Origin of the sequence: Aquimarina penaris, assembly GCF_040786285.1 — a bacterium.
Classification (GTDB): domain Bacteria; phylum Bacteroidota; class Bacteroidia; order Flavobacteriales; family Flavobacteriaceae; genus Aquimarina.
In genome coordinates this window covers 495,603-553,273 of sequence record NZ_JBFMKQ010000002.1, presented here as the reverse complement: position 1 = coordinate 553,273, position 57,671 = coordinate 495,603, and the positions used below count along the sequence as shown (strand labels likewise).

Here is a 57,671-nt window from a genome sequence, read left to right as displayed (position 1 = left end):
TCATTAGAAAAAACAACCTCATCATAAGAAGCATAGACACACCCTTGCTTTTCGCCATATTCTGCCGGGCATCTGTCATTGTTGTTCGACACATATCCGGTGGGTTGCGTACAATCCATTTGCATATCTGCAGGATGACCAAACCCATCTTGATCGGTATCTCCATACCAGGGTGTAGGTTGGATAACAGTGTAGTCGATTCTCCTGGCATCACCCCAACATCCGCCTATACTTAATCCTCTTAAATAGTGCGTTCCCGTACTGTTTTGTGTAATCGATGCTAAAGAATTTGCAGTGCTAACTCCAGAAGCATCACTTTGCCAGTACCAGCTAATCCCAGCTGGGGGATTTGTTCTGGTAAGTACCGTATTCCCACAATTCTCTTGTATGTTTGGTAACGGAGGAGTAGACGGTATAATATTAACAGTATAGTTAATCGTCAAGGTTTCGCTCCAACAACCTGAACTCGTACTTTTAGCACGTAAGTAATGTGTATTCCCGTTAGTAAGCGTAAGTGTCTGGCTGGAGTTTTCTGTACTTGTACCTGTAGCAGTGGTTTGCCAATACCATGTAGATATATCTAATACGTGTAACCCTTGAGCTAACACCGTATTTCCACAGTTATTGGTGATATATGCTAAGTGAGGTTTATTAGGCACCTCCTTAATACTATAACCAAAAGTTCGTGCACTACTCCAGCATCCCGTAGTATTATCTCGGGCACGTAAATAGTACGTACTGCCACTAGTTCTTGTAACTGTGTTTTCAGAATTTGCTGTACTGGTTCCCGTTTCTGTATCCTGCCAGTACCACGTAATACCGCTAGGTGGAGTTGTACGGGTTAAGGTACTGCTACCACAATTGTTAGTCACTAAAGGAGCTGCTGGTACTCCCGGAACAGCCTTGATACTGTAATTAATGGTCAACGTCTCACTCCAGCATCCTGTGGTATTATTTTTTGCCCTTAGATAATATACATCTCCACTGGTTTTAGTTACAGTTTTAGCAACACTCCCAGTTGGTTCAGGTATAACTGGATTACTCTGCCAGTACCAAGTCACCCCGCTTGGTGGATCGTTTCGTGAAATTACAGTTCTTCCGCATAGATTATTTACACTACTCAGAGTTGGTTTGGCTGGAACCGATTTAATACTATAATTCACAGTACGCGGACTACTCCAACACCCTGTGCTATTGTTTCTGGCACGCAAGTAATATGTACTACCACTAGTTAGTGTAATCGAACTTGAAGAATTTGCCGTATTAGTACCATCAGAGGTACTTAGCCAATACCAAGTAATGCCACTAGGTGGGTTGCTTCTGGTTAGTCTACTATTTCCACAATTATTGACTACTGAAGGCGCCGATGGTACTGTGGGAACTACTTTAATACTATAGTTTATCGTTCGTGCGCTGCTCCAACATCCGGTGGTATTATTTCTTGCTCGCAGATAATAGGTGTTCCCGCTAGTTCGGGTTACCGTTGCTGTCGAGTTCGAAGTGCTCGTTCCTGTTGAACTATTTTGCCAGTACCAGGTGATTCCACTAGGTGGATTGTTTCTTGTTAATTTACTATTTCCGCAATTATTAACTACAGAAGCAGTTGGTACTGCTGGTAAGGCTTTGATAGTATAGTTAATGGTTAATACATCACTCCAACAACCAGAACTATTCCTTTTTGCACGTAAGTAATAGGTAGTACCGCTAGTTCTGGTAATACTTTGCGCAGAATTTTCCGTACTTGTACCTGTAGCACTTGTTTGCCAATACCAAGTTTCTAAATCTAAAACATGTAAGCCTTGTTTTAACGTTGTGCTTCCACAATTATTAGTTATTAGAACAGTAGGCTTACTAGGTATTGTTTTTATACTATAGGACACTGTGCGGGTAGTACTCCAACATCCCGTAGTATTATCTCGAGCTCTTAAATAATATCTACTCCCACTGGTTCGAGTAACCGAAGTTGCAGAATATGCAGTACTCGCACCAGATTCGCTACTTTGCCAGTACCATGTAACTCCGCTAGGGGGGGTTCCTCGGGTTAATGTACTGCTACCACAATTATTTGATACAGAAGGCGCATTAGGCATCGCAGGTTTATACTTAATACTATAATTAATCGTTAACACGGCACTCCAACACCCTGTGGTGTTGTTTTTGGCTCTAAGATAATATACATTTCCACTGGATTTGGTTACGGTTTTAGCAACACTCCCAGTTGGTTCGGGTATGGTTGGATTACTCTGCCAGTACCAGGTTACCCCACTAGGTGGGTCATTTCGTGTGATTACTGTTCTACCGCATTGATTAATCACACTGCTAAGTGTTGGTTTAGCAGGAACCGATTTAATACTATAATTCACGGTACGCGCACTACTCCAACATCCCGTACTATTATTTCTGGCACGTAAATAATATGTACTACCACTAGTTACTGTTAAGGTAGTTGAAGCATTAGCTGTGTTTGTACCACCAGACGTACTTTGCCAATACCATGTAATGCCACTAGGCGGATTGTTTCTGGTTAACCTGCTATTTCCACAGTTATTGACTACCGATGATGCAGAAGGCATTGCTGGAAGAGCTTTGATACTATAGTTTAAGGTACGTACTCCACTCCAACATCCACTAGTATTATTTCTGGCTCGCAGATAGTAGGTACTTCCACTGGTTCGGGTAATTGTCTTTGCAGAATTTGAAGTACTTGTCCCCCCTGATGAACTTTGCCAATACCAAGTAATCCCATTGGGTGGATTGTTTCTGGTTAGTTTACTATTTCCGCAATTGTTAGCCACTGTTGCAGTGGGTACTGTAGGTATGGTTTTAACAGTATAGTTTATGGTTAAGGCATCACTCCAACAACCGTTACTATTACTTTTTGCACGCAGGTAATATCTAGTACCACTAGTTCTTGTAATGCTTTGCGCAGAATTTGAAGTACTTGTCCCCGTAGCACTTGTTTGCCAGTACCAGGTTTCTAAATCTAAAACATGTATGCCTTGTTTTAATGTTGTGCTTCCACAATTATTAGTTATCAGAACAGTAGGCTTATCCGGTTTTGATTTTATACTATACGATACAGTTCGGGTAGTACTCCAACATCCATTTGAGTTGTTACGAGCCCTTAGGTAATATCTATTCCCACTGGTTCTTGTTATGCTTTGCACAGAATTTGCTGTACTCGCACCGGATTCGGTACTTTGCCAATACCAAGTGATACCACTAGGTGGGTTGCCCCTGGTTAATGTAGTTCTTCCGCAATTATCCGATCTTGCAGGTGCATCAGGTGTTGCTGGTTTATACTTAATCGTATAATTTATCTCTAAAGCCTGGCTCCATTGTTTAGTACTATTATTTTGAGCGATTAAATAATATGTAGTTCCCGAATGTCGATATACACTTTTTGCTACGCTAAGTGAACCCGGTTGAAAGGGAAATCGTATACTATTCCAATACCAGGTTATCCCGGCTGGAGGATCATTTCTTACCAGTTTAGTTCTTCCGCATTCATTGACAATACTTTGAAGTGTAGGTCTTGGTACTATCAGGTTTGCATTTTCATCATTATTGGTTTTATCATCATTGTCATGATTGACCTCACCCAAGTATTCAAGGGTCTTGTTATCCGTATCCTCAAAAAAACATGAAACATTTAGATTAAATCCTGGTAATCGATCTTTAGCCATACCTAACAATGGTAAGCAAAGTATACTGTATATAATATATTTTCTCATGTCGACTGGTTAGTTTTTGTAGTGGTATTTATTTCTGGAAACAAGATTTCCTTCGGCATCCTTCACATATTCAAGACGTTGAAAATCATCGTACTCATAACTGGTAGTATATCCCTTAGGGTCAGTTATTGTAGTAACCCCTACTTCTGGTTCATAGGTATAGGTAGTAACCATTGCTTCTGGCAAACTAGTTCTTAAGTTATTCAGAGTAGCTAAGTTTGTTTCATTAAAAGCTAGTAATGCTTCTTCGGTTATACCTAGAGCAGAAATTATTTTAGCATATGAAGCATTTTCGATTTTGGCGATTGGATATTGATTATTATACCCCCATACAATGCTGATATATCTATTATTAGCATCGTTTGTGGTTTCATTATCCTTCGAAACCAAATGATATTCGAGGATATTCCCTTGTACATCATATCGATCAATGTGCAACCTCGGTTCTAATGCATTATTTCCTTTAGAAGATAACTTCGCTTTTGGTTTGAATAGCGTTCCACCTAAATTATAGAATTCCGTTTTTGTTGATGACAATACTGTGGCATCTACTTTAGAGGTATTCTTTACCGGATAGGCAATTGTATTTTTATTTACCATCTCATTGTATACCGGCTCATTTATATCATAAGGATATTGTTTTTCAGAACTATACACCTTCCCATTACTATCTTCAACTTCAGTTTTAGATAATTGATCATAAGAATCATATGTATTCGTCTCTAGCGATTTTAGCTGTTCGGGATAATATTGAGTGGTTTCTTTTGTTTTTGGTAAAAACAGATTATCATATTCTTTATACATTTTGAATATAAAATAATCATTTAGATAGACTCCACTATTAACAATCCCTTCTCTTTTTATCCTATAACCTATTTTTAAACTCGGCGGATGCAAAGGATTGTAATCATTTCCTTCTTGATCAATTAATCCTCTAACATGCTTATAAGTTTGATAAGTTGATGTTATCTTTTGAATGATTGAATCGGGTTTTTTAAACTTATAGGTAGTTGTTTCGTTGAGTCTTCCCATATCTTTATCAACTCCATTGGGTACTACAGGATATCCTTGTTGATATGCATATATTGGATACTCAAAAGAGGTATTTGTATATCCTTTGGTATAATAATGCTCCTTTCTTGCGTAAGGATCAGAAATCACTCGAAACACTTTAGTCCCATCGTAATTTAATGCGATCAAAGGGTTTGGTGTATAACTAGGTATGCTTTTAGTATATCGCTCTTCATATTCTTTAACTTGAGTATAATAAACAGGTACTCCTTGATTTAGGTTAACAGGATTATAAGATTTATAACTAAAATTGGCTCGAGGAAAACGATAAGTCAAATAATTAATCCCATTTACACAAGTATATTCTACGGTATAATCTCTTCGGGAAATACCTTTTTGTAATTCCTTCCCTCTTGAAAATCCATCTATATCATTATAGTTGAAGTATTTCTTTTTAAGTAATTGTGCATTAGGGTTATACTCTTTGATACTTTTTACTCGTATACCTCCAACGTTGGTATTTACATAAAGAGGTTGATCCCCTTGATTTTCCGGTAATTTATGAAACTTAACACTAATGTATCCGTGTACGTCCTTATTCCTATTATTTCGGGTAAAGAGTTTGAACTCATACTTACCCTTAGGTATAATGATGTAACCACCACTCGTTCCACTTAATGTTTCAGAGTCTCCTTGATAACCATCATCCAATGCATCACCCAAAGCAGGGCAAAATATAGGAATCTCAACATTTTCCACTTCTCGGTAATATTGGGCTACTATTGGGTAATCTCCACCAAAATTATATTGATGATAGACAGTGCAAGGATCATCTAATCTATTGATTGATGCCTCAATAGTGCCATTTTGATTGGAAGTAATGCGATGGGCAATACTGGCATATACATCGGTTTTAAATGTATAAATCACGCTACGCTCTTTATAATCATTTCCTGTAGTGGTAAATACATTATCCGATTTTAGTTTTACCAAGATTTCCCTGTTCGGAAGTAGAGCTTGCTCTGTATCTCTTGCAACATAGTTGGTTTTAATTTGGTTCGCCTCGTAATCTATTATAGAATATCCACCAGTTGGGTATATTATTTTGGTTAAGGCACCTATTTTAGCTTTATCAGGATTTGGGGTTTTATTTGCACTATACTGAGTATATGGCATATTAATCGCAAAGGTATTAGCTACACCATTGAAAAAACCCCATCTATCTTGTGCATAAGGCCTAGCATTTATTGAAGCTTTGTAATCCGGTATATTATCTTTTTTATAATAATCAAATGTATAGAATGGCTGATTGTTTTTTGTGATACTAGTTAATACGTCTCTCGCTCCATAGTAATCAAAACCATAACTAGCTATCGTATTGTTTTGGGAATTGTTAATTACAATAGCATTATATCTCTTACGATCGCTATTAATATCGACGGGCATGAATATATTTCCATTAGAAGATAAAATACCGCCTAATAGTTTACGCTTGATTAATGTTTTAGAAAACCCTTCGGTATAGTCTAAAAGACCAGGGCCACCAGCACATTGTATATTTGGAACGTTATAACTAAAAAATCCTGAGGCATAAAAGTCAAGACTCTCATAGAAATCATCTACATAACTAAAAGAGATTTCTTCGGTATTAGGAAAAATCACTTTGGATAACATCCAGCTTGATGTATATCCGGTAAATGAATCATTAAATATAACAGAATTACCAACAGGCTCGTTACGCTCTTTAACATCAAAAATATAGGTGTATCCTTTATCATCTATAAGTGTAAATTTATCTATTTGATGTATATAGCCGGTTAACCAAGTAATCGATACTTTGAAGTTATGCTTAGAAAGATAAACCGGGTTTTTGTCTTTATCTATTTTAAAGGAAAAATTAATCCCATTAATACTCAAGGTAAATTTATCGGCTTCAGAATCCATTCGGCCAGATAACATTTGGTCAATTGTACTTTCGGTGATTTCGCCATTATCAAAATAAGGTTTTAAATGAGTGAATCTAATATTTTGAGCACCATAATACCCCTTAGGATGTTCGTCGGGTAATCCGCGAACTTCTCTCACTACAGTTCCTCCTGCAGAAAGATTCCAACTCATTCCACTTAGGGACGGTTTATCTTCTAAAATCAAACCGCCATAGCTATAATTCAGAGTGATTGGCCAGGAATATCCATTTACCTTAAGGGTATGCAATGGTATTTGATAATTCATTTGCCCTGCACTTAAGTTTACAGGAACATTACCAAATACTCCCAGCTTTGCAGCTTCGGGAGAAGTTGGATAAGGAATCAGATCAGTTTCTAAGCCAGATCCGGGATCACCGCTATCTGATTGCCCAAAAGTGTATGCCGCAATCAATACTGCTACAATAAGGAGTTTTTTCTTCATAAGAGTAATTTCAATAAGACTGATTAGTGTTTTAAAAATGGCAAACCTAGTTTTTAAAGCCCACTCAACCAATAGACTTTATGGTAGGTTTCTTCCAGTTATTAACATTTCGTTAAGTAGCCAAAAACGTGGATTAACTACTTAAAAAAGGTTCTTCTTTAGAATAGCCCAATTTTCTTTTAAACCACAATAGTACAACCTAGCAGTTTCATTTTTTGAGACTGGGAGATTTTTTAATAATTTGCACTATAATGCAGTAATTGGATTCTTAACTCTTTACTAAAAAAGTCACTTTGAAGTGACTTTTTTAGTATTCTTGCTCATACAAAAACGAACTATTCCATTAGATCTAGATTACTTTATTTACTCGTTTTTTAAAGCAGAAACCTCTTTTCTAAGCTCTCGATATTTTGATTATTAGATTATGATCAAAAGAACTTATTTAGAATTCGTGGATTGTGTGACAATTCTTTTTCATAAAACCCAAACTTAAACCCTACTGATTCTCTATACACAAAGCTTCGAAGTGTTATATCATACTCAAGAGGAGCATTAAGTTCTTTCATAGTCTTGATAGTACGATAAAGTGTTGCTTTTGATATCCCCAATCGTTGAGCAAAATCTTCAGGCTCACCGGTTGCCTGTAAACGAACAAGTTGATCAATTCGCTCCATAAGCTTGATGTATTGAATGATTGTTTTCATAAGAATTGATTTGAGTTGTTATTCCCCATAAATAAAATTTGTATGAATTCGATTTGAACCAAAATTCAATCTTCTCTTTTTTTGCAAAAAGAGTAATTTCTCACCTTAAATCACATGCTAATTCCCCCTCAGCTTGTGATGTTGTAATTATAAAATCAATACGATTTTAGAGCTTGCAAGATATTGGTTTATACAAAGAATTACGCATGTTTATTCCCCGTTTTCACGGAAAACAGGTGATGCTTTTCGCTTAACTTCCTCAGGCTATGAAAGGCCTAAGGCCGGGTTATATAAATTTAAACTTCGAATGAATTAGGATAGTTTTTTAGAATATGATATGTACAAAAAAGACAACTATATTGGTAAAAAGACGTAACTGTTTTACTATTTCTTACTCTTATCTATGTACATTTTGATATGAAGCTCTCGTATTGAACTGCAGTAAAACTTTAACGATACATAAAATGTTCTTAATAGTACTTGATTATTAATGTGGTAGTAAAAATTCGAGTCTTTACTTTATTTTCCTTTTTGCCACTATGCAATAATAAGGTGTGCCAGTCTCATTTGATGATACTGGTATTTTTTTCTGAGTTAGGTGTTGGGTGTCAGAAGTCGGGAGTTAGGAGTTAGGAGTTAGGATTAATGTAAAATATGTAAACTTTTTTAGGACGATACTCTTTAACGGCACCCGTCACAGACGAGCGCTAGCGGTGGGAAACGAAACTTAAAATGATGATCAAAAGATAGAGTTCAATAGTAGAAAGTCACGTCAATTTGAGTGTTTTTGCATTAGCAAAAATGTATCGACACTTCGACAAGCTCAGTGTGACAAGCTCAGTGTGACAGCTTAAAATGACAAGTGACTTTCTACTATTACACTTACATTTAATTCAGATTCTCGGTAATCTCATTATCTGTATCCCCGTTAGTATTATTTACACTTTGCGAGAAACGAGTTTTTAATAATTCGTAGGAGCTTTGTGCGCCCTCGATTGGCATTTTACGCCCCGCATCGGCTAACCGATATACAGTTAGTGCTGTTTTGTAGGCCTCACTCCCCGCTATGATCTGAGTATCCTTAAGCTGTCGTAATAGTCCTTCTAATTCTAATACTACAGGATCCAACTGCTCAAAAAGCGTAAGGTCTTTTCGGGCTTCTACAGGGGTAAGCGCCTCGGGTACCCACTTTGGTTTTGATTCTAATACATGAATGCTATCTTCGGTAAAGATCTTATTAGAGCCATTAATTTTTGGTAAATTTTTACGCTCTAGCGGAGTTAAGTTTTGCAAAAAACCAAGCGTTTCTTTTAAAGTCGAAATACTATGATTTATCGCCTTTACTTCTTTTACTTCTAGCACTTTACTAATTCTGTTGTCGTTCATTTTTTGGTTTTAAAAGATTCATATTTGTTTTAACGACCACAAAACTATCACCAAGAATCTTTTCTTTTTTATGGAAACCCGTATACTAGATTTTTTTATTAATCTACAACCAATATCTACCAGATATACAATGATTTAGAACCCTATGTTTTTTGGTATTTTTTTAAAAATGAAGTGTTTAGTAAAAAATGTTTGTTGAAAAGTAGTGTTGGGTTTCAGGTTTCTGGTGCTGGGTGTTAGCGAAAATTTCATCTCGATACTAATCTGCTCTACGAAGTTTGCAACTTCGTTGTTTCTTTAGCTCTGCGAAGTTTGCAACTTTGCAGACACACAATAAAAAACAACAGTACTAAAAAAGTAGTACAGTTTTATCTTTTATTTCTTGCTCACTGTACCGCTACGAAGTCACAGACATTCGCAGAGCCTAAACTTCGTAGAGCGGCTATCAATACATTTACCATTCCTTATAAACGTAATAAGTAAATCCAGTCAAAAAAACAGATAATATTATATATACATAAACAAGAAATGATTTCTTTCCTAAACTATATCCTTCTTCTTGTAAAATACGTCTCCCAGTTTTTCTAGTCTGAAAATAATAATAATTTAATATGTATAAAATAATCTGTAGAACGATATATAATTCATGAACCTTATAATCAAATTTTATCCTTAACAAAATTAATAATAGATGAAATAATGCTAATATATTGTTTGCTTGACAGAATGAAATAAACCCTAAAACAGGTATTTCAGGAGTTGCATTTGCTTTACTGCTGCTATTATATAAATCGTAATAAATAAACTTAAAAAACTTCATCATTTCTAATCTAAAACTGCGCTTTTAATAAATCAATTCCCCCCTGCCACCAGTATATCACTAGTGCGCTACGCAACTTTATGTTGGTATACTATAAAAACAGCTATACGTCACAAAAACGTATAGCTGTTTGCTTTATTTCTTACTCTTATTGCCAATCTTTGACGCCACTAGAGAAACTCTAGCGGTAGCGGGGCCACTAGAGACACTCTAGCGGGAACGGGGAGCCGCGAAGTCACAGACATTCGTAGTGCGCACACTTAGGAGAGGGGGTGCCATCGGTACTTTTTTTAGGACGAGACAGGGTCTGATAATTTAAAAGAGTTTGTATAATACGATTTTCTTTCCCCTTGAATTAAAACATCAACTCTAAAGAGTTTGGGAAAAAACATTTTCTCTACTTCGAGAATTTTTACTTTTTGACGCTTTCTTTTCAAACCCAATAGTTGGACTATAAAATAATCTCCATTTGAATCAACAAAAAAACCTCTATAATAGTAATTTTTAAGATAAGTAACCAAACCATAAATAATCAATATCCCAAATCCAATAATTGAGAAATAACCTATATTACTTATGTTAAAAAGAATAACTGTGACAAAAATTATAATAACTATAACTTCAAAAAGTAAAATACTTTTCATCCTCCCATATGATGATATAGATTTCATTTTAATTAATTTTCTATTAATAATCCAACCCTTAACGTTCCTTCAATACCATACCACACACCAAATCCTGGTGTGATATCTAAGCCTAAAAATGTAGAATGATGGTTACCGTGTTCATCAGCATCAATACTATATAAATATTCAGAGGTCATAACCTGATAGGCGGCAGCAGCTCCGACTTGTACATTTCCATCTGGATTATCAATTATTGATACACTTCCACCTCCAGCTGCTCCTAAACCGATCGTAAATTCTTTATCATGGTTTTCTACACCTCTAGTAATTTTTCCTCCATCCCTATTCGTATATGTAGCAGAGAAAGGAATTTCTTTATCGGTTGCTATCTCAATAGCATAGGCTTTAGTTAACTTAACTTCCAATGGAGCTCCTTGCATCGTATTAAAACCTATTTCAATATACCCAAATTGTTCCCATAATTTTGCAAAACCATATCCACGATAAAAAGCTCTTTGTAAACCCTCTTTCAACGAATTATTGTTCAGTGATTGACCATTAAGAACAATCTCCCCAAGATCTTGTATTCCATTTGTAAAATTAAACTCATCATTCACAAAGCCATCTTCACCAAGTAGTGTATGAGAACCAGGAGGTAAATCACCTCCATTACATGGTGGATTAGGGCACGCAGCCCCTCCATCTGGATCGACCATAGTAATAGGATTATTTCCCATACCTAAATACGGCGAGTTATATTGCCCCGCAGGATCCGTAGTCAACCAACGTCCAATCCTTGCATCCCAAAGTCGTAGTTCAAACGCTTCCTTCCCGGTCCCGGGATCTTTTTCTTGTCCCTGATAGGTATATCGGTACCCTTCGGCTCCGCTCAGGGTACGATTGGGCATTGGCATCCCAAAGGGGTAATAATCGGTTGCTGTAGTCATGGCCATGGCTTGCCCGCTTGGGCTTCTGCCTATTACAGCACGTACATTACCTAAATGATCGGTTAATTGGTATAGATGGGTGCCATCGGGTTTTCTTACTCCTAATCTACTGGCTCCATATATGGTATTTTCGATCACCTGCCCATCGCGATAAATCGCCATAGCTGTACCTGCGGCATCACGCACATAATGTTCGGTATAGGTTAGACTACTAGTAGTGGGGTTATAGGATTCTTTGCGTACTCTATGCCCCTTATCGTTGTAAAAGAACTTCACCAAAGGTATATTATCTTTATGCACCTCGGTCACCAATCCACTGGCGTTATAAATATAGGTAATATTTTCGGCATTGTTTTTTACTAATTGCCCAATACTATTATACTCATAATTATCGCCATTTTGATCCCCAATATCATCGGCCCCGGCTACATCGCCTGCGGCATCATCTACACGTAACAACTGGTTGGGTTTATCGGTTTTATAGGTATATGATAATTGATCCATGGCGTTGCTACCATTCTCGGTATGCTTATTACGATCTAGAGATTGGATATTACCATTGGCGTCATAGGTGATATTGCCTACTTTGTAGTCGCCGTTAGGATTATTAGCCAATGAACCGGCATTTATATCATGTACGGCCGGGTTACCCCCATCGATTTTACCAGAAAAGTCACTCCCTTCTTTTGCATGAAAGCCTGGTTTCATAGTAATGCTTCTATTGGCTTTATAATTTTGGGTACCGCCAGAGTTTACAACATCTGTACTAATAATATAATCTTGCTCAGCATTACCACCCCCTCCACCTTCCGAGATTTTAGGGATACTAGTATAATCGCCTGTAAAATTACCATAGGTTGCTCCTTGCAACCAGTTTTTACGATTATACAAATAACTATAGGTATGCTCCTTATCCGGGATCGGATTATAATCAGAACTCCAACGAATCCCTTTGATATTACCGTTGTACTGGTTAGTACCATACTCTGCACTTTTAATATTGCGTAGCGGTCGATTGTAATCGTAATTATGATAATCGATCATCATCCCAAACAGGTCATTAGCATCTCCTCCCGGGTCATTAGTACTTGCCAAACTTGGATGGTTGATACTCTTTAAAGCACCTTGCAAATTGTACACATAGTCTAGCCCTTGCAAGCCCTGTGCAATATTGATACGTTTTAACGCCCCTGTTTCGTAATACTCATAGCTAGCATGCTCGGTAAATACAACATCATCGGTAGACGTCTCCACTTTTACTAAACTATAATCTACAGAGTCATATGTATATTTATGGATAAATTGCTCTACTGTATTGCCTTTTTGATAGTATACTTTAGTGACCTGGCTGGTAATTGGGTCATATACATAATCAATGGTTTTTACACCAGTTAACCCATTAATCTGTTGTACGATCCATTGTACTCTGCCATAGATATCATAACTGTACCAAGTAGTTGTAGTTTCTGGATTTGTAGTATAGGTTTTGGCCACATTACCCGAAACAAAAGATTGCGCTGCATAGTTACTCTTTCTGGCATCACTGCCAAAAGCTGTTGCTAGCTCATAATTATCATGAAAATCATACTGTGTGATATGGCGTTCTTTGGTCGTTCCTAAGGGTAAGGCTGCATCTGGATCGGCGGTAGCAAAATCAGTGCTTTCTATCACACCACTTTCGATAGGACGGCCTAAATCATCATAATTGGTGTACGAGAACTCTCCTGCTAATGCCTGCTTACTATTTTGCGAAAAGCGAATCTGCCCATCTTTGCGATATTTAAATTTAGCTTCTCCCTCATCAGGGCTTGTTGTGGTTTCTAATTGCCCTAATGAGTTATAATCAAATGTACTCTCTAGCTTATTAAGTGGTTGTTTAGAGCTTAACAAACGCCCTGTTTTGTCATAGTAGTTAAGGCTGTAGTCGTAGTAATTTTCGGGATAGGTAATTAATATTACATCACTTGGGTAATAAAAACTTAAATCCCTTACAGCAACTCGATAAAACCCTGGAGGCAGACTGCCTGCCACAGTAGTTACTTTTTGCTCGGTAATTAAGTTATAAATATCCAAAGTTACCTTAGCAATCCCTTTATCAATAGTTATCCCTTGAGTACCTTTTGGAATATGTATATCCACAAAACCTTGTCTACCCATCCTTATTTGTGATGTGCGGTTTATAGTATTTCCCTCTTCATTACCACTACGAGCAGCAGCCAGGGTATGACCATCGGTATTGGTAAACACTACATTTTCTACCCCATGTACATCGCGGGATACTGTTTTGATCACCTTATAATTAGTATACTTGGCATCTCCAAAGGCAGCAACACTAGACAATTCTTGCCCAGCTGGCATAGAAAACGAATAGCCGTTTTTCCACTCATCGTTGATTTTGTTACCGCCTATGGTTTTTAATACTATCCCAGGATTTAACGTACTATAGATTGTACGAGTATATGGCCTGGCTGTTACGTCTTGGTATGGTTCGTTACTATTTTTAGTACTATAATACCATCCCAAGGTGTTTTCTTGTGTACCAATTAATGAAGGATCTTCTGGTTTTCTTTCAAAATCAGATGTATTAAAAATAGTACCATCAGAATTTCTTACAAAATCATATCTATAAAAAAAGTCTGTAGAAATCTCTTTATTAGTGGGTGCTGACAATGTTTGTAATGCCGAACGTCCTTGGTTATCATATAAGGTTTGTGAAGCCCATGTATCTTTAGTTTTCATGTCTATGGTTTGGGTTTGGGTTGTTCTCCCCAAATCGTCATAGTAATGTATAGAAGATGCTATTTTAGTACCATTAGGAGCAAAATTATCAGTAGCCACCCAATTATGGTTATCATTATCAAAAGAAGCCATCTTTTTTTGTATAACCGTATAGAACAGCAAACCATCACTAAAGTACTCTCCTGTAGAAAGCCTTCTAATAGTTAACCTAATTTCTCGATCGGCACCTGTATAATTTGGTAACACCGTTAACTGTAATCCTGAAATATCTAATTTTACATTAGAAATCCATGAGGGTAAGTTTTCTACTTCATACTCATTAGTACAACCTACTTGTCCTATTTTTGAAGAAATTTCGGCGTTTAGTTTATACTTCCCTCCAAGACCAGAAATAGTTGTATCAGTAATAAAAGGCATGGCACATCTATTAGGAGCCTCTTGAATAATTCTAAGAACCTTAGTACCTTGACCGCCGTTGGTATTTTTTCTTACTGCAGTAATCACAGCCTCTCTAGGAATATCTGTTGCATTAGCAGCTACTGTAAAATTAAGTTGTCCAGCATCATTTCCAGTAATACTGGTAATCCAACTAGGTACATCTTGAAATAAGATTGTTTCACTGCATCCAGGTTGATAGATCTTCGCTATAACAAAATTCTTGCTATAGGACTTTGCAATCGAAGGGACATAAACACTTGTATAACTAGGCAATAAACATTGAGCGTTAACTAAATTACTTATTAAAAGTAAAAATGATAACAATAACTGAAATTTATATTTTTTAATTATTTGAGTCATGACAGATATTATCTTTTATAGTTATAATTAGTCTCTTGGGATTTTTTAAACCCACCAACCATTCCTGGAGCATCTATTACTTCGGCATATATCCTTTTTAGTCTCCCTGCATCATCATACTGGTATTTGGTGGCCAGATTATTGGCTCCCATAATATGAGTAAGTTCATCCCATTCATTGTAGACATAGCTGGTCATCCCAGAAGATACTGGATGCAATCTAAAATCATCTAGATCAATAGTTCCTGTGGATTCTACCGTTACTATAGCTTGGCTTGTCCCTATATCTATATATCCATTTACTAATACCCAATCTCCTGCCGTTATAGTTTCGTTGGCATTAAAATCTGTTACAAAAGGAAAACTATCACCATTTTGAACCATTAGGCTTACCTTATTTTCTTGACCTTTTCGAACCCAAACAGCAACTTTAAACTTTGATTTTATTCCTACTCGATCAGGGTCGGGAGGTAATATGACTTCAAAAGCAGGTCCTCCATTTACTTGTACGATATGTGTACCCGTATGTGCATTTGGATCCACAATAACATTTCCTGAAGTTTTTACTCCTCCATCAAAATAAGTGTTACCACTGTTTTCTGTATAATATTCGGCTCCGGTATAATACATACTAGTATATCTTGCATTAGCCACAGCTATAATTTTACTGTGATTATCCCCCGTTCGAGTACTTACATTATTTTTATTTATATCTGTACTTTCTAATGGCATTGAAAAGTGGTCATATAAATTTATGGTAGATGTATTAATCCATTTGGGATTAGTTTGCGCTGTATTACCCCAATTAAAGCTATCAAAATCCCCAGTATACCCTACATAGGCACCATCTGAGTCTACATCACCTTTCCAGGTATACGTTTTATGTTTACGCCATATTTTTTGATCATTAGTGGTTGGTGTACTGGTTGTACCGTTTGTATTACGATAGGTCCAGTTATTATCCCAAGTAGCTATATCTGCTCCTATAGTTTTCCAGGCATTATTAATTTTAATTTGTGTTAAGTTAGCCGCTTCTTGGGTTAGCATATTTTTGTTGATAGTATTATCTACTTTATTCCCCATTGGCGAATACTTTGTATATGCCGGTATACTTTTGGTATTATATATAGTTCCATCGGATAATGTCTGTAATTGCTCTAATAGTTTTCCCGAAAATGGATCATGCTTTTCATACGAAGTGATAAAACTAGAATTATTTTGTGTGACTTTCGATTGTTTTAAGATTGTTTGTTTCTTTAACTTACTTGATGCATTGACAAACAAATTCTTAGCTCCACTTAGCACATGTAGTTTTACCTTTCTAAACGTTTCTTGTACGAAACCTTGTTTACTACTATCAAATCCATATTCGTTTTCTGTAGAAGATATCAATTGATTTTCGGAGTTAAACTCTTTAGAATATACTAATGAACCTATGGCAGAAGTATTATCCTCTAATCGATGTCTTGTAAAATTTGTACCTAAATATACCGGAGGTTGTGTTGGTATGGTCGATATTTTATTTTCATTCTGATCTTCTTTTAGGGATAAAAAATTATCCATTACAAAACCATTACCAAGATTTGCAAAACCCTGAATTGTATTAAACTTATATCTTTTCACTCCTGTACGTGTATTATTTGTAGAATACTTCTCAACATTTACGTATTGATATAGAACAGATGGTGCAGGTAATTCTGAAAGAAACGGTATATTTTTAGTGTACTCTGCAGGAGCATACGAAGTGGTTCCTGAATTTGATCCCGTAATTGGATTAGTGTATGAATAACGAGACTTATACTTTTCATTATCGCCGTTAGAAACTATAAGTTGTTTTACCCGTATACCGCCACCAATGATATCATTTGCAGGTTTTTTATTAGAATGAAATTTGTAACGTACTCTTGTGCCATTACTTGTATGTCTAGGGTCTCCACAACTATTCGCATCTGTTTTTGTGAACCATGCATTATACGTTTCCTCTACCTTAGCATAGTATACCCAATCACTTCTTTCACAATTAACTCCACGTCTTACGTTAGGACTATAATGTATATTAGGGATTTTAAAAACCACTAAATCTTCATGTACCTGAGAGACTGTACAATGTTTTGCTACATCACCAATCCTATGTGATGAATTTCCTGGAGGGTGCCTCCAATAAAGAACATCTACATAAGCTGTAGAATTAGTATCAAAGTACTCTCTAAAATCAATTTTCTCTGTCGAAAAAACTTCATTACTGAGATATACGTATTTGTTACCATAGATATCTCCTGTAAACATAAATCTTAGTTTATCAGAAAATATTCTACTTGATGGAACAATTTCTTTATAAACATCATTTTCATACTCAATCGTAACTTTTCCTCCTGTAGGAGTTACTATTTCGTTTAAACTCCAAGCCGCGGGACTACCCTGGTAATACCCCCAAGAATCGGTGTTTTCTTTATCAAAAGAGATACTTTTATTAAAATAATCAAATTTATAAGGAGGAATTAAACTCTTACCTTTTTTTCCTAATGTGCTAACAGACTTAAGTGTTAAACGCCCTTTTGAAGCAGCAGTTGAATTAGGTGTTGAACTTGCCAATGGATACGTTTCATCATAATTAAAATCTATAACCTCTACTGCATCTTCATAAAGATTAGGGGCATTGTTTATGATATCTTTTGTATCTAATATGTTTTTATAAAACTCTCCCTTCCATTTTCTGTTATGTACACCTTTATTTTTAGTAGAAATGAGTCTTCCAGCAGTGTCGTAGGTCAAAAATTCCGTTTTAATTTTTATACTCCCAATACTTTGATCTACACTTTCGTTTACATGGCTTAAAGACATACCACTATAATCACTATTGTTTTTTACCACTACTATTTTATCTAATCGAAGTGTTTTATGACTTTTTATATTAAAGTTTACATCATAGTACGACAATCCAAGACCAAGTACACCTACGGATGACAATTGGTCTTCATAAATTCCATTAAAATATATCTCCCCATCAGATCCTCTATTTCTAGAATCATAGTGAACATCTTCGTATCGCTTAAAATCATTTGGATTTTCTGATGGGAAATGAATAGCACTTCCATTATTATCCTTTCGATCTTCTTTAATAAATAAGGCTGTATGCGTTCTGGTTTTTATCTTGTTTAAGTAATAAATATCTTTAACTCCCCAAGAGTAGGTTTTGGTGTTTTCAAATACCCTTTCTCCTACTTTTGGAGTTCTCCACATATAACCATCACTCCATTTACCATATTCAAATGACACCCAATATCCATAATCCCCTTTAGATAGGGCGTTATCATTATCTACATCTATATAATCAGGTCCTGTTACCCCTGTTAGTAACCAATGCGTAGCGTAAGATTCTAATTGTTGATTTTCTGAAAAATTTTCTTCTATTGCATAGTCTTTATGAGCTGTTTTTGAAAACTGCTCATGTTGATAAACCGGAATAGTATAATGATATGTTTTACCATCTACCATCGTAATTTTATATGCTCCAATACCTTTTTCTGGTACAGGTATTAGAGTAGAATTATTCCTGTTAAAACCAGGAGTAGTTAATACAAGCCTAGGGTTGGCATTAATTTCTTCATTCGTAAAAACTTCTACATAATTTCCTTTTTTCCAGCGGCTTGTATTGTCGTTATATGTATCATTTCCTTTTAGTGAGGTTTGAAAAGTATTGTTTAATGTATCGAAATCTAATACCGCAGGGTTATTAATAATTAGTTGGTCTGTTTTCCAATTTCCTGAATCAACATTCAGATAAGACGAAAATTCATTATCAAAGTAAAAATGAATATCTTTTTGAGGTACTCCATTTACATTTTTTTCAAAATGTACTTTTTCTGGATAATACCCTACTAGCGAAGAAAACTCCTCTGGCGCAGCATTAAGCAAAGTTTCTTTATTAAAAATGTATCCTTTTTTTTCGAAAATATATGGTTTCATAGTTCCAGATACTCCTTGACCAGAAACTGAATAATTATCATAACTTACATTAGAAAAATTTCCTTTTGTAGACTCTTCAAATGCATTATTAGGATTTATAGACTCATAACCATCATAATCAACTTTAGAGGTAAAAATAGCCTCATCAAGAACTTTTTTCATATCTCCACTATACAAACTACCTTGATTTATTGTATAATCTCTTTCAAACAACCATGCTTTTTGTATAGAAAGGTTAAGGTTAATTAAGTACAAAGGGACTCCGTAATGTCTTGTTGAAATATTTGATGCCTGAGAACCAATATTAGAGTTATTAACTCCAATAGGTTTACCAAGAACAGAAACACCTAAACCATTAGTAGAACTTAAAGAAAATCCTGTGCCAAAAGATGAAGAAACTGAAAAACTTGTTGATCCATTTATAAATGATTGACTTAAAGATGCATTTACATTAAAACCTGTTGCTGTAGAAATAGCATTAGCACCGCTACCTTTAGATAAACCGGTGAAACCTAAACCTGCACTAATACCATCTGTCCCTAGACTACCATTAATAGAAAATGGAGAGTCCTTTCCTCCAATTCCAAGGCCACCTGTTACTCCAACATCTGTTCTGTATTCTGTTTCTCCATTGAATGCTCTATTTTCAGAAAGATTAACATACAAACCTATTGAACCTCCTATTTTATCAGTACCTACATTTATAGATACAGAACCTCTATAATTTGTATTGACACCACTAGACAAAATATTATAGGTTCTGGCCTTATACCAATCATCAGGTACTTTATTTAGTCTTCTATTGATTGCTCCAGGGTTTAAATTCCACCCTAAACCTACCCAAGAAGCCTCCTGATCATTAGCAATCCCTGCATGATATGATAACGCTAATGGATATCCACCTTCAGGAGAAGGCACATTAAGTATTGGCAAAACATAAGACATATCCCCTGTTAATAAATTCACCATATCAGTGGCATCTACCGGTTCAAAAGAAGCTGCCTCTGGTGCCGTGGGGCCATTATTATTAGCCCATAATTGATTATATGGGATCAATGTTTGCAAAAAAGTTAGAGTAAAAAACAGTGCAATTACTCTATGTGATGATTTAGTTTTCGTTTTCTTCATCAGGTTTATGGTTTGATGTTTTATTTTGCCTGAAGTCGGATGCCCGAAGTCAGGTGTGTTTTTTTAGTTTTTGAGTATAACAACAAAGAATTTTAAGTAAGAAGACTGAAATCTAGAATCCAAAGATTTTAATTCTTCCGTCCTCTGACTTCTAGCTTCTGTCTTAAAAATTTATTTTTAACTCATTATTTATAATCTTTGTTGGTATCTTAAATTTTACCTCCCCGGTATAAAATCCTAAATCCTCTATTGTCATATTGATATACTCTTCCTTCTCCATGTTATCTTCCTTGGGGTAGACTAGCAGCATCGTTGTTGCTCCACTCATCCCATACATCCTGGGATAGATATAATCAGCCATCGCAATGGTATCTTTTTTTGGAGTGTATAGATGCACTTTTTGCTCCATACCAAAAGCCAACTCATTGACCATAGCGCCAAACTGTTGTTTGTTGCCTGCTACATTGCTCAATAACTCCTGGTTGTTTTTAGACATCGATAAGGTGAAATACATGTACTTACCATATTTATTTCGCAGACTATCTACTTTAGGTGCCTCTACCTCATCTGTTAATTCTTGATCCACTAACAAATCTGTTGGCTTATAGAGTATTGAAAAATCTACTCCATTCACTGTTTTGGTATACACATACTCATTCTCTGGTTGCTTGATATACTCCATGAGTTCCTCTGAAGTGTCAAAGGTTTTGGTGGAGCAGGAAGTAAGAATCAATGAACTTATAAGTAAAAAAGCCCTCACCCCAACCCTCTCCCATAGGGAGAAGGAGTTTCGAAACTTGAATTTAATTTTTGATGACAATTGTATTGATTTCAAAGTTTATTTTTTTTGTACGAAGTTTGGAATTCGTTGACTACAGATTGTTTTTCCGAACTCGGTCTTCGTGCTTATAACTTACTTCCCTTCAAATTCTGCATTAAGTTCTTCTAGCACTTGGTTGGTTAAATCCGAAGATTCTTCTCCATACATAATCGTACCGTTACCAGTAGCACCAAAGATCACTTTGTATCCTTTTGTTTTACCATACTCTTTTACAAAATCATTGATGTCATTAATCACCGTTTGAGTGATCTTTTTATCCTCTTCGACCAATTGTTTTTGCACAGCTTGCTGGTAGTTATTAATTTGTTGTTGCTTGTTTGCCAATAACTCTTGTTTTAACTCTATCTCTTTTTTGGACATCGAGCTACGCTCTTTTTCATACACTTTAAGCTCTTCTTGCCAGTTTGAGATTAAGCTATCTACATTAGATTTCATGGTTTTGGCTTTTTCATCAAATTCTGCTTTGACTATTGCAGTTCTTTTATAACCTTCTAATAACTTATTTACATCTACATATACTAAGTCTAATGAAGATTGCAGAAAGAAAAAAGATCCTACAGATACGATAAGGGCCAAAATGGCGATAGGTAATGCTAATTTGTTCATAGTTTATGTTTTCTTGTCCGAAGTCAGGTGAGTGATGTCGGAGGTTTTTATTTTGGGTGTTTTTATTCAGTTTGAAGACAGGTGCTTGGTTTCGGAAGTTTTATTCTTGAGTTAATAAAGCTTCAAGTTTTGCTAATCTGACTTCTAATGTTTTGTTTATTTCTTGTTGGTGTGTTAATCGCTTTTCTTGAGCAATCGTATACAGGGTAAGCTCTTCTATCTTTTCTAAAAGTTTTTTATTCATCTCACCTAATAGTATTCCATTTTCTTCTACTTCTTTGGCAGAAGGAATATTTTGCAGATGTCCTTTTTCCTGGATATGCTGTTCTACCTCTTTTAGTGATGGTAAGTTATACTCATCCTTGAATACATAATCAGGCCAACCCACAAGATCAACTTTTACTTCTTTAGCATGTATTTTACCGTTTACGGCTAATTTTGAGTCGGGAGTTGTGGTTCCTATTCCGACATTTCCATCAGACCTTAAGACCAAATTATTACGCCATCGCCAAGCTCCATTGCTTAGATAACGAGTTTGCAAAAACATCCTTCCTGCGGCATATGCATTCCTTTCATTATCTGGAGTCACCATTATCCTTCCTTGCTGCCAGGGATTCCCTCCATCTGCGTTTGCAGGGACAACAAAACCTAGAGTTGCTCCTTTAGACATTGATCTTGATGAACCAGTCCCTTCTATGATTAAGTTTGCATCATGATTATTTGTAGATAATTCTTCAATTGATGCCGATTTAACATGTAGACCTGCTTTTGGAGTTGTGATTCCTATTCCAAGATTACCATTTGCAGTCATAGTCATCATCTTGGTAGTATAGCTTGTCCAAATAAACAAAGGCCTAGTTTGTATTGGTCCATTAGTCCTTCTTGCATCAAAATTTACCAAAGCATTTGTTCCTGAATCATTAACTTCTGTTGCTACTCCTTGAATTTGCAAAGAATATCTATTATCTGACTCATGATGTCCTTTAATTAACGGAATAAATTGATTAGCAGCTCCGGTAGAGTTTAATATTTGAAAATAATCGTTTGGTGCATCATGAACTTTAAAGCGAGCAAAACTTTCTGTTTGCCCTGCATTAGTTAATATATCTAACCTAGACGCAGGACTTGTGGTTCCAACACCTATATTACCATTGGAAGTTATCTTGAGCAAACCACCATTAGCATTTTTAAAATTAAATCCTCTAATCGTTGAGTTATTACTAAAATTAACCCCATCGTCATTCACTCCTATATCTAATACATAACCACTAGTATTAGTACCAGTCAAAAATCTTACTCCTTGAGTACCATTTTTTATTTCTAGTTTTGATTGGGGAGTTATTGTGCCAATACCAACATTACCATTAGTCAATAAAGATAAAGTTGGACTACCCCAAGTAGTACCGTTTGTAGAAGGAAAAAAGTGAAGTGAATAATTATCTGTCGATGCACGGGTTGACATGGACCAGGAAAGGCGGTTATTATTTTTGAAGACAAAATCTGTGGGATTATCTGTTAACGATTCTAAAAACATGGTTGCTCTATTAGTCAAATCTTTAATTCGAACAGATGGGGAACTACTATGATGCGCACCTGAAGATTGAATTTGTAGCTTTGCCTCTGGATTAGCAGTCCCAACCCCAACATTACCATTAGTTGGAAAAGTATTGGTTTGTGCATTAATCATTGATGATAGAAATACTGAAGTGATTAATAATACGTTTTTCATAACTGATTTGTAGATTTATTTTTAATATTTTTTTAGAGTATTACCTAATACTTCTTTAAAGAAAGTTTCCCAAAAAAGCACACGATACCTGTGTAATGCTGTTATACAGCACTGATTCTTTAATTATTTAAAAATTTAATAAGTCTTCTATTCTGGGGTCGTATGAAGAGGGCGCAAATATATTAATATTATGGCATTCCCATACCTACAAATTCATTTTGTTAATAAATTATTAAACTCATAATTCCATTGCTCTCTATTCCACTTTGATTCCCAGTTATTTAGAATTTTTATTGTTATTTTCTGATGCAATGATATTACATCCCAGTTTCATTTTTCGTTACTGGGAGATTTTTTTTTCAGGAGTCGGGAGTCAAAAGTCAAAAGTCAAAAGTCAAAAGTCAAAAGTTAGAAGTTAGAAGTTAGAAGTTAGAAGTCAGGATTTGGGAGTCGGGAGTCGGGAGTCAGGAGTCGGGAGTTAGAAAGAATATTCGGATGCACTCTTTTTAATGTCATTATTTTTATGAGTAGAGGTACTTCGATAGTACCCCCTGGTACTTCATTACCAGGACAGCCCGCAAAATTTGTTAAAGAACCCGGTAGCTTAGTGGGTAAGGGGGCTTCAATTGTTAAAGCTTCCTGTAAGTTCGTCAGTTGACCCGGTAGATTTGCACGTCGTCCCGGTAGCTTTGTCAGTGTACCCACTTCGTTTGCGGGTCGATGCGGTAAATTTGCAAGTCGACCTATACGATTTGTGGTCTTGCCTATCTTTTTTAAAGTACAGACTCCAATTTTTGAGATCTGCCGTAGATCTTTTGAAAATCGAATGCCAAAAAGCGATATTAGTGTTGAGAATTATGTTCCCTAGCTATCGAATTATCAAATCCTATGGCTTACATTCCTAATTAAGAATACCCGCCACTTTATCGTTAAGAAATTTTTGCTCTTGTTTAGATTGGGTAAGTTGTATTGCTTTTTGATAACAACTCACGGCTTTAGTGTTTTGTTGTAATCGTTGGTAGATTTCGCCTAATGTAGCATGATATAGATAATACTTTTCGAGTACTTTATTATCCTTGATGGTTTGTAAGGCTTCTAAGGCTTTATCAGGGCCTTGAAGCTCTAAAACCACCATACATCGATTTAGAAAAACAATAGGGTCATGGGTAAGGTCTAGAAATAGATTATAATACTTTAGTATCGCAGCCCAATTCGTATCCTTATACTGCTTTGCAATACAATGCTCGTATGCTATTGCTGCTTCGATATGATATGTGGTTAATGTAGTGCCAAAAGCAGCCTTATTAAGATATTCTTCTCCCGATTGTATACTTGCGGTATCCCATTGGGTTCTGTCTTGTTTAGCCAATAAAATAAGTTCGCCTTCGTTAGTTATACGGCTATCTATTCGAGCTGCATGAAAACACATAAGTGCCATAAGGGCGTATACTTCGGGTAATTGTGTACGCTCTAAGGATAACAGAGAACGACATAGCAACATGGCTTGTTCTATTAGGTCTTTTCGAATAAGTTGATCAGTATGAGTTGTGTTATATCCTTCATTAAACATTAAATAGATAGCGTTTAATACTGTGACAGTTTTTGTTGTAATTTCATTAGGAGTTGGTATTTTAGGACGAATCTTATGTTTTCTGAAATACTCCTTGGTTCGATATAAACGTTTGGATATAGTATCTTCACTGGTAAGAAAAGATCGTGCTACTTCTTTGGTGCTAAACCCACAGAGGGATTTTAGAATAAAGGTAATCTGATTTTCTTGTGAGATATCGGGATGACAGCACGCATACATCATGGCCAAAAAATCATCTTGTATTTGATCTTCTTTCCAATAATTATCCATCGTCGTATTCAATGTATAGCCAGAGGTTAACAGTTGTTTATTTGGATCTGAAAAATCAATAAGTCTACGATGCTTACTTCGTCTTATAATATCTATGGCTTTGTTTTTGGCTGTTCGGTATAGCCATGCTCTTGGATTATCTGGCATTCCTCTAAATTTCCAGGTCTCGAGAGCACTCACCAAGGCGTCTTGCACGACATCCTCGGCCATCTCAATATTTTCTGTACCAAATATTTTGATCAATACGGCAACCATCTTTCCCGACTCTTGCCGAAAAAGATGGTTTAACGTATTGTCTATGTGATCGTTTTCTTTCAAAAGAGATTACATCGGGCTAATTTCACGTACCTCAACAGTACATCCATACTCAAAACTAGGGCAGTCTTTGGCAATATCTGCTGCGTGTTCTAGTGAATCTGCTTTTATCAATAAATATCCACCTACCAGCTCTTTGCCTTCGGCTAGCGGTCGATCGATTACCTTTGCTCCTCCTTCGCTAAGGGTTTTGCCTTCTGTCATCAAAGGTTGACCACCAACAAGCTGCCCGGCTTGTGCTAAACCTCCCATCCATTCTTGCCAGTGTTGCATGTGTTTTTGCATTTCTTCAGGAGAGTTTTTTTCATACTTTTCCTGACCTCCACGTATTAAATATAAGAATTCTTTCATTTTTTCTGTTTTTTTAATTTTCTGGCCAAACTTCTCTTACTTCAACAGAGGACTCCCATTGCAATCCCGGGCATCCTTTTGCCATTTCGGTAGCTTCTTCTAGCGTAGCTGCATGTACTGCTATATAACCTCCTACTAACTCTTTGGTTTCTGTAAGCGGTCTATCGGTTACTTTTGTGCCTCCAGGATGAATTGTATTTCCGTTAGGATATAGGCGCTCACCTCCTAAGAATTTTTCTTGTTCTGCTATTCCTCCTATCCACTGTTGCCACCGTTGCATGTGTTCTTCTTGTTCTTTTTGAGACTTGCTATCCCAGGCTTCGTCTCCACCTTTGAAAAGGAAAATAAATTGCTTCATATGTTTATTTTTTTATGGTTTATAGTAGTATGACGAACACACTTTTAGGATTTGGACATTGAATTTGGATTATATCTTAAAAACATTATTTTCGATATCCATCACTTCCAAAAGCTTCTCCTTTTCCTGTTTGACAATACTGCCGAAGGCTTTCCATATAACGCCCCCAACTAAAATTACACATGGCATAAAAATCTCCTTGCTCCTCCCATCCATTATGCGAAAATCGAATACGTGTCTTTCCTTCGTTATCATCTAATGAAAATACAAATGTATGCCCTAACCATCCATGCTGGCTAGACACACATTCCCATACTACTTTTTCGTTTGGTTGTAGTTCGACAACCTTCATTTTAGGCCCTATTGTATCTCCAAAGTCAAATTGAATGGTATCGCCTAAAGCTGCGCTTCCTATAGTTTGAACGGTCCACCAATGAGATAGTCCTTTGATGGTTGAAATAGCCTCGAATACTTTGTGCTGCGAAGCTTCAATATGAAAAATATGCTTAATCGAATAGTTCATGATTCAGTTTTTTATACTCTTACAACGAACCTGCTTTTACAATTTGGACATGCATACGTGCATATTTATTTCTAAAGAGAGTACTTTGTGCTTTTTGAGAAATGTTGTAAAAAAGCTGTTCTCGATACACTTCTTCTTACGACCGAAGTACTCGAATTGACGAATTTTAGCTAAAAAAGATCAAAATACACTACAAATTACTACTACATAAAGATATAACAAATCCTATACAATAAAGAAAGGGTATTCGTTATGAATACCCTTTCTTTATATTTCATGAATGCTACGATTATATCACAGTTTCAGCTTTATAAGCTAATTTAATCCTATTGCTTTTCTCTTGATTTATAGTACACACTCTTCTTTTTATTTATATATAAGAACAATGCACTTTCTGTAGCTTCATAATATATACATCTTGAGCTACCAATACAAACTTCACGTTTTTTATCATTGTGAGTCCATGTATTGTTGGTTGTCTTTTCTTTTGTTTTTTCTACTACAGTTTTATCTGCATTGAATGTAATTATATTTTCGGGATCATCTCTATGAATCCATGTGCCAATTAAAAAACTTGGGCTTGTTTGATCTACGGTAACTTCTTTACCGTCGAGAGTAGCATTTTGCGATGTAGATTTTGTTGTAAAACCAGTTAGCACAACAGCCAACATAAGCATAGCAAAAATTACAAATGTAGATTGGGATCTTTTCATAATTCAAATTTTATATGGTCTAAATTTAAGCTTTTTTTTGGTAATCAAAAGTTTTAATGCGTTTTGACACCCTTCAGAATTAATAATACATTCAATTCTTTTACTACATTATCAAACTCTATACCAACTCAATGGTAGAAAAAATCAAATATTCGGTCTAGAGTAAGGTTAGGTATCTTTCTTTTATAATATGGATATGATGAAGCTCATGCCCTAAGATATGATATCCTAAAGCGCGTACACTTGTTTTATTATCATTGGCACTACCAATTCTTAATAAGGCTTGATCAGAAAAACCATTAAACAGTGCTATGGTAGCCATTCTTACGGCTATATACTCGCTCATGATATTCTCTAAAGATCTTTTATCGGTATCGGCATATTGTGTATATTCATTTTCTTCAAAACCAGGAAGATCGGTTTTATCATTTCTGGCAAAAGCGAGGGCTCTGTATCCATAAATCCTTTCATCGTCGACAATATGAACTAATACTTCTTTTATAGACCATTTACCGGGAGCGTACTTAAAATTTAACTCTCTTTCTGATAAAGTACTTATAAATTCTTTTGTTCCTTCTAAGCTATCTCTAAGTTGATTTAAAAGGTTTCCATCTTTTTTTACATAATCCATATACATCTCTGCATAGGATGGGTATTCATTTTTAGAAGGGAATTCTATTACTCTATTCATACTATTTATCGATATTGATCAAGAATCTTGGCACTCACCCAATAAATATCCATGTTACTGGTGTAGAAAAAATACTTCCCGTCTTGGGTAACAAAAGGACATAATTCGTGATTTTTTGTATTAATTGGCGCTCCCATGTTCTTAGATTTAGTCCATGTACCATTATCTTCCTTAAAACTAATATACAAATCGCCTCTACCTAGCCCTTCTTTTCTATTAGCACAAAAAATTACATAAGATTCATCTGGAGCTACAAACACATCAGCTTCATAGGCCAAAGTATTAATGGCATCAGGTAGTCGTGTTGCTTTCTGAAAATCGTTCTGCACTCGTTTTGAAGCGTATATATCAAAATTATTGGTATTATTCTTATCTGCCTCTTTATTAGAACTAAAGTACATGGTACCATTTTTGGTAAAAGACATATAATACTCATTTTTGTCTGTATTGATATTCTTACCCGCATTGATAGGTTTTGACCACCCATTTTTTTCTTTTTTAGAATACCAGATATCATGATCTTTTTGATCTCCTTTTGCCTCTAATGGCATATCTGAGATGTAATATAATTCATCTTCATCCGGAGACAAAAATGGGTCGTTAAAACCATATTGATCATGAGAAATTATGGTTTTAGGTATCGTCCACGAATCGTTCTCTAATCTTGTATATCGTATAACGGACCTCCCTCCAACATTTACTCCGTAGAAAAACTCGGTACCATCTTTTGAAAATACTGAACCAAATTCGTATTCATTCTCATTAGAAATAATACCTGGTGCAAAAACCTTGGGAGTGGTTGATGGTGGTTCTTGTTTCAGATATAAAAGAGATTCCTGGGCCTGCAATGTATAAATACTAAATAACAGTATTAATAGAATTAAACGTTTCATTATTTTGTTCCTTTATCATGTAGTTTCTTATAGAAAATCTTACTTACGATTTTCCATTCGCCATTGATTTTTAAAAGATTCATGTAATCAATAAAGGTAAAGGTTGGATATTCGATCTCGAGCTTTGCATTTGCAGCATGGCCAGTGATATTGATATAATCAATTTTAGTCTTACGATTTTGTTTTGGTCCTGGTTTCATTTTGCTGAAGAATTCAAGGGCATTAACTTCTTTGTACTCATCGGCGACATACCTCATCGTTGCAGTTTTATGAAAGGCTTTTTTAAGTGTTTCGAAATCATTATTGGTTCCACCATCCAGGTAATATTGCACTGCCTTTTCGACCATAGTATACTCTGAGTCCTGAGCATGTATTGCATTTGAAGTTGCAAACAACAGAAGTAAAGTGAATAGATGTTTCATTATATTTTATTTTACTATTAAACATTAATAATAACACGTTGTGCGTTTTGAAATTATAGGGTAAAAAAAGCTTTGTCATCCTGAGCTTGTCGAAGGGTCGATACATTTCTCCTAAAGTCGAAATACTCGAATTGACAAATTTTAGATGAAAAATATCAAATTCACAACTGGTTAATGATACTTTATTTAAATAAATCTTTGGGTTGTACAACATCTACCTGCACTACTTTTCCTTTATCAAATGTGAATATCTCTACAATATCCTGATCATCACTATTATTATCCAACCATACTTTATCGTGCATAATCACCTTATTATCAATCTCTATTAGATATTGAATTTCTGAATATACTTTAGGGTATTTCTCGAAATGCGCTGCTCGATTTTTTCGTAATGCTTCTCGTCCGTTAATCTTAAGCTGTGATTCTACATACACCTTAACATCATCTGCAAAACCTTCAACATATGTATTCGCATCCTTTTCGTTGACTGCTTTGATCATTTTTTTTATGACCTGACTTTGTTCCCCATTACTTAGCTCGTGCTCTTTAGATGTGCATCCAATCGTAAAAACAACTATTAGCATATACAGGCCTATATTCTTCATTTTTTCAGGATTTTAGATCTTCTGTAACACATTAAGAATGTTATTGTTCTAAAGTAGAAAAACATTTTTGATCCTATTCATAAAAAAAACTTAATCCTTAACCATGATTATAGTTAAAAGTAGATTCATAACCCAAAATCCCAGAAGGTGGTAGGGTATTTCACTATGAGATCGTTTAATAATAAATGTCCATAACTTTATCTATAACGTGTAGATGGCAAAAAGGATGCTCTAAGAGCATCCTTTTTTTATTTAATATACTTAAAATCACACCCTTAAACTCTTTCTATTTTACAGATATAACACCCTGCTTCAGAGTTTCTGGCATGTAAATAGGCTATTTCTAAATGTTCCTGAAATATTTTGGGAATCAAAAGATCAACATCTTCATTACCAACCATTTTGGTGAAGATCATTTTTTGATCCTCGCTATATCCTATCAATGACAATGGAAAGTTCTTTTTATCGGCTTTAATCTCTGACGGAAATTGATGAATATCTTTATAAGATTCAACCTCTTTTTTATGGATAAAAATGGGGCCTGATTGATTAAAAGCATTGTCTTTTTCGAAAGGACTATGACGTATTAAAATTCGTTGATCCTTTTTGGGCTCAAAAGGTTCTAAAGAAACTCTGCAAGGTCCCAAACCTGTAGCCACTTGCTCTATTGTCTTATGCCCAAAATCATCTACTTTTGTTTTTCTAATTCTTGACGCATACTCTTCTGTTAACGGAATAATTCTAAACTGGTTCATGTATTCGGCTTTTAAGTTTCTTATACAAAGATGATCATGAATAAGATAATCTACCACCCGAATCTTGCTCAATTACTATGAACTTTTTACCCCTTCCCAACCAATCATAGCGGTTTTTCGTGTACTCCCCCAATGATATTGTCCTAAATTTCCGGTAGATTGAATTACTCTATGACACGGAATCAAAAATGCTACCGGATTATTGCCTATGGCCGTACCTACAGCTCTAGATGCTTTTGGGATGTCGATATGCTTGGCTATACTTCCGTAGGTAGTTAATCCTCCTATTGGGATTTTAAGTAATGTTTTCCATACTTTTAACTGAAAATCGGTTCCTTTTAGATGTAGTTTAATTTGATTTAACTTTCCCCAATCTTGGGTAAAAATAAATAATGCCTCCTGCTGAATCCTATCCACCATCTGGTAGAAATTTGCTTTAGGGAAAAGCATTTTCAGTTCTGAAAAAGCATTATCTTCTTGATCGACAAAAGCCATATGACAAATCCCTTTTGGGGTTGAAGCCACTAAAATTTTTCCGAATGGGCTTTCGGCGAAGCTATAATTTATCGTTAGGTTTTGTCCTTGGTTTTTATACTCGCCAGGGGTCATTCCTTCAATTTTCACAAAAAGGTCATGAAGTCTTCCGGTACCAGAGAGTCCCGTTTCATAGGCAGCATCAAATAAAGTAGTTTGTTGATCCTTTAATGTTTGCTTGGCATATTCTACACTGGTATACTGCAAGAATTTTTTAGGACTTACCCCCACCCAATCAGTAAAAAGTCGCTGAAAGTGGAATGGACTTAAATGAATCTTTTCTGCAATCTCATCTAGGTTAGGCTGATCTTTAAAATTATCCTTTATGTATAAAATTGCCTCGGCGATGCGGTTATAGTTACTATTATTTTCTTTTATCATTTTTACTATTACTTTAAAAACAATATAAAGGTATGCAGCCCTATGGTATTTTAAAACCCAGAACTTGCTAAATATAGTCAACTTAACCCGTAGGGCATTTAGAAAATCATTACAAAAAAAGCGTCAATTCGAGTATTTTGCGTAATGACCTCTCGACTTCGCTCGAGATGACAGAAGACAAAATGCCCGCCTGCCGGATGGGTAGGTATCGAGAATAGCTTTTTTTAACCAATAATCCTATTCTCGATACACTTCTCCTAAAGTCGAAGCACTCGAATTGACGGAGTTTGGTTAAAAAATATCTAAATGCACAATGGGTTAACTTAAGTTGTTAGTTATATGTTTGTATTTAAATATGCTCTTCTCTCCTTGAAAAAGCACTGAAACGAGGGCTTAGACGTCCATCCTAAACTTCTCTCCAAGGAGAAGGAACTTAAATTACTTCAGAAAAAAACAGCTAACCACTTTAGTTAATTCTTCACTTTAATAAAAATCAATCTACCACAAAATTAAATCCTCCAGAAAAGAGACTAGAACTAAGACCAGAACTACGCTCGTATTGCCTAAATCTAAGATCAATGCTTTTTAATCCAAGTTTCCAAAGATGGAATTTGGTAAAGATATCGGTGTAGCTAATCCCAAAACCATATTGATTGGCATCAAAATCAGACAAATCATAATCAGAGGTATAAAACTGTTGGGTAGACAGATGCTGGTTAAATGGAGCAAAATAATCTGCTGCTGTTTGATTATAAAAACGATAACTTGGATATACCGTAAACTTATCTGTAATTTTGATCGGTACTTCGATACTAGCCGTATGCGAATTAACCCCCCAATCATCTGTATAATATCTATAGAAAGTACGTATGGTAAAAATCTCATTGATATAGTAATGCAATCTACCTCCTACTGCTATTTTGAACCTAGAATCCGGTAACCTCTCTACATCATCTCCATAAGTAAACTCCTGTACAATGATGTCTTCGACATCTGCAAATTGTACTCTTTGAAAAGGTGTAGACAGCAACCCTTCTTGCTGAATAACATCTAAAGATAAAGATCCTTGTAGTTTTTTGGATAGTATTTGCGAAAATCCAAATCCTAAAGAATATGAATTTCGGGACTCATCATCAAACGGAACAAACGTAGGTAAGCTTCTTAATTCTGAGGGATAAATAGCGTTCCAGGTGTCTAGATACACATTAGCTTTTACGCTTAATTCGGTATTCTTTTCAAAAAATAACTTGGTATAACTACCGCCAAAACCCACTGAAAAATAATCATATTCACTAGCAACAGCTGCATTAGCAGACCAAATCGTATTACGATCATCGCTACTATGACTATAATTTGCTACTACAGTTGTTAATACATCTTGTTTAGATGCTCCCGAAGAGGCTACAAACGGATTGGCCGCAGCATCCCCATCAAAAGGATTTACATTACTAGACGAGGCCGAAGAATATGCCGATATACCGGCATCAATTGTTAGTACATCATCGTCATTTAAAGGAATAGAAACCACAATTGTAGGCGTAATATCGGTAAGCTCTTCGGTACCGATACCTCCAGTTACTGCAGCATTATCACCATCTTGCGTATAGTAACTCATTAAAAAATCTACTTCTGTAGATTCTAACACTCTTTTTTTGTAGGTTTCTGGTGTATCTTGCTGTGCTTCCTGAGCAATTAATGTAATTGTAGAGAACAGTGCTAATAGTATGGTAAATCTTTTCAAAAGGGGTCTTTTTTATAAAGTTTTTAATTTTTTATCTATCCGTTTTTAAGGCTTCACAAAGTATAAAAACAGATCCCGTTCTTCAACGGGATAAGTTCAACTTGCTATTTTGAATGCTCCGCCAAAGCGGATTTCCAAAACAGAGTTTCACTTACTTAATTACAGCCACAGCCACCACCTGTTTTTCCTCCGTTGGCTCCGGCTGCAGATTCCCTATACGCCTGAAAATTAGTTTCAAAACGATCGCATTTTTTTGTCACCAGTTCCATATCAGGATCGTTGAGTTGCACTTTTTCATATTCTTTTACCACTACACAAGAGCTTAGTGATAGTAGTAGTCCCGAAATTATCATCAACTTATTCATACATTTTATTTTGTATTATACTTACCATTACTGATCGTCTATTTTGATATTATTAGAAGTATGGATATTACCATGATCATCAACAATTATACACTCTACACTCCCTAATTGATTTATTCTATTAAGCCCGACTTCTATACCCATTACAAAAACCGAAGTCGCCAAAGCGTCGGCTAGTTCTGCTTTTGGTGCAAAGACGCTCACGCTAACAATCCCTGTAGCAGGATATCCTGTTCTTGGATCGATAATGTGGGCATATCGTTTATCATCAAAAATTACATATTTTTCATAATTCCCAGAAGTAACCACTGCTTTATCTATAACGGGTAATAAAGCAAATGCATTATTTTTATTTAAAGGGTTGGTGATCGCTACTTTCCAATCACTACCATCGGGCTGTTTACCCCAGGTATTCATATCTCCAGAAGCATTAATTATACCCGCCGATACTCCCTTAGCTATCAAAAGATCTTTTGCCTTATCGGCGGCATAGCCTTTACCAATAGCACCGAATCCAATTTTCATTCCTTTTTGAGATAGAAATACTGTAGATTCTTCTTTATTTAGTATGATCTTTTGATATCCAACTTTGGCTACAGATGCCTTGATTTCTTCCGCCGAAGGCATTTCTATCATACTGCCATCGAATTGCCAAATCCTATCCATTGATGCATAACTAATATCAAAAGCACCATCTGTAAGTTTAGAAATACCAACCGCTCTTTGGATGAGTGCAAAAAGTTCATCGTCTACTTTTACAGGCTGTATACCTGCATTATTATTAATTAATGAAGTCTGAGATTCTTTATCCCAGGAAGAAATGAGTTTTTCTATTCTTTTAATTTCAGTAATGGCGATATCAATAGATGTATCGGCAACGATTTGATCTTTGGCAACCACTGTAATATCAAAACGACTACCCATTAGTGTAAGGGTACGTTTATATATTTGTTGCGAGAAACTATTGCTTATCGCAACAATAATGAATAAAAATGTAAAAAGAGATTGCAAACTGTTATTTGATCATTTTGTTTAATATTCCTAAATATGAATTTGGGGTCACTTTCTTGTACCCGGTTTCGCCAAGTTTCTTTCCCGTATTATCTAAAAGAACAACCAAAGGAAAACCGCCACTCTTATTGTATGTTTCGGCTAATTTCTTATTTTGAGTTTGCAATGCTTCGGGTAATTGGTTTTTTTTCTTTCTGGGAAAATCTGCTTTAATAAGTACATAATTATCTTTAGCATACTTCTGAAACTCCTGGCTCTCTAATATTTGTTTTTCTAACTTAATGCATGGCGCACACCAATCTGAACCTGCAAATACCAAAACTATAGTTTTATTCTTTTCTGAAGCTAGCTTTTTGGCTTCTTCAAAATCGGTTAACCATTCTTGTGCGCTTAACGAACTTACCCCTACAAAGAGCAAGAATCCGGCTATAACTATTTTTCTCATATTCATGTAAATCTATCTTTTACTAACTGCGTAAACAAATAATTTAGTACTAATAACGTGTTTCTAACTACAACACGTACCCAATCTAAATAATGATAATTGTCATTTCAATAATCATACCTTAGCTGTATTCTTTTTCTTAATTTATCTATAGTTATTCGTTTAACTTCTATCTATAATACAGTTAGATAAAAGAACACCCTACAATTTAGGCCATTTTTTTTTATAAAATCAAAAAACGGAGATACTTGTTTGTATCTCCGTTTTTCTAGAATGGATATAGAATCCTATATAGTATATAAAAGTCCTGACATTAAAGTTTAGGACATCTTTTGCAGTTTGATTTTCCTTTCTTCTTATATTTTTTGCAACATTTTTTCTTTTTCCCTCCGCAAGCTACTTCACAATTCATGGCGGCACATGGAGAATATAATGATGGGGTATTGGTACTTTGCACTCTATTTAATTTTTATTGAATCTAAATAAAGCACAAAAATAACAAAAAAAGATTCCCAAAAAAGAAATCTCAATTTTTTCTTTATCAACTTATTAACAATCACTTAGCTCATTCAGCCGTCTGAAATGTATTGATATCTCTATCAAACAAATAATGGCCCGATTTGTCATCTCCAATGATCTTCAATTTATCTAATAAAGTTCGTGCGACTGCTTCTTCTTCTAATTGCTCTGCTACATACCATTGCATGAAATTATGAACATTATAATCCTTACGTTGAAGACACTCATAAATTACATTATTAATCTTGGCAGTAACGAACTCTTCACTGGTGAGGAATGTTTCAAAAAGCTCCATAAGTGACTTAAAATCATCTCTAGGTTTTTCTATAGCAGGGATTACTGCTGTACCGCTTCGTTCATTAATAAATTTAACCAACTTGGTCATGTGTACCCGCTCTTCTTCAGACTGTGTATAAAAAAAATCGGCAACACCGTTATATCCCCGAGTATCAGCCCAACTCGCCATAGAAAGGTATTGTGCAGAGGCCTTGGCTTCATATTTTATTTGCTCATTAAGTAATTTTTCTATTTCTGGTATCATAGTATACTTCAATTATTAGTCATGTAACTAAAATACACAATAAATTACTCATAAAGTGAGAGTTTTCAATGTTTCAGTTTAATTTAAAATCAGACTATATAAAGGCTTTGATATACCAATTGGATGGTAGTATAATTATTTCAAAAAACGTCAGCTGCACTATGATTATAATACTACGACTAACGTTTTTGATTTTTTGGTAAGAAAGAATCTTTTTTATTTGTTCTTTTGCTGCACTTTATACACTATTAGAAGTTCCTGAAGTTCTGCTAGTTTATTTTCAATATCTTCTACATTGGTATCATCACTACCAGATTCTGCTTGTTCTTCGAGTAACATTTCTGCTTTAGCCTCATCCATACCATTCATAATAACCCCAATGAATAGGTTTAGAAAAATCATGGTTCCTATTAAAACAAAAGACACAAAATAGCTTATAGATAGTGCAGAAACACCTTTTGAATTAACACAAACATCCATATTACCATCATATCCATAATTCTCGCATCCGAACATATTGATATACATGATATCTGTCCAGTCTTCTAGGGTTACTACTCTAAATAAAGAAAGCATTGATGTCTGAAGATCTTTAAAATGTATGGGGTCATTTTCTGCAAAAAAGAAAACCCCGGCAACAGCATATATATAAAACAACAAGGCCAGTAAAATAGAAACATACCCCATAGAAGGCACACTCTTAAGAAGTGCGCTCACCAACATCTGAAGTTTAGGTAGTGCTTTTATAAGTTTTAAAACTCTTAGTAATCGAAGCAAACGTAATATTGCTATTGAACTCCCAGCAAAAGGAAGAAATGCCGCGGCCACGATAATAAAGTCAAAAATATTCCAACTATCGGTAAAGTAAAGCCAAGGTTTATTACCTTCTGCTATAATTTTTACAACAATTTCTATAATAAAGATTCCGAGAATTATTTTATTTAATAATTCAAGAATGGCTTCGTGCTTAGCAGAAAATTCTGGATATGTTGCAATACCAACCAAGACACCTGCAATTAAAATTGCAATAGTTACAAAATTTTGAAACCACTTACTTTCACTTATTAACTTACATAGATTTACCATAAAAACAGAAATATTTTTTTTAAATGATTTGAAACTTCCTAAACCAAGTAATTCTTATTCTTTATTACAATTTGTGTAATTAAACTAAATAATAAAAGGTTTAACTATGTAGTATCGATATAAAAGACATCCATAAAACATAACCTTGCTTTATGTTTTAACTTATTAGAATGTTACCTCTACTCGCTAAATATTTTTGATGAAGTGCGTATTTTTATGTTCCCCAACATAATTTAAGGCTGCAAATAAAAGAATTTTATTTCAGAATCTAAATATTTTTTTAACAAGAATTTAAGAAAAAAAGGACTTCTTGCTGCTTTAATACGCATACACGTGTACGACATTAAGTCTACTCTATACTTTTACAAAAGGAAATTATGTGGTACTTAAGCTGCTTTTTCGAATGCGATATAATTAATCAGTTTTCCTTTTTTATCATGAACAGGAAACCCTTTGATAATACATTGGTATGGAGTTAAGTCTTTTCGATAATTAAGAATAGTAACTTCGAAAGACGTTTGATTATTTACGGCTTCTCTAACTTTTGCAGATGTTTTAACGCAGGTGTCTTTACCTTGAAACATTTTTGGTGAGTTCCCTATGACTTCATCAGGTGAGTATCCATTTAAATTTTGAATATTTTGTGAAGCATAAACGATTTTAAGATTTGGATTGGTAATAACAATAACAGACTGTTCTTGGGTAAACTCTTTAGAATAGTCTCTAGTAAATTCCCAATTTTCGGTAAGCTTTTTTAATGTACTAAGATCTTCTTTAAAACTTTCTAAAAGAGTATGGTGTTCTCCATAAAACTCCCATGACAATAAAGGCAAAGAGTAATTGCTCATTTTCTCATAATACCTAGCCATCATATGATCGTAACCCTTAAACTCTTCCATAAAAAACATTTTGATCAAAAATATAGAATTAAACTTGCTCTTATGATTGAACAAAAGTTAATTCTTTGATTAAACAAAAGTTAAATTTATATGGCTATAATTTAAATTGCAGTGTAGCATACCAGGCAATTGGTTCTGAAGGAATAATCCCTGGTCCCGGATACCCCGTAGCTCGTTGGGTAAAATAACTTTCGTCTAAAACGTTATTGATTCCGGTTTCTAATTTAAACTTCTTGTAGGTATACGAAAATGAAATATCTAATATAGAATACGAGGGGATCTTACCCAAAGTCCCTTCTTCTTTGCTTCCTTGTTGTCCTCTATCTGAATTGGTAACTTCTGTAAATTGTTCTGACAAATGGGTAAACTGGATATTACCCAAAAAGTTTTTATACCCAAACCCAAGACCCGTTTTTAAATTTATGGCAGGAATAAATTCTACTTTTTTGCCTTCTACGATAGACTCTTCTGATCTTGTATATTCTGAATCTGTTATGGCTAAATTCACAAAAGTGTTCAATACATAATTCGTGTTATCTTCAAAAAAAGTACTTGCAATGTTCCAGTTAGTGTAACTTTCTATTCCATAAATTATAGCATCTCCTATATTTCCTCGAGTTCTTCTTGCTCTATCATCAAATACTTCTCCTATCCTATCGTCGTATAGCAATCCAAATACACTTGCATCATACGTAAGGTTTTTATTTATCTTTCCTCGAAAACCAATATCTGCTGTAACCCCTTCTTCATCACCTATATCAGGGCTAATAGCAAAGGTCGGGTTAACAATACGAATATCACTAAAGGTTACAGATCTATAATTTTGAGAAACATTGGCATAAACTTCAAGCCCTGGTTTGATTTTATAACTAGAACCCAATCCAAGAAGAACAAAAGACCTTTCTAGAGTTTGATTATCTGTTCTGGTAATATTACTTATCGGGTTTCCTGCATTATCAAAAACTACATCATTATAGGTACCTTCTGATTGTGTTTTTATGTATTCGAATCGTATGCCTGGAGTTATAGAAAATTTATCTGTAATGTTAAAAATATTCTCCCCAAATACAGCCACATTTAGATTAGGGAAATCAAAAGTAGATTGATTCGCATAATCCGGGAAAGTGCTATTTTGGAAACTAAAATTGGCATCAGTTCCCAAGCTTCCAGGGCCCTGTCTAGCATCATTATTTGCTTGGTAAAACTTAGAACCTATTAGAAAAACAGATTCTTTTCCTAATAAATTGTAACGACTAAGTAAACGTGCTTCTGCTCCCCAATTCTGGAAATTCCCTACAATTAAATCCCTAGGTGTTACAAAATTACCTTCGGTATCTATCTCATCTACTGCAGTAATAGGGTTAGAATTAAGATCTGTAGGAATCCCCCTGAACCCTATAGCACTTCTTGAAGCATCAAGTCCAAAAAGATTAAAGCTAAAATCTGTTTTTTCAGAAAATTCATGTTCTAACTTTAAAGAAAACAACTTCCAATCCACCTCAAACCAGTTTCTTGTTCGATTACTAATATCTGGATCCAACTCAAATTGTGTATCTGTTAAACCACCTGGTTGTTGTGCTAAATAATTAAGATATGTAAATTCTCCTGTAAGTTTAGTTTTGTTTGATAATTGATATCCTAAATGTGCATATGCGTTTTTAGAGTCAAACTCAGAATTTGGTCTAAAACCGTCTCCTTCTTTATAATTAAAATAAGTGTAGTAACTAAATTTTCCTACAGTACCACTTAGGCTATTAAAGCTAGTAAACAAATTAAACGATCCTAACGACTGACGTGATATCCATTCTATTTTTTTAGTAGGATTAGGCTGTTTCATTTTAAAATTAATTAGCCCTCCAAACTGAGTACCATATTGCAAAGATGCAGCACCACGAACCACTTGTATTTCACTTAGAGCTTCTGCTGGTGGTGTATAATAACTCTCTGGGTACCCTAATACATCTGCACTAATATCATAGCCATTTTGACGAGTATTAAAATTAGCTGTTCTATTAGGGTCAAGACCTCTTCCTCCTATATTAAGTTGCAATCCACCGACGCTATTTTCGTAAATATTTAACCCCGCAACCTGGGCATAGATCTGTCGCGCATTGTTAGAAGCTAAATTTCCTAATGCATTCTCTAGCAAAACCACTTCACTTTTCTTACCAGCATAGATGGCAGTCCCTTCTACAGGCTTTAACTGTTTTAACCCAAAAATTCGCTCTCTTCGTTGTGTAATTAATACTTCAGAAAGTTCCTCGCCTAAAGGTTTTAGCTCAAAATCAATAAGCGTATCGCCACCATTAACCGTAACTTGTTTTTCAAGTATATCAAAGTTATAGTTAAAAACGGTAATCAAATATTTTCCGTTATTAATATCTGTAAATTCAAATTTACCATTAGCCCCTGTTACCGTTTGGTCTCCTGTATTTTGGTTGTATATTTCGGCGTTTTCAATAGGTTGGTTATTTTGATCCATTACCGTTCCGGTAAGTTTGTATTGGCTAAAAACAGAGCTTACTATAAAAAAAGTAAATACTGATACACTATAATCCCTTAATTTCATCTTTGAATGGAATAATCCAAGTTTTATGTTTAAATGATTCTTTTTGTTTCCCCAAATCCACTTCTGGATCTATATATTGACTGCTTAATCTACCGTTAAGCGCTACATAACTCTCTACAAATACCTGTACATTTTGATGACCCTCATTCTCAAAATGTTTCTTTAGATAATGTGCATACTCTAAAATAAAATCAGGTTGTGTCGCCATTTGTTTTTGCTGAAATGCGGTAAGAAAATCATCATTATCTACATAAAATCTCTTACCTGTCTTAGCATCAACAATCTTAAAATTAGCGTATCCCGCTTTTTCCATTAACATTACCCGCCACGAAAAGCGATATCCTTCTTCGGTCCAAAATAATTCTCCCGGGTACATTAAACATCGAAACGGCAAAAGTAACTGAATTACAAAAAACAAGGACAACATTGATAGCACTATTTTTTCCCTTTTAGCAGCAAATGACAACGTCTTCTTGGTGTCAAAAAATTCTTTATTGATTTTAAAAACTCTACTTATCCATTCTAATATTTTATGATGAAGTTTAGGGTCAAAAAATATCAATGTACTAACAATCATAATGTAAGGGAACATCCCTATTGGAAAAAGCACTCGGGTTAACACATGAAATACAACTACCAAAACAAATGCAAAGATTCGGGTTCTTCTATATAGCAATAAGAAAGGGATGGTGAGATCGTAAATTGCTCCTGTGTAACTAAACAGATAGTGAACCCATTCTTGATGCATTAATTCTCCTAATATCGGGATATCGTATTTAGAAGGTAGCCAAATCTTAAGTGGCATTGCCTTAACTAACCAATCCGAATTTAGTTTTGCTAATCCTGCATAAAAATATACAACTCCTAATAATACCTTGATTGCATCGATAGCCCATTTAGGAATTTTCTGAAATGAAATTTCTTTTTGTTTTGCATCTAATGAATAATATGCGTTAGCTGGTAAAAAAATCATTAGAAAACTTAACAAGCTGATAAAATAGTAATGATTAAGATATGTAGTCTTATCCATTAATTCGATATACGTAAAACTTAAAAAGAAAGAAATGATTGCAATTTTATATTTATACCCTAAAGCCACAAAAATTGCTGAAAGCGCGCAAAGTAAAAAAATTAGATATGTGTAATCACCTATAGGTTTAATACATTCGAATCCATAGTATGAAAAGAAAAATTTAGGTTGAATGTATAATTTATCTATCCATCCGTAACTATAGAAACGGACTATGCTAATAAACATCATTAAACCAAAAAAAATACGAAAGACTGCAAGTGGTGCAGCCTCTGTATTTTTTTGAAAATATTCTTTTATAGTAAAATTCATATACCGTATTGAAACTATCTAATCTCCATCGGCATCCACAAAATCTACACTAATTGATAACGCCTGAAGCATATCAACTTTTAGGAAAATCACATTTTTCTGTAGCTCATCATATACTCTAAGCATTGATGTATTATTTGTTTTGATTTGGCTCGAGAAATCGTCATTTAAGCCTGAAGCAGTAGTTTTTGCAACATCAAACTGATCGTTAATAAGTTTTGCTAAATCTTCACCTTCTTTGATAGTATTTAAAAAATCTAAATAAGTATTAAAACTCTCTCCGGTGGTAGCACTACTAAAATGTTTTCCATTAAAAAAGTCTTGCATGGCCTTTAGGTTTGCCATAAAAAGCGTTTTCGAAAAACCTCCATCATAAAAAGCTTCAACCTTATCAGGAAAAGTCTCTCCTTGCGCAAAAACCCCAGCAGGAATACCTATTTTTCCGGCACGTAAATGTTTTTCAAAATGAAATAGATAATCGTTTACAATTTTATCGACAGAACTTGTAGCAGATGATCCACTATTATTAACAAAAGTATCCCGGTATCCATTAGTCCAATCTGTAACTATAGTGGTCGTAAGCACATCCATGCGATTAACCACATCCATAAGATAGTTTCTATAGTTAGTTCCATTAGTACCATCTGTATAAAAGGCTATAGTTGCGGCATCGGTATCAGACAATCCATTAATTAAGTAATCTAAAGCAGCAAAACCTTGTTCATCTTGTTGTGAAACAGCAGTGAGATCATAAGATCCAGAGCTAATATTACTCTCTATATTTGTTGTATTTACTGGATATACATTCATGAAATTTCTAAAAGAAAGCTCTTCTGCCTTACCTATCTCAAATATATTCACAGACTGCCATGAAATGTACGCATCAGACCATGTTGATCGAAGATTATTAAAATTATCCTCGTTGGTGGTGGTAGTAAAGTTTGTAGCCGCATCTTTTAGTGCACTCATATCATTAGAAAAATTTTGATATGCCGGGATGATCATATTATCTGCCATATTCTCAAGCATGGCTTTTCTATCAAAACTATCTCCAGGTACTACGGTTCCTCCTTCATCACTAGACGAACAAGCTGTTAAAAATATTGCTAAAACAGAAAATGAAAGCAAAAACTTCTTCATATTATTTTTATTTATTCTTAATAAAGATGTGCAAATGTAAAAAAAGAGGCCGAATAACATATAATTTCCAACCTCTTTTTTCTCATTTTATATTTTGTTTACTCTTTTAACTTCCTGCCTGATCCACAGTAAAATTGAATTTAGCTGCAATAGCTTCAGAGATAGTTTGTAATGTTTCTGGAGTAACATTCCATAATCCATTAGTACCACCCATTAACTGATTAATAAATCCTTCTACTTCTTCTCGGCTAAAATACGGGGCATCTGTAATTGGGTTTCTAGTAAACTGTAGGCTATATATAAATCCATACCCTTCAGAAAGATCATGGAAAGCACTAGCATAATCAACAGTAGTTGCTTCTATAGCATTCTTACCTTGCTGTAGATAATATACAGCTCTAACACCTATAACTTCAGACACCTTTTCTCTGATAATTGCAGCTTGTTGATCTCTAAGTGTATAATCTTTTGCTACAATTGCGGCTCTTCCTAATTTAAAAGCATTGTAAATATCGGCTGCAATTCCTGCAAAATCTGTGTCACCTTCTACTCTGCCGATATACTTGTTCAGAAAACTATCATCATCACCAATTGTTGCGTTCGGGTTAGCTGCATCTGCAGAAGCACCATAAAGATACCCATAGGCCTCATCCCATTTATGCTCCATAGTAGTATAATTTTTACCTTCTGCTACTACATCATTATCATTATTAGTTCTATTATCGGCTTCGTCAAGTATCAAGGTTCCTAAATAATTATTAAGCGCTTGATCAGCCATTAATGCTCCTATCAAACTTTTTGCAAATGCTTGATTTAATTCTAATCCTTTTGCATTTACATATCTTGTAGCAGGATCTGCCCCACCTTCTTCGATAAAACCAGCTACACCTTCTGTTGCAGGAGTGGTCCAATTTATAAATACCTCATCTACCTGACTTTTAATCCAACCATCAAATTCTTCTTTAATTTCGGTAGCTACAGTAGCATTATCAAAAAAGTAATCTCTTGATGCAGCAGTTTTACTACGCACACTTTTATCTGAATCATTAAGTGCTGCGGTCGAAAAATCATTTGCTCCTTCTACATGAGCAAACATATTCGCTAAAACTTCCTCACTTAGAGTTTCGTTTTTAAATGCGCTTATAATTTCTTCAGACATTGCTATACGAGTAGTTTGTCCTCCAAAACTTACTGAACTCTCTCCGTTACGTTCGAAAACATAAGTCGCAGGAGCTTCAACTTGAGCTTCTGGAATAAAAATAGTATCGTCATCATCAGAACATGAGCCTAACATAAGCACTGCCGATAAACACATTAGATTTAATAGATTATTTATTTTCATTGATTTTTATTTAGACTTAATACAAATAGTTAATTATTGCTGTGCAAATATATTCATCAAAATGTATTTCACAAACTTTATTTGTATTAAATCTAAATAAAATTAACTCCCTTAATAGGGAAGCAACCTTAAGGTATTGATTATCAAAAAGTAGAAGAAAAATACTATTGTTTTATACCATATTGAGTTCTCAACGCTTTTACCCAATTGATCAATAGTTCTTGTTCTTCTTTGGTAAGATTACCATGAAGCCAGGTATATGAAGAAAGAGGCATCTCTCCCTCTTCAACTTCTTCAATGAGTTCTTCTAGTTTATGATCTTTCTTTTTAGTGGGATATTCTTTCCAGGCCGATATATTAAAATGTTCTTTACCTTCATCTACATGATGCGCTAACCAATAAGAGACAGGGGCTACTTCTGCATACCACGGATAATTAGTTTGATTACTGTGGCAATCATAACAATTATCTTTTAAAATTGCTTTTATTTGATCCGAGGGTTTGGTTTCATTCTCAAAAAATGCAACAGATTCATAACCCGATTCATTTTTATCCAATCTGATAAATTGCATAATAATAAGTACTGCAAGCAATAATAAACCGATAGTCTTGGTATATTTTTTCATTCTCTATAATTAATCAATGATATTCTGAAAATATTTTTGTGGCTTCATTATATGAAGATTCGAAACTCATGGGCCTTACATTAGAATCTGCTTTTACCGAAGTAAAATACGAAACCATACGTTCGGTTGGCATATTGCCTGTAAGCTCATCCTTGGCCATAGGGCAACCTCCAAAACCTTGGATTGCACCATCAAAACGCCTACACCCCGCTTTATATGCAGCATCTACTTTCTCATGCCACGTAGTAGGCGTAGTATGCAAATGCGCCCCGAATTCTATCTCTGGATATTTGGATATAAGGTTAGAAAACAAATAATCGATTATTTCTGGTGTCGATGTTCCCACTGTATCAGACAATGAAAGAATCTTTACTCCCATATCACTTAATTTCTCTGTCCATTCACCCACAATCTCAACATCCCAAGGATCTCCATATGGATTACCAAAACCCATAGAAAGATACGCTACTACTTTCTTATTTGCTTTATCCGCAATATTTAAGATTTCTTGTAATGTTACTACAGATTCTGCTATCGTTTTGTGCGTATTACGCATCTGAAAATTCTCAGAAATTGAGAAAGGATACCCCAAATAATCTATTTCGGGATGCTGTGCAGCATCATTTGCTCCTCTTACATTCGCAATGATTGCCAAAAGCTTACTTTCTGTACTCGATATATCTAATTGTGATAACACCTCTGCAGTATCCACCATTTGTGGTATAGCTTTAGGCGACACAAAACTCCCAAAATCGATAGTATCAAAACCGCAACGCAATAAAGATTGAATATATTGAACCTTTTTTTCGGTAGGAATAAACTCCTTTATGCCTTGCATAGCATCTCTGGGGCATTCAATAATTTTTACTTTTTCGGCCATTGTAGAGCATCAAAATAAAAGAAGTTCAACTTAGAGTATAAAAGTATGATTATTTTTCAGAAAATAAGATAAAAATTCCGATTCCTATAAAGACAATAATCTGTAGCCATTTTAGAAACACTCCTACCTTAGAATTTTGTTTAATAAAATTAGAAATAGCTCCAGACAATATCGCAATCAGCCCGAAAATAAGGATACCATCTAATACAAATAATGTTCCCAATATATAAAATTGAAAAACACTACTTAACGTTGTACTAAACAAAAATCCCGGGAAGAAAGCCAAAAAAAATATTGACACTTTAGGATTTAACACATTCATTATAAAACCTTGTCTATACAATTGACCTACACTCTTTTTCTCTACTGTTTCTCCAGAAAGTTGTATTGTTGATTCACTTTTAAAAACTTTAAAAGCAAGAAAAAATAAATATAACGCTCCAAAAAGCTTTATTATAAAAAACAAAGTATCACTTTGTTTAATTAAAGCCGATACTCCAAATGCTACTAAGGTTGTATGCACAAAACATCCCGTCATTAAACCGGCAACCACAGCTAATCCGTATTTCTTGCCGTTTACTATACTCTGCATTAAAACAAATATATTATCAGGGCCGGGCGAAATAGCTAAAGCCGATGAAGCTATAATAAATGTATACAGAATTTCGTAATTTATATCCATAAAACTAGTTGCTTAGTATAGCTTTATTTATATCCTTGATCAACTTAGGGCCTTCGTAAATAAAACCTGTATACAATTGTACCAAACTTGCTCCCGCTTCCAATTTTTCTATAGCATCTTGAGCAGAGTGTATGCCTCCTACTCCAATAATGGGAAAAGCTTTGTTGCTTTGTTCAGATAAAAACCGAATCACTTCTGTAGACCTAACCGTTAATGGTTTACCACTAAGTCCTCCTGTTTCATTTGATAAATCAGGGTTGGATTGTAAACCTTCGCGAGAAATAGTGGTATTTGTTGCTATTACTCCTGCAATTTTAGTTTCCTTAACAATGTCGATAATATCCAATAGCTGCTCGTTTGTTAAATCTGGCGCTATTTTTAATAAAATAGGTTTTTGTTTAGGCTTCTGCAGGTTTTTCTCTTGCAAAGTATTTAAGAGCGCTGTTAGAGGTTCTTTATCTTGTAATGCTCTTAGGTTAGGTGTATTTGGAGAGCTCACATTGACCACAAAGTAATCCACATAGTCAAATAAAGCATCAAAACACGTATTGTAATCTTCTACTGCATTTTCATTAGGGGTTATCTTATTCTTACCAATATTTCCACCAATTAGAACTCCTTTATTTTTTTTTAATCGCTTCACAGCATCTTCGACACCTCCATTATTGAAACCCATTCTATTGATAATTGCGTTATCTTTTTTAAGTCTGAATAATCGCTTTTTAGGGTTTCCGGCTTGTGGCTTAGGGGTCAACGTTCCGATCTCGATAAATCCAAAGCCAAAATCAGATAATTCATTAAATAACTTAGCATCTTTATCAAATCCAGCAGCTAAACCAACCGGATTTTTAAATTTTAAACCAAAAACCTCTCTTCCCAGCTTAGGATTATTATTACGATACATCCCCTTAATCACAGATGACATTAAAGGAATTCTATTAATAAATCGTATTGTTTTAAACGTAAAATGATGTACCCTTTCAGGATCAAACCCGAATAATATTGAACGAACTAGAAGTTTATACATTGATGATGATTTTGCTTGCGCAAAAATAGAGGTTTAGTAACGAACTGAGAAAAGATTTTAAAGAATAAAGCCCATTCTGAAATTATGGAATGGGCTTACAAATTTTTGAAACGATTATTTTGCTATTTTAAAACAACACTAAGTCTGGCAAACAAAAATCGACCACCTATGCCAAACTGTTGTGATCTACGAGACCAATCGAACCTCCCACTACTTCTATTACCAAATTCTTCTTCGGCTCTGTCGGGATAAATATCAAAAAGATTATTTGCCCCTATAGTAATAGTAAAATTTTCGGTGGCTTTATATCCAAAAGAAAGGTCAGTAACCACTTTTGCACCAAACACTTGTTGGTTTTCAATAGTTGTGGTGGCTTCAGTCACTTCTCCAAAATATACATTCCTTAAAAAGACATTGAATTTATTTGTTGTTAAACTATTCGATAAATTAATCTTAGTTCTTGGTACTGCTTCTTCGAGATACACTCTACTATCCTCAGGGAAATATGTATCTATTAAGCCTGCAGCCTCTAATACTTCAGAAGCTTGTATATCTCCAACTTTTCTTGTTTGAGAAAAGGTAGCTGCCAAATCAGATTTCAGTTCCATGTTGGCACCAATACCTGTTTTATGCGTAATCACCACATCTAATCCTTTGGATTCTGTATCAATAGCATTGGCAAAAAACGCAGCCCTTGTTGCATTAGCCTGAGCCAATAGGTTATCCAATTCGGTTCCTGTTCCGGGGCCTCTAAATTGCCCTGTAAAAACTACCCTATCATCTATCGCTACGAAATATCCATCTACAGTAATTGATAAATTAAGGCCAGGTATTTTTGCTGTTGTTCCTATAGATATACTTCGCGAAGTTTCTTCTTTTAATTGCGGAATCCCAAGTAGATTAGCTGCTCTACTGTCATTGGCAAATGTACCTACCTCTTGAGGATTACCGAAATTGTCAAAAATTGTAGATGTAGAGTTAAAGTTTAGCTGATGTAACGATGGTGCTCTAAACCCTGTATTACCTGCCGCTCTTATATTAATATCATCTGTAACCTTATAGCGAGTAGCAACTTTAAAGTTTATTGTAGACCCAAAATCACTATAATCTTCAAATCTGGTAGCAAAACTTACTAAAAATTTCTCCGTAAAATCAGCTTCAAAATCCAAATACCCAGCAATACTGGTTCTATTTCGAGATAACTCATTTGCCGGACTAAATCCTGGAAAAACTTGTGATCCTCCCGGACGAGTTCTACCAAACACATCTTCGGGCGCTTCTGTTACAATTGTATTAATAGGATTTCCTAAAGCATCAAATATGGTGACTGGGCCTACAGGGCGTCCGCTTGGATCATACTGTGTATAGGACTCCTCTTCTCCGGCAACAATTTCATAATTTTCTAACCTGTGTTCGGCTCCAAAAGCAACATTAAAGCCAGAAAATATATCCTCATAGAACTTTGTGATATCTAGATTGGTTGTATTTTGAAGGAAAGAAAATCCACCCGCATCAAAAGTGGTAGGGGTAGCATTTAAAAGAGAAGCGTTAGACGTATTGGAAATCGTATATAAAAAACTATTTTTTCCGTAAGTATTGCTGAAATCTACACTCCATTCTCCTATTTTTCCTTTGATACCAATGGCTATGGATTGATCATTGATTTTTGAATTAATTTCAGGTAAAAATCCATTAATATATGCAGGTGTATATGTTCTTTCTTGATTTGGAAGTCTATAGAATCCCGCAGAGTTACCTCTTCTTGAACTTATACCTGCAAAAGAATACAGCTCGGTGTCATTATCGTCTAATGGCAAAGAAAAGTTTGCAAAAAAACGTCCCCCTCTAAGTTCTGATTGTCCCACTCGCATGTTATAATCAGATCTGGATTGACCACGAGCCGCTAATTCTTGATCGGTAAAATCAAGTGGCCTAATCCCAGTTACACCCCCATTATCGTTAAATGTTAATTCTGAAAGAAATCCCGCAACAGAAGCCGAGCCTGCATTTACACCATATATTGCATCCAAACTAGCTGCGTTTAAAATATTATCTCTTAAGCTTTGATCAAAATAGGTAACCTGGCTACCAAATGATCGTACTTGAGCTGGGGTAAGATTTGAAATATCTGTTACTCCAGATTCTATCGCCACTCTTTCTATGGCATTTTGACCATGAAAAATATTCCCTTCCCATTCTTTCATTCGACTATAATAATCCCTATAATCAAAATCACCACTAAAATTGATAAAACCTCCTTTTTCTCCTAGTGCCAATCCATAACTAGCGGCTACATTAATCGTTTCGCCATCAATGCCACCGGTTTGCTCTTCAGCATTTCTTGAAACATTAGCTCCACTAGTGATTGAAAGATTAAGTTCATTTACACTTTTATTAAGTACAATATTAATTACACCTGCTATAGCATCAGATCCATACTGTGCCGAGGCACCATCTCTTAGCACTTCTATTCGTTGTATAGATGCTGCCGGAATTGCATTAAGATCTGTCCCTACACTACCTCTACCAAAAGTACCATTTACATTAACCAGTGATGTAGTATGGCGTCTTTTCCCGTTCACCAAAACCAAAACCTGATCGGGTCCTAAACCTCTTAAGGATGCAGGATCGATATGATCTGTACCATCAGAAATCGTTTGTGTATTAGAAGAAAAAGATGGTGCAACGTAATTAAGAATCTGATTAAGGTTTACTTGTGGAGTTGCTGTGGCAAGTTCTTTAATATCTAATATATCGATAGGAACCGGAGTTTCTGTAACTGTACGATTAACATTTCTTGTACCTACTAATATTACCTCATCTAAGGATACTCCCGATTGTAATGTGACATCTAATGTTGGGCCAGAAACTACAATTTCCTGCTTTTCGAACCCTACATAAGAAAAAACCAAAATCTGCCCCGAATCGGCCTCTATCGTATATTTACCGTCAAAATCTGTTACTGTACCTGTTTCGGTACCTTTAATAACAACCGAAACACCAGGAAGTGGTTGTGATTGATCATCTAAAACTGTTCCAGACACTTCTTGTGCTGTGGCAATTGTTGTAAGCCCAAAAGAAAACAACAATACCATTACGTAAAGTCTAAACATAATTATATTTTTGATTAATAATTGGATGATTGTGTATTTAAATGTAATAGAAATTACGCAACAGATTGACTGGTTTTTAATATTATTAACATTTATAGATTGTTTTTGTTAAAAAAAATTCAATAATAATCTAAAAAAAATGAATTTTTATCAAAATATGATTTCAAAAAAACATATCATAAATAGGTTTATAAGTTATGTAACGATCGACACCGAAAGTGATCCAGAAAGCAATACTACTCCTAGTACCGATAAGCAATGGGATTTGGCAAATAAATTAGTAGAAGAGCTAAAAGCGATTGGATTAGACGAAGTAACGATCGATGAGAATGCCTACATCATGGCAACATTACCTTCTAATATAGATAAAGAAGTCCCTACCATTGGCTTTATATCACATTTTGATACCACTCCCGATTTTACTGGAGCCAACGTTAATCCACAAATTATCGAGAATTATGACGGGAAAGACATCATACTAAACGAATCAGAAAATATTATTCTCTCTCCTGATTATTTTGAAGATCTTAAACTATACAAAGGACAAACATTAATTACCACAGATGGAACCACGTTATTAGGAGCCGATGACAAAGCAGGAATTGCCGAAATAGTTTCTGCGATGGAGTATCTCATACAACATCCAGAAATCAAACACGGAAAAATTCGCGTTGGATTCACTCCTGATGAGGAGATTGGTAGAGGCGCTCATAAGTTTGATGTTAAGAAATTTGGGGCCGATTGGGCCTATACTATGGATGGCAGTCAAATTGGCGAACTAGAATACGAAAATTTCAATGCGGCAGGAGCTGTAGTAACCGTCCAGGGTAAGATTGTACATCCAGGCTATGCAAAAGGAAAAATGATCAACAGCATGTATATTGCTCAAGAGTTTATTAATGCTTTACCCAGAACAGAAACACCAGAACATACTAGCGGGCGCGAAGGTTTTTATCATTTGCATGATATAAAAGGTAATGTAGAGCAAACCCAATTGCTCTATATCATAAGAGATCATGACAAACAGGATTTTGAAGCCAGAAAAGAAGTAATGACAAGATTAGCCTCTACAATGAATAGTCAATACGACAAAGAAATTGTAAAAATTGAAATCAAAGATCAATACTACAATATGCGAGAAAAAGTCGAGCCTATGATGCATATTGTTGATATTGCAGAAGAAGCTATGAAATCCCTTGATATTACTCCGTTAATAAAACCAATTCGTGGAGGAACAGATGGGTCACAATTAAGCTATATGGGATTACCGTGTCCTAATATTTTTGCTGGTGGCCATAATTTTCATGGACGATATGAGTATGTTCCTGTAGAGAGTATGATTAAAGCCGTTGAGGTTATTGTTAGGATTGCAGAATTGACGGCTAAACGTTAGTAAGTACTATTTTATCCAAAAAAAAGCGCGATACAACTTAGTTTTGTATCGCGCTTTTAAATTAAGTAGGCTAGTTATTACTTACTTTTTTCGGTTGGTTTGTTTAATTTTTGACTCATCTCCAAAGAAATTGCAGACTTATCATAAGTTAATTTACCAGATCCTGTTTCAATAATAACAGCATTATTCTTTTCACTGAAATCAAAAACTTTACCATGAAGACCGCTTTTTGTTACTACGCGATCCCCTTTTTTAAGTTCTTCAGCAAATTTTTTCTCCTTTTTTGCTTTTTGCATCTGCGGGCGTATCATAAAAAAATACATCACCACAAATATTAATATAAAAGGAAGAAACTGTTGTATTTGTTCCATAAAATTACTTGCTTGTTGGCGTTCCGCTTGCTGGTTTAGCTTTTGGAGTTACCATAGCTTTAATCTTAAGAATTTCTTTTCCAGCCTCAGTATTAGCAGTAATTGTAACTTGCTTGGTTTGCTGATTTGGCTTTCCGTTAGAGTTAAACTTCACTAACATCTCTGCTTGTGCACCTGGAGCGATTGGCTCTTTTGGCCATTCTGGTACAGTACATCCACAACTTCCTTTTGCACTTACAATAACTAAAGGAGCTTTACCTGTGTTTGTAAAACTAAATTTATGCTCTACAACATCTCCTTCATTGATTGTTCCGAAATCGTGCTCAGTTTCTGCAAAAGTCATTACAGGAAAATCTGTGTTCTTTGCATCACGCTCAGCCGCTATTTCAACATTTTCTTCTTTAACTTTTTTTGCCGCATCGTCTTTACAAGACACAAATGTCATAGCAAAAACTCCGGCTAAAATTAAGATTCCTTTTTTCATTACTTGGGTTTTAAATTAAATTGAGGGTTAAAAATACTATTTTTTTTGAACTACATAAGTCCACGGCCAACTTTATTTAGTTTACCGCTCTCTTGATACTCCTTAGAAATCTTATCAAGGATACCATTGATAAAAATACTACTTTTAGGAGTACTATATTCTTTTGCAATTTCTAAATATTCGTTAATTGTTACTTTTACCGGTATTGATGGAAACTTCACAAACTCGCAAATTGCCATTTTAATGATGGCTTTGTCTAATTCTGCGATACGATCTTTATCCCAATTTGGAGTCTTACCATCGATTTCTTTTGTAAACTCATTTCCGTTAAGTACCGTTTTTTTAAGGATATCTGTGGCAAATTTCTTATCATCGATATCTTTATACAACTTTGGCAGTGATACATTCTCGTCATGAGATGCTTTGATTTTACGAAGCATTTTGATGATCGCCGTATTTACAAGTGGTAAATCATCTACCCAGGTAAGCTTCTTATCCTCGAAGTATTCATACAGCTTATCGTTTGGTGCAATGACTTCCTTAAATACATCAAGTAAAAAATCTTTGTCTTCTCTAAAAGAACTTAAGGTAGTGTTCATGTAATCCTTATACAATTCACTTTCCTTAATTTCACCCCATAATATTTTCACATACTCATCATCTAAATCCCAGCAATTAAGCTTTTTACGCTCAATTTCTGCTTTAAGCTGTGTGTTGTTTTCTAATAACAACAAAACTTCATTATGGATGAATTTAGTATTCGGGTTTTTTTCTTCGGAAGTAGCGAGGTACTTTTTTTTGCTTTTTGCCAAATAATCAGCAGCGTGTTTTTTAATTTCCACCAGAAGTTGAAGATTTATAAGAAACAAATCATACATCTGATCAATACTAAAAAGAAGAAACTTTTCTTCTTTATCGAGGTTGTCGTTTTGCGTCTGCTCTATAGAATATAGGGACTGCATTACTTTTACTCTAATATGTCTTCTGGTTAACATAGAAAATTACAAAGAACTTTATATTAAAAAAATTGGGCGAAAGTATATATTCACTTTCGCCCTGCAAAAATACTATTATTTTTAATCTAGCTATCTAAAAAGTACTTTTTTATAACTAGTTAATTTAAATTTTCAAACAATAGGACTACTGCTATTTTTTTCTAGCAGCAATTCTATCTTCTGCAATACCAATTGCAGCAGCATTAGTTGTAATACTAGTAGCTTTTGCTCTATTTAGTATATCTAATGTTGTATTATAAATATTCTCGGTCTTAGCCATGATTTGTTCTCTCCCATACCCTTCTATTTCTGCATAGACATTAATAATACCTCCTGCATTGATCAAAAAGTCAGGTGCATAGACAATTCCTTTCTTTTGTAATAAAGGCCCATGAATATTCTCATCGGCTAGTTGATTGTTGGCAGCTCCAGCAATCACCTTAACCTTCAGTTTATTTATCGTATCATTATTAACTGTGGCACCCAGAGCACAAGGAGCATAAATATCTGCAGTTTCTGCATATAAATCATTTCCACGATAGATATCCACACCATATTTGGCACTAACCTCAGCTAGTCTTTCTTCATTAATATCACTTATCACAACATTTGCTCCCTCCTCAGATGCTAAACGCACAAGCTCCTCGCCTACATGTCCAATTCCTTGAACCAAAATACGCTTTCCACCCAAGCCATCATTACCGTAGGCAAACTTAGTTGCTGCTTTCATTCCCATATACACACCATATGCAGTAACAGGAGATGGATTACCGGCTCCTCCTTTTGATTCAGAAATTCCGGTTACATATGGGGTAACTTCACGAACAGTATCCATATCAGATGTTTCCATGCCCACATCTTCGGCAGTATAATATTTTCCACCAAGGGTATGCACAAATTCACCGAAACGCTTCATTAACTCAGGAGTCTTAATTTTCTTAGGATCTCCCATAATAACAGCTTTTCCTCCTCCTAAGTTCAACCCGGTGATTGCAGCTTTATATGTCATTCCTCTTGACAATCTTAAAACATCATTTAAAGCATCCCATTCTGTTTTATAATCATACATTCTGGTTCCGCCTAAAGCAGGTCCTAAAATTGTGTTATGCACACCAATTATTGCCTTCAATCCTGTATCTTTGTCTTGACAAAAAACAACTTGTTCGTGGTTATCAAAAGATAGTTGTCCAAATACTGGAGCTTCTTTTTTTAATTGATTTGCAGTAAGCACTTCGGTTATCATATTGTGAAAAATTAAAATTTTACAATTATATTATATTCAAAATCAGGTTGCTAAAATAATGTATTTTTACGAATTTAAAATTCAAACCTGTTAAATTTTACGAATTATTTAATAAACAGTTTTTAAAGACAGATCTTTTATGCGCGCATTACGCCATTTAAACAAATATTTTTTGAAGTATAAATACCGACTCCTTATCGGTATTTTAATTACTATAATCGCTAGAATTTTTGCCACTTTGGTTCCCACATTAGTGGGTGACTCTGTTGATGTGGTAGAGCAATATATCAACAAAGACATTACAGATATTGCTCAAGTAAAAAGCGATCTTATACTTAATATCCTATTAATAATAGGAGCTGTACTTATCTCTGCTTTTTTTACCTTTTTAATGCGTCAAACTTTTATTGTAGTTTCTCGATTTATAGAATTTGATTTAAAAAATGAAGTTTTTCAACATTATGAAAAACTGTCCCTAAATTTTTATAAAAAAAATCGAACGGGTGATCTCATGAATCGCATTAGTGAAGATGTTTCTAAAGTAAGAATGTATGTAGGTCCTGCAATTATGTACAGTGTAAATACCGTTACTTTATTTGTAGTAGTAATTGGGTATATGATAAGCATTGCTCCCGAACTCACATTATACACAGTAACTCCTTTACCTATATTATCGGTATCTATCTATAAGCTTAGTGTTGCGATACATAGACGGAGTACAGTAGTGCAAGAATTTCTATCAAAATTAACCACATTTACTCAAGAATCTTTTAGTGGTATTACTGTAATTAAGGCATATGGTTTAGAATCTCAAACACAAGAAGATTTCACCAATTTATCTAATACTAGCAAGGATAAAAACTTAAATTTAGCCAAAGTACAGGCATTGTTTTTTCCTTTAATGGTCCTGTTGATTGGATTTAGTAATATTTTGGTAATCTATATAGGTGGAAAACAATTCCTAGACGGAACGATAAAGGATCTGGGAGTAATTGTAGAGTTTATAATATTTGTTAATATGCTTACCTGGCCTGTTGCAACAGTAGGATGGGTTAGTTCTATAGTACAACAAGCCGAAGCATCGCAGGTAAGAATTAATGAATTTCTTAGTCAGGAACCCGAAATTACCAATAGGGTAACACAGAAAACTCAAATAAAAGGAAATATTAGTTTTGACAATGTTTCATTTACATACGACGACACCAACATAACCGCCCTAAAAAAAGTAAGTTTTGAAGTTAAAAATGGAGAAACTATTGGAATATTAGGAAAAACAGGATCTGGTAAATCAACAATATTAGATCTAATAGGAAGACTTTACGATGTATCCTCTGGAGAAATACGTATAGATGGAACTCCAATCAGAAACCTTAACCTAACAAATCTTAGAGAACATATCGGATTTGTACCACAAGATGCTTTTTTATTTAGTGATACCATTAAAAACAATATAAAATTCGGAAAAGAAAAAGCTACTGATGACGAAGTGTATGAAGCTTCAAAAAATGCAGTAGTACATGATAATATTATTGGTTTTAGTAAAGGATATGACACTATCTTAGGAGAACGCGGAATCACACTTTCTGGGGGGCAAAAACAACGTGTTTCTATTGCAAGAGCGATAATTAAAAATCCATCAATCTTACTTTTCGATGATTGTTTATCGGCAGTCGATACCGAGACAGAAGAAGAAATATTGCAAAATTTAAGCAAAATCTCTAAAGATAAAACCACTTTTATAGTTAGTCACAGAGTTTCTACCGCTAAAAATGCAGATAAAATAATTGTTCTTGAAGATGGTAAAATAATACAACAAGGCACTCATAATCAACTAATCAACGCATCTGGATACTATAAAGAACTCTATTTAAAACAGCTTAGCGAAAAAGAAATTTGAGTTTTTTTTGTCCGATTAACATTTTTTTTGGATTTTTAACCCATCATAGCATATTAATTAATTTAAGAAATAAGGATTATGAGTGATAATGAAATGATGGAGAAAGAAGAAA

General features: G+C 34.9%; 43 protein-coding genes (2 of these 43 cut by a window edge). 3 read left to right on the top strand and 40 right to left on the bottom strand.

Annotated features, from left to right (window positions below; translation table 11 throughout):
- From ABW637_RS11985 to ABW637_RS11810, 36 genes are all read right to left on the bottom strand, one after another.
- Positions 1-3,734, bottom strand: the 5' portion of a protein-coding gene (locus ABW637_RS11985) for a DUF6443 domain-containing protein (RefSeq protein WP_367584934.1). 3,346 nt of this gene lie to the left of the window's left edge; 3,734 of the gene's 7,080 nt are visible here — the first part of the coding sequence; its start codon is at positions 3,732-3,734; the stop codon falls past the left edge of the window.
- Positions 3,735-3,743: 9 nt separating this feature from the next.
- Positions 3,744-7,154, bottom strand: coding sequence for an RHS repeat domain-containing protein (locus tag ABW637_RS11980; RefSeq protein WP_367584933.1), 3,411 nt, complete (start codon positions 7,152-7,154; stop codon positions 3,744-3,746).
- A gap of 428 nt (positions 7,155-7,582) precedes the next feature.
- Positions 7,583-7,858: an HTH domain-containing protein gene (locus tag ABW637_RS11975; RefSeq protein WP_367584932.1), complete on the bottom strand. Its 276-nt coding sequence runs from the start codon at positions 7,856-7,858 to the stop codon at positions 7,583-7,585.
- An 888-nt stretch (positions 7,859-8,746) separates the two neighbouring features.
- Positions 8,747-9,244 (bottom strand): hypothetical protein, encoded by a 498-nt coding sequence (locus ABW637_RS11970; RefSeq protein WP_367584931.1) that lies wholly within the window; start codon positions 9,242-9,244, stop codon positions 8,747-8,749.
- 1,496 nt (positions 9,245-10,740) lie between these two features.
- Entirely contained in the window at positions 10,741-15,174 is a 4,434-nt protein-coding gene (locus ABW637_RS11965; RefSeq protein ID WP_367584930.1) for an RHS repeat-associated core domain-containing protein, read from the bottom strand.
- Between the two features lie 8 nt (positions 15,175-15,182).
- Entirely contained in the window at positions 15,183-20,267 is a 5,085-nt protein-coding gene (locus ABW637_RS11960; RefSeq protein ID WP_367584929.1) for a hypothetical protein, read from the bottom strand.
- Between the two features lie 163 nt (positions 20,268-20,430).
- Complete coding sequence (locus ABW637_RS11955; RefSeq protein WP_367584928.1) at positions 20,431-21,102, bottom strand: hypothetical protein; 672 nt, start codon at positions 21,100-21,102, stop codon at positions 20,431-20,433.
- 78 nt (positions 21,103-21,180) lie between these two features.
- Positions 21,181-21,714: an OmpH/Skp family outer membrane protein gene (locus ABW637_RS11950; RefSeq protein WP_367584927.1), complete on the bottom strand. Its 534-nt coding sequence runs from the start codon at positions 21,712-21,714 to the stop codon at positions 21,181-21,183.
- Positions 21,715-21,814: 100 nt separating this feature from the next.
- On the bottom strand, positions 21,815-23,443 hold the full coding sequence (locus tag ABW637_RS11945; protein WP_367584926.1) for a hypothetical protein: 1,629 nt from the start codon (positions 23,441-23,443) through the stop codon (positions 21,815-21,817).
- A gap of 901 nt (positions 23,444-24,344) precedes the next feature.
- A complete protein-coding gene (locus ABW637_RS11940; RefSeq protein WP_367584925.1) occupies positions 24,345-25,622 on the bottom strand; it encodes an RNA polymerase sigma factor in 1,278 nt (425 codons plus the stop codon).
- A gap of 6 nt (positions 25,623-25,628) precedes the next feature.
- Positions 25,629-25,970 carry a YciI family protein gene (locus tag ABW637_RS11935; protein ID WP_367584923.1) on the bottom strand — a complete coding sequence of 114 codons (342 nt, stop codon included), beginning with the start codon at positions 25,968-25,970 and terminating at the stop codon, positions 25,629-25,631.
- Positions 25,971-25,983: 13 nt separating this feature from the next.
- Positions 25,984-26,328 (bottom strand): YciI family protein, encoded by a 345-nt coding sequence (locus ABW637_RS11930; RefSeq protein WP_367584922.1) that lies wholly within the window; start codon positions 26,326-26,328, stop codon positions 25,984-25,986.
- 85 nt (positions 26,329-26,413) lie between these two features.
- Positions 26,414-26,851, bottom strand: coding sequence for an SRPBCC family protein (locus ABW637_RS11925; protein WP_367584921.1), 438 nt, complete (start codon positions 26,849-26,851; stop codon positions 26,414-26,416).
- A gap of 326 nt (positions 26,852-27,177) precedes the next feature.
- The gene (locus tag ABW637_RS11920; protein ID WP_367584920.1) at positions 27,178-27,564 is read right to left on the bottom strand and encodes a hypothetical protein; all 387 of its coding nucleotides are present in this window, start codon (positions 27,562-27,564) and stop codon (positions 27,178-27,180) included.
- Positions 27,565-27,721: 157 nt separating this feature from the next.
- Positions 27,722-28,255, bottom strand: a complete 534-nt coding sequence (locus tag ABW637_RS11915) for a DinB family protein (RefSeq protein ID WP_367584919.1) — start codon at positions 28,253-28,255, stop codon at positions 27,722-27,724.
- Between the two features lie 5 nt (positions 28,256-28,260).
- On the bottom strand, positions 28,261-29,148 hold the full coding sequence (locus tag ABW637_RS11910; RefSeq protein WP_367584918.1) for a TolB-like translocation protein: 888 nt from the start codon (positions 29,146-29,148) through the stop codon (positions 28,261-28,263).
- The gene (locus ABW637_RS11905) at positions 29,148-29,570 is read right to left on the bottom strand and encodes a nuclear transport factor 2 family protein (protein WP_367584917.1); all 423 of its coding nucleotides are present in this window, start codon (positions 29,568-29,570) and stop codon (positions 29,148-29,150) included. The genes ABW637_RS11910 and ABW637_RS11905 overlap by 1 nt, the downstream gene beginning before the upstream one ends.
- Before the next feature lie 182 nt (positions 29,571-29,752).
- Positions 29,753-30,178 (bottom strand): nuclear transport factor 2 family protein, encoded by a 426-nt coding sequence (locus tag ABW637_RS11900; protein WP_367584916.1) that lies wholly within the window; start codon positions 30,176-30,178, stop codon positions 29,753-29,755.
- Positions 30,179-30,453: 275 nt separating this feature from the next.
- A complete protein-coding gene (locus ABW637_RS11895; RefSeq protein WP_367584915.1) occupies positions 30,454-31,005 on the bottom strand; it encodes a DUF1203 domain-containing protein in 552 nt (183 codons plus the stop codon).
- Between the two features lie 3 nt (positions 31,006-31,008).
- Positions 31,009-31,848, bottom strand: a complete 840-nt coding sequence (locus tag ABW637_RS11890; protein ID WP_367584914.1) for a bifunctional helix-turn-helix domain-containing protein/methylated-DNA--[protein]-cysteine S-methyltransferase — start codon at positions 31,846-31,848, stop codon at positions 31,009-31,011.
- 493 nt (positions 31,849-32,341) lie between these two features.
- Positions 32,342-33,589, bottom strand: coding sequence for a DUF3570 domain-containing protein (locus ABW637_RS11885; RefSeq protein WP_445012721.1), 1,248 nt, complete (start codon positions 33,587-33,589; stop codon positions 32,342-32,344).
- A 155-nt stretch (positions 33,590-33,744) separates the two neighbouring features.
- A complete protein-coding gene (locus tag ABW637_RS11880; RefSeq protein WP_367584913.1) occupies positions 33,745-33,954 on the bottom strand; it encodes a DUF4266 domain-containing protein in 210 nt (69 codons plus the stop codon).
- Between the two features lie 27 nt (positions 33,955-33,981).
- Positions 33,982-34,965: an FAD:protein FMN transferase gene (locus tag ABW637_RS11875; RefSeq protein WP_367584912.1), complete on the bottom strand. Its 984-nt coding sequence runs from the start codon at positions 34,963-34,965 to the stop codon at positions 33,982-33,984.
- A gap of 4 nt (positions 34,966-34,969) precedes the next feature.
- Positions 34,970-35,410 (bottom strand): thioredoxin family protein, encoded by a 441-nt coding sequence (locus ABW637_RS11870; RefSeq protein WP_367584911.1) that lies wholly within the window; start codon positions 35,408-35,410, stop codon positions 34,970-34,972.
- Between the two features lie 565 nt (positions 35,411-35,975).
- Positions 35,976-36,470, bottom strand: coding sequence for a ferritin (locus ABW637_RS11865; protein WP_367584910.1), 495 nt, complete (start codon positions 36,468-36,470; stop codon positions 35,976-35,978).
- A gap of 216 nt (positions 36,471-36,686) precedes the next feature.
- Positions 36,687-37,556 (bottom strand): ion transporter, encoded by an 870-nt coding sequence (locus ABW637_RS11860; protein ID WP_367584909.1) that lies wholly within the window; start codon positions 37,554-37,556, stop codon positions 36,687-36,689.
- A 386-nt stretch (positions 37,557-37,942) separates the two neighbouring features.
- Positions 37,943-38,455: a PAS domain-containing protein gene (locus ABW637_RS11855; RefSeq protein ID WP_367584908.1), complete on the bottom strand. Its 513-nt coding sequence runs from the start codon at positions 38,453-38,455 to the stop codon at positions 37,943-37,945.
- A gap of 94 nt (positions 38,456-38,549) precedes the next feature.
- Complete coding sequence (locus ABW637_RS11850; protein ID WP_367584907.1) at positions 38,550-41,024, bottom strand: TonB-dependent receptor domain-containing protein; 2,475 nt, start codon at positions 41,022-41,024, stop codon at positions 38,550-38,552.
- Entirely contained in the window at positions 41,005-42,366 is a 1,362-nt protein-coding gene (locus ABW637_RS11845; protein ID WP_367584906.1) for an HTTM domain-containing protein, read from the bottom strand. The genes ABW637_RS11850 and ABW637_RS11845 overlap by 20 nt, the downstream gene beginning before the upstream one ends.
- Positions 42,367-42,384: 18 nt before the next feature.
- Positions 42,385-43,506 (bottom strand): imelysin family protein, encoded by a 1,122-nt coding sequence (locus tag ABW637_RS11840; protein WP_367584905.1) that lies wholly within the window; start codon positions 43,504-43,506, stop codon positions 42,385-42,387.
- 106 nt (positions 43,507-43,612) lie between these two features.
- Positions 43,613-44,848, bottom strand: a complete 1,236-nt coding sequence (locus ABW637_RS11835; protein WP_367584904.1) for a DUF4856 domain-containing protein — start codon at positions 44,846-44,848, stop codon at positions 43,613-43,615.
- A 164-nt stretch (positions 44,849-45,012) separates the two neighbouring features.
- The gene (locus ABW637_RS11830) at positions 45,013-45,474 is read right to left on the bottom strand and encodes a heme-binding domain-containing protein (protein WP_367584903.1); all 462 of its coding nucleotides are present in this window, start codon (positions 45,472-45,474) and stop codon (positions 45,013-45,015) included.
- A gap of 13 nt (positions 45,475-45,487) precedes the next feature.
- A complete protein-coding gene (locus ABW637_RS11825) occupies positions 45,488-46,354 on the bottom strand; it encodes a hydroxymethylglutaryl-CoA lyase (protein WP_367584902.1) in 867 nt (288 codons plus the stop codon).
- Between the two features lie 49 nt (positions 46,355-46,403).
- Positions 46,404-47,036 carry a LysE family translocator gene (locus tag ABW637_RS11820; RefSeq protein ID WP_367584901.1) on the bottom strand — a complete coding sequence of 211 codons (633 nt, stop codon included), beginning with the start codon at positions 47,034-47,036 and terminating at the stop codon, positions 46,404-46,406.
- A 4-nt stretch (positions 47,037-47,040) separates the two neighbouring features.
- Positions 47,041-48,063, bottom strand: coding sequence for a quinone-dependent dihydroorotate dehydrogenase (locus ABW637_RS11815; RefSeq protein ID WP_367584900.1), 1,023 nt, complete (start codon positions 48,061-48,063; stop codon positions 47,041-47,043).
- Positions 48,064-48,185: 122 nt separating this feature from the next.
- Positions 48,186-51,176: a TonB-dependent receptor gene (locus ABW637_RS11810; RefSeq protein WP_367584899.1), complete on the bottom strand. Its 2,991-nt coding sequence runs from the start codon at positions 51,174-51,176 to the stop codon at positions 48,186-48,188.
- Positions 51,177-51,333: 157 nt separating this feature from the next.
- Here ABW637_RS11810 and pepT point away from each other — a divergent pair, with 157 nt between their 5' ends.
- A complete protein-coding gene (gene pepT / locus ABW637_RS11805; RefSeq protein ID WP_367584898.1) occupies positions 51,334-52,569 on the top strand; it encodes a peptidase T in 1,236 nt (411 codons plus the stop codon).
- Positions 52,570-52,646: 77 nt separating this feature from the next.
- On the opposite strand, the gene yajC is transcribed toward pepT, so the two are convergent.
- The 4 genes from yajC to ABW637_RS11785 all read right to left on the bottom strand — a co-directional run bounded on the left by yajC (position 52,647) and on the right by ABW637_RS11785 (position 55,662).
- Positions 52,647-52,940, bottom strand: a complete 294-nt coding sequence (yajC, locus tag ABW637_RS11800) for a preprotein translocase subunit YajC (protein WP_367584897.1) — start codon at positions 52,938-52,940, stop codon at positions 52,647-52,649.
- 4 nt (positions 52,941-52,944) lie between these two features.
- The gene (locus ABW637_RS11795) at positions 52,945-53,424 is read right to left on the bottom strand and encodes a DUF1573 domain-containing protein (protein WP_367584896.1); all 480 of its coding nucleotides are present in this window, start codon (positions 53,422-53,424) and stop codon (positions 52,945-52,947) included.
- Positions 53,425-53,474: 50 nt separating this feature from the next.
- Positions 53,475-54,419, bottom strand: coding sequence for a transcription antitermination factor NusB (gene nusB, locus ABW637_RS11790; protein ID WP_367584895.1), 945 nt, complete (start codon positions 54,417-54,419; stop codon positions 53,475-53,477).
- Positions 54,420-54,570: 151 nt separating this feature from the next.
- Positions 54,571-55,662, bottom strand: coding sequence for a Leu/Phe/Val dehydrogenase (locus ABW637_RS11785; protein WP_367584894.1), 1,092 nt, complete (start codon positions 55,660-55,662; stop codon positions 54,571-54,573).
- A 139-nt stretch (positions 55,663-55,801) separates the two neighbouring features.
- Here ABW637_RS11785 and ABW637_RS11780 point away from each other — a divergent pair, with 139 nt between their 5' ends.
- Positions 55,802-57,559: an ABC transporter ATP-binding protein gene (locus ABW637_RS11780; protein ID WP_367584893.1), complete on the top strand. Its 1,758-nt coding sequence runs from the start codon at positions 55,802-55,804 to the stop codon at positions 57,557-57,559.
- Between the two features lie 78 nt (positions 57,560-57,637).
- Positions 57,638-57,671, top strand: the 5' portion of a protein-coding gene (locus ABW637_RS11775; protein ID WP_367584892.1) for a PUR family DNA/RNA-binding protein. The gene runs 353 nt beyond the window's last position; the window shows 34 of its 387 coding nt (coding positions 1-34); it begins with the start codon at positions 57,638-57,640; the stop codon falls past the right edge of the window.

Bases quoted from the DNA above. Each gene is read 5' to 3' on its own strand.
- ABW637_RS11980 (WP_367584933.1), bottom strand. From the start codon at position 7,154: ATGAAGAAAAAACTCCTTATTGTAGCAGTATTGATTGCGGCATACACT.
- ABW637_RS11975 (WP_367584932.1), bottom strand. From the start codon at position 7,858: ATGAAAACAATCATTCAATACATCAAGCTTATGGAGCGAATTGATCAA.
- ABW637_RS11970 (WP_367584931.1), bottom strand. From the start codon at position 9,244: ATGAACGACAACAGAATTAGTAAAGTGCTAGAAGTAAAAGAAGTAAAG.
- ABW637_RS11965 (WP_367584930.1), bottom strand. From the start codon at position 15,174: ATGACTCAAATAATTAAAAAATATAAATTTCAGTTATTGTTATCATTT.
- ABW637_RS11960 (WP_367584929.1), bottom strand. From the start codon at position 20,267: ATGAAGAAAACGAAAACTAAATCATCACATAGAGTAATTGCACTGTTT.
- ABW637_RS11950 (WP_367584927.1), bottom strand. From the start codon at position 21,714: ATGAACAAATTAGCATTACCTATCGCCATTTTGGCCCTTATCGTATCT.
- ABW637_RS11945 (WP_367584926.1), bottom strand. From the start codon at position 23,443: ATGAAAAACGTATTATTAATCACTTCAGTATTTCTATCATCAATGATT.
- ABW637_RS11935 (WP_367584923.1), bottom strand. From the start codon at position 25,970: ATGAAAGAATTCTTATATTTAATACGTGGAGGTCAGGAAAAGTATGAA.
- ABW637_RS11930 (WP_367584922.1), bottom strand. From the start codon at position 26,328: ATGAAGCAATTTATTTTCCTTTTCAAAGGTGGAGACGAAGCCTGGGAT.
- ABW637_RS11925 (WP_367584921.1), bottom strand. From the start codon at position 26,851: ATGAACTATTCGATTAAGCATATTTTTCATATTGAAGCTTCGCAGCAC.
- ABW637_RS11920 (WP_367584920.1), bottom strand. From the start codon at position 27,564: ATGAAAAGATCCCAATCTACATTTGTAATTTTTGCTATGCTTATGTTG.
- ABW637_RS11915 (WP_367584919.1), bottom strand. From the start codon at position 28,255: ATGAATAGAGTAATAGAATTCCCTTCTAAAAATGAATACCCATCCTAT.
- ABW637_RS11910 (WP_367584918.1), bottom strand. From the start codon at position 29,148: ATGAAACGTTTAATTCTATTAATACTGTTATTTAGTATTTATACATTG.
- ABW637_RS11905 (WP_367584917.1), bottom strand. From the start codon at position 29,570: ATGAAACATCTATTCACTTTACTTCTGTTGTTTGCAACTTCAAATGCA.
- ABW637_RS11900 (WP_367584916.1), bottom strand. From the start codon at position 30,178: ATGAAGAATATAGGCCTGTATATGCTAATAGTTGTTTTTACGATTGGA.
- ABW637_RS11890 (WP_367584914.1), bottom strand. From the start codon at position 31,848: ATGATAAAAGAAAATAATAGTAACTATAACCGCATCGCCGAGGCAATT.
- ABW637_RS11880 (WP_367584913.1), bottom strand. From the start codon at position 33,954: ATGAATAAGTTGATGATAATTTCGGGACTACTACTATCACTAAGCTCT.
- ABW637_RS11870 (WP_367584911.1), bottom strand. From the start codon at position 35,410: ATGAGAAAAATAGTTATAGCCGGATTCTTGCTCTTTGTAGGGGTAAGT.
- ABW637_RS11865 (WP_367584910.1), bottom strand. From the start codon at position 36,470: ATGATACCAGAAATAGAAAAATTACTTAATGAGCAAATAAAATATGAA.
- ABW637_RS11860 (WP_367584909.1), bottom strand. From the start codon at position 37,556: ATGGTAAATCTATGTAAGTTAATAAGTGAAAGTAAGTGGTTTCAAAAT.
- ABW637_RS11855 (WP_367584908.1), bottom strand. From the start codon at position 38,455: ATGGAAGAGTTTAAGGGTTACGATCATATGATGGCTAGGTATTATGAG.
- ABW637_RS11850 (WP_367584907.1), bottom strand. From the start codon at position 41,024: ATGAAATTAAGGGATTATAGTGTATCAGTATTTACTTTTTTTATAGTA.
- ABW637_RS11845 (WP_367584906.1), bottom strand. From the start codon at position 42,366: ATGAATTTTACTATAAAAGAATATTTTCAAAAAAATACAGAGGCTGCA.
- ABW637_RS11840 (WP_367584905.1), bottom strand. From the start codon at position 43,506: ATGAAGAAGTTTTTGCTTTCATTTTCTGTTTTAGCAATATTTTTAACA.
- ABW637_RS11835 (WP_367584904.1), bottom strand. From the start codon at position 44,848: ATGAAAATAAATAATCTATTAAATCTAATGTGTTTATCGGCAGTGCTT.
- ABW637_RS11830 (WP_367584903.1), bottom strand. From the start codon at position 45,474: ATGAAAAAATATACCAAGACTATCGGTTTATTATTGCTTGCAGTACTT.
- ABW637_RS11825 (WP_367584902.1), bottom strand. From the start codon at position 46,354: ATGGCCGAAAAAGTAAAAATTATTGAATGCCCCAGAGATGCTATGCAA.
- ABW637_RS11820 (WP_367584901.1), bottom strand. From the start codon at position 47,036: ATGGATATAAATTACGAAATTCTGTATACATTTATTATAGCTTCATCG.
- ABW637_RS11815 (WP_367584900.1), bottom strand. From the start codon at position 48,063: ATGTATAAACTTCTAGTTCGTTCAATATTATTCGGGTTTGATCCTGAA.
- ABW637_RS11810 (WP_367584899.1), bottom strand. From the start codon at position 51,176: ATGTTTAGACTTTACGTAATGGTATTGTTGTTTTCTTTTGGGCTTACA.
- pepT (WP_367584898.1), top strand. From the start codon at position 51,334: ATGATTTCAAAAAAACATATCATAAATAGGTTTATAAGTTATGTAACG.
- yajC (WP_367584897.1), bottom strand. From the start codon at position 52,940: ATGGAACAAATACAACAGTTTCTTCCTTTTATATTAATATTTGTGGTG.
- ABW637_RS11795 (WP_367584896.1), bottom strand. From the start codon at position 53,424: ATGAAAAAAGGAATCTTAATTTTAGCCGGAGTTTTTGCTATGACATTT.
- nusB (WP_367584895.1), bottom strand. From the start codon at position 54,419: ATGTTAACCAGAAGACATATTAGAGTAAAAGTAATGCAGTCCCTATAT.
- ABW637_RS11785 (WP_367584894.1), bottom strand. From the start codon at position 55,662: ATGATAACCGAAGTGCTTACTGCAAATCAATTAAAAAAAGAAGCTCCA.
- ABW637_RS11780 (WP_367584893.1), top strand. From the start codon at position 55,802: ATGCGCGCATTACGCCATTTAAACAAATATTTTTTGAAGTATAAATAC.